The sequence below is a fragment of the Allofranklinella schreckenbergeri genome (assembly GCF_003703475.1).
Taxonomy (GTDB): Bacteria; Pseudomonadota; Gammaproteobacteria; order Burkholderiales; family Burkholderiaceae_C; genus Lampropedia; species Lampropedia schreckenbergeri.
In genome coordinates this window covers 1-56944 of record NZ_RDQM01000011.1, presented here as the reverse complement: position 1 = coordinate 56944, position 56944 = coordinate 1, and the positions used below count along the sequence as shown (strand labels likewise).

Genomic DNA, 56944 nt, shown 5'->3' with positions numbered 1-56944 from the left:
CAAAGCGCTGGGCGCGCTCAACGGCGGCTTCGAAGCCGTGCACGGCTGCGGCGTCGGTGCGGGCCATGATGAGCAGGTCGGCGTCGCGCCGGGCATCGGCGGCGGCCTTGATCTTGCCCACGGCCTCCTCGGTGCTGATGACCTGCTTGCCGCTGAAGTGGCCGCAGCGCTTGGGCGCGAGCTGGTCTTCGAGCTGGATGCAGTCGGCTCCGGCGCGCTCGAGTGTGCGCACGCTGTGGTAGACGTTGAGGGCGTTGCCAAAGCCGGTGTCGGCATCGACGATCAGCGGCAGGGCCACGGCGTCGCGGATGCGGGCGGTGTGCTCGGCGATTTCGTGCAGGCCCATGAAGCCTTGGTCGGGCAGGCCCAGCCACATGTTGGTCACGCCCGCGCCGGTGACGTAAATGGCTTCAAAACCCAGGTCTTCGGCGACCTTGGCCGACAAGGCATTGAAGGCGCCGGGCACGAGGGCGCCACGGCGGGCCTGGATGAGGGTGCGCAGTTGCTGGCGAGGGGGAGCGGACATGAGTGTGGCTTTCCTGAGGTTTTGGTTTGAATTTTTACAAATCAATAGGAAATAAAAAATTCTGTTTTAGGCTTGTTATATATAAAGTGGAATTCACATTGATTTGTAATTTTGGATTGTTGGCCGGGGCGGTCGCTGGCCTTGCTTTGGTGTTACGCCGGGCGGTTTTCCGGCGTGTTTTCCGGCAAGTTCTGCGTGGGCGCGAGGGTGTCGACGGGCACATGCACCCAGCCGCTCATCAGCACCCGGGCGCTGCGGCTCATCACGGCTTTTTTCACCGTCCATCGGCCGCTGGCGTTTTCCACTGCCGCGCCCACGCGCAAGCTGCCTGAGGGGTGGCCAAAGCACACGCTCTCGCGCGGTTCGCCGCCAGCGGCGCGGTTCACCAGCGTGCCGGGCACGGCGGTGGCGGCGGCGATGGCGACCGAGGCCGTGCCCATCATGGCGTGGTGCAGCTTGCCCATGGACAGCGCCCGCACCCGCAGGTCGATGTCGGCAGCATGAATGGTCTTGCCGCTGGAAGCGGTGTAGTCGGCGGGCGGGGCGACAAAGGCCACTTTGGGCGTGTGCTGGCGCTGGGCGGCTTCTTCCGGGCGCTGGATCAGGCCCATGCGCAGCGCGCCTGCGGTGCGGATGGCCTCGAACATGGCCAGCTTTTGCGCGTCGGCGTTGATGTCCTTTTGCAGCTCGCTGCCGGTCAGGCCGATGTCGGCGGCGTTGACGAAGACGGTGGGGATGCCGGCGCTGATGAGCGTGGCGGGCAGGCGGCCCAGGCCGGGCACGTCGAGTTCATCGACGAGCTGGCCGGTGGGGAACATCGCGCCTTCGCCTTCGTCCACCGGGTCGATGAATTCGAGCACGATTTCCGCCGCCGGGAAGGCCACGCCATCGAGCATGAAATCACCGCCTTCCACCACCTGCCCGCCCTGCACCGGCACTCGGGCGAGGATGGTCTTGCCGATGTTGGCCTGCCAGATGCGTACTTCCACCATGCCATCCCGCAGCCGCTCGGGCGGGATCAAGCCGTTGGCAATGGCAAACGGCCCGACGGCGCTGGAGAGGTTGCCGCAGTTGCCGCTCCAATCGACCAGCGCCTCGCCAATGGCGACCTGGCCGTAGAGGTAGTCCACGTCGTGGCCGGGCCGGCTTGACGGCGAGATGATGACGCACTTGCTGGTGCTGGAGCTGGCCCCGCCCATGCCGTCGATGTGCTGGGCATAGGGGTCGGGCGAGCCGATCACGCGCATCAGCAAGGCATCGCGCGCCGCGCCGGGCTGCTGCGCCTGGGGCGGCAAATCCGCAAGACGAAAAAACACGCCCTTGCTGGTGCCGCCGCGCATGTAGGTGGCGGGGATGCGCAGCGGGGCGGGGAGTGGCGGGGCAGGGAGCATGGGGGGCTTTCGGGGGAAGAAGTGGTGAATGGGGGGATGTTTCTGTCATGCCTGAGCAGGGATCGCGCCCTGGCGGGCGCACACCCTCACCCCGGCCTTCTCCCGCCAGCGGGAGAGGGGGGAAAAGGCAAGGCATTCGGGTGGGGCATTCAAGCGGTGGCGGCTTGGCGTGCGCTGCCCGCCTGCGCCAGAAAGTCCTGCGCAAAGCGTTGCAGCACGCCGCCAGCTTCGTAGATCTGGACTTCCTCGTCCGAGTCCAGGCGGCACAGCACGGTGGCTTGGCTCTGGCTGCCATCCTGGCGGTGGATGACCAGCGTCAGGCGCGCGCCGGGGTGGCGCTGGCCGATGACGTCGAAGGTTTCCGTGCCGTCCAGCGCCAGGGTGTGGCGGTTCTCGCCGGGCAGAAATTGCAGCGGCAGCACGCCCATGCCGATGAGGTTGGTGCGGTGGATGCGCTCGAAGCCTTCGGCCACGATGGCCTCGACCCCGGCCAGGCGCACGCCCTTGGCGGCCCAGTCGCGCGAGCTGCCCTGGCCGTAGTCGGCCCCGGCGATGACGATGAGTGGCTGGCCGCGCTGCATGTAGGTTTCGATGGCTTCCCACATGCGCATGACTTGGCCGTCCGGCTCCACGCGCGCCAGCGAGCCTTGGCGCACGCTGCCGTCGGGGTTTTTCACCATTTCGTTGAACAGCTTTGGGTTGGCAAAGGTGGCGCGCTGGGCGGTGAGGTGGTCGCCCCGGTGGGTGGCGTAGGAGTTGAAATCCTCCTCGGGCAGGCCCATGCGCGCCAGGTAGTCGCCCGCGGCCGAGTCGCGCAAGATGGCGTTGGAGGGCGAGAGGTGGTCGGTGGTGATGTTGTCGGGCAGGATGGCCAGCGGCCGCATGCCGCGCAGCGTGCGCGCGCCGGCCAGCGCGCCGCTCCAGTAGGGCGGGCAGCGGATGTAGGTGCTTTGCGGCCGCCAGTCATACAGCGGGCTGGCGTTTTCGGCGCGCGCGCGCTTGGCGAACATGGGGGTGTAGATGCGCTGGAACTGCTCGGGCTTGACGGCGGCGGCGATCACGGCGTCGATTTCGGCGTCGCTGGGCCAGATGTCTTTCAGGCGCACTTCGCGGCCTTGTTCGTCCAGGCCGAGCACGTCCTGCTCGATGTCGAAGCGCACGGTGCCTGCGATGGCGTAGGCCACCACCAGCGGCGGGCTGGCCAGAAAGGCCTGCTTGGCGTGGGGGTGGATGCGGCCGTCGAAGTTGCGGTTGCCCGAGAGCACGGCGGTGGCGTAGAGGTCGCGCTCGATGATTTCGCGCTCGATGGCAGGGTCGAGCGCGCCGCTCATGCCGTTGCAGGTGGTGCAGGCGAAGGCGACGATGCCAAAGCCCAGCGCCTGCAAGTCACCCAGCAGGCCCGCCTCCTGCAAATACAGCTCCACGGCCTTGGAGCCGGGCGCCAGCGAGGTCTTGACCCAGGGCTTGCGCGCCAGGCCGCGCTGGCGGGCGTTGCGCGCCAAGAGGCCTGCGGCGATGACGTTGCGCGGGTTGCTGGTGTTGGTGCAGCTGGTGATGGCGGCGATGATGACTGCGCCATCGGGCAGCAGGCCCCGCGCTTCTTCCGAGCGGGCCATGGTCAGCTTGACGGGGTCAGCGATGCCGCGCTTTTGCAGCTCGGCGGTGGGCAGGCGGCGGTGCGGGTTGCTGGGGCCGGCCATGTTGCGCACGACGTGCGAGAGGTCGAATGCCAGGTGGCGCTCGTACTCGGCCTGGGCCAGATCGCCTGCCCACAGCCCGGCGGCCTTGGCGTAGCGCTCCACCAGCGCGACTTGCTCGGGCGCGCGCCCGGTCAGGCGCAGGTAGTCCAGCGTTTGCTCGTCGATGGCGAACATGGCGGCGGTGGCGCCGTATTCGGGCGCCATGTTGGCGATGGTGGCGCGGTCGCCCACGGTCAGGCTGGCCGCGCCCTCGCCGTGGAATTCCAGATACGCGCCCACCACTTTCTGCTGGCGCAAAAACTCGGTCAGCGCCAGCACGATGTCGGTGGCGGTGATGCCCTCCTGGCGGCGGCCGTCCAGGCGCACGCCGACGATCTCGGGCGTGCGCATCCACGAGGCGCGGCCCAGCATCACGTTCTCGGCCTCCAGCCCGCCCACGCCGACCGAGATCACGCCCAGCGCATCGACGTGCGGCGTGTGGCTGTCGGTGCCCACGCAGGTGTCGGGGTAGGCCACGCCGCCCTGCGCCTGGATCACCGGCGACATCTTCTCCAGATTGATCTGGTGCATGATGCCGTTGCCCGCCGGGATCACGTCCACCTTGTCAAAGGCGCTGCGGCACCACTCGATGAAGTGGAAGCGGTCTTCGTTGCGGCGCTCCTCAATGGCGCGGTTCTTGGCGAAGGCGTCCGGGTCAAAGCCCGGCGCTTCCACCGCCAGCGAGTGATCGACGATGAGCTGCACCGGCACCACCGGGTTGACCTGCGCCGGATCGCCCCCCTGCGCGGCAATGGCCTCGCGCAGCCCGGCCAGATCGACCAGCGCCGTCTGGCCCAGGATGTCGTGGCAGACCACGCGCGCCGGGTACCAGGGAAAGTCCAGCGTGCGCAGCCGGCCGATGAGCTGGCCCAGGTAGTCGTTGATGCGCGCAGGCTCGGCGCGGCGCACGATGTTCTCGGCATGCACGCGCGCGGTGTAGGGCAGGCGCGCCCAGGCGCCGGGCGAGAGGGCTTCGACGGCGGAGCGCGCGTCGAAATAATCCAGCGCGGTGCCGGGCAGGGGTTTGCGGAAGGCGGTGTTCATGGGCAGGTCGTGGGGTGTGGGTGGTGGCGTCAAGCCCAGGCGGGGCTTGCGCGGGTTTTATTCCATATCAAAAAGAAAGAAAACTGCCTTGTTTCGGCATGATGTATAAGCGCATGGTTTTCTTTTTGATTGGTATTGTTGTTGCGAGAAATGGCGGATCAATCGGCAAGAAAAGCGCGGCATTTCGGCATGGTGGATATGCTGCGAAGTTTCCCTTGAAGTGGAAGGGGAGGGGTCAGGCGCGCGCCTCGATGGGCACGAAAGCCAGGTTCTCCGGCCCGGTGTAGTGGGCGCTGGGGCGGATGATCTTGCCGTCCTGGCGCTGCTCGATCACGTGCGCGCTCCAGCCCGCGGTGCGCGCCAGCACGAACAGCGGCGTGAACTGCGCCGTGGGCACGCCCATCATGTGGTAGCTCACGGCGCTGAACCAGTCCAGATTGGGGAACATGCGCTTGGCCTGCCACATCACCGCTTCGACGCGCTCGGCCACATCGAACAGGCGCATGGAGTCGGCCTCCTGCGAGAGCTGGCGCGCCACCTTCTTGATGACCTGGTTGCGCGGATCGGCAATGGTGTAGACCGGGTGGCCAAAGCCGATCACCACCTCCTTGGCCTCGACGCGGCGGCGGATGTCGGCCTCGGCCGCGTCCGGGTCAGCGTAGCGGCTCTGGATGTCGAAGGCCACCTCATTGGCCCCGCCGTGCTTGGGCCCGCGCAGCGCGCCAATGGCCCCGGCGATGGCCGAATACATGTCGCTGCCCGTGCCGGTGATGACGCGGCTGGTGAAGGTGCTGGCGTTGAATTCGTGCTCGGCGTACAGGATCAGGCTGGTGTGCATGGCGCGCACCCAAGAGTCGCTGGGGCGCTGGCCGTGCAGCAGGTGCAGGTAATGGCCGCCGATGGAGTCGTCATCGGTCAGCACCTCGATGCGCCGCCCGTTGTGGGCGAAGTGGTACCAGTACAGCAGCGCCGAGCCCAGCGAGGCTAGCAGCTTGTCGGCAATGTCGCGCGCGCCGGCTAGGCTTTGCTCCTCTTTTTCCGGCTGCACCGTGCCCAGCATGGAGACGTAGGTGCGCAGCACATCCATCGGGTGGGCGCTGGCGGGCAGGGCCTCGAGCACCGCGCGCGCCTGCGCGGGCAGGCCACGCAGGCCGCGCAGCTTGCCCAGATAGGCCGCCAGCTCGGCCGGGTTGGGCAGCTTGCCGTGCACCAGCAAATGCGCCACTTCTTCAAAAGTGCAGCGCTCGGCCACATCCAGAATGTCGTAGCCACGGTAGTGCAAATCGTTGCCCGAGCGCCCCACGGTGCACAGCGCGGTATTGCCCGCCGCCACGCCCGAGAGGGCGACGGATTTCTTGGGCTTGGCGGTGGCCGGGGCGGCCGATGTGGCACAGGTGGCAGATGCGGCAGGTGGGCTTTCCTGGGCGGTGGCGGTGGGGTTCATGGGGTTTTCTCCTGATTGGGATTGACGGCCTGGGGCACGGCCTTGGGTCTGCCGTGGGCATCGACGGCGACCATCTCAAACAAGCCTTGCAAGGCCAGCTCGGCGGGGATGCCCGGCGCTTGTTCGGCCAGGCCGTGCACGCACACCGTCATGGAGCTGCGGCCCACGCGCGCAACCCAGGCGCGCAGGCTGAGCGCGCTGCCCACGGCCACGGGGGCGAGAAATTGCACATCCACCACGCGGGCCATCACCACTTCGCTATGGGCAAATTGGCGGGCGCATAAATAAGCGCTCTTGGCCAGCATGCGCAGGCCATGACCGGCAAACAGGGTTTGGCGGTGGTTGGCATCTTGTGCAAGCACGATTTCTTGCACCTCGGTAGCACTGTCAAAGCTTGTCATGATTCGCAATGTACGCAAAAATTCTGGGCCGCATAAGAGCTGAAAAAGCGTAATGTTGCGAATCAAAATGCCAAATTTTGCAAATTTTGCGAATAACAAAAAGCGCGCTGTGTCGCGCCCCTTGCGAGCCTGCCAACGATGAAAAAAGTCTTTATGGGCGTGAAGCTGCGCCGCCTGCGCGATGAGCGCGGCCTCACACAAGCGGCGCTGGCCCAGGCGCTGGGCATCTCCACCAGCTACCTCAACCAGATCGAGCAAAACCAGCGCCCCTTGACGGTGGCTGTGCTGCTGAAAATCCACCGCGCGCTGGGGGTGGACATCCAGCAGTTTTCCGAAGACGAGCAGGCGCGCCTGATCGCCAGCTTGCGCGAGGCGCTGGTCGATGCGCCCGAGCCGATCAGCCTGCCGGAGCTGCAAGAAGTCGCCACGCAAATGCCCGCTCTGGGCCGCGCGCTGCTGGCGCTGCACCGCCGCCATCAGGACGCGCTGGACAAACTCGAAGCCCTGGCCTTGCAACTGGGCGATGGCCGTGGCGCTGCGCCCCAGGACGAAGCCGCTGGCGACAGCGCAAAAACTCCCACGGCTGATGCCACCCGCGCAGGCCGCCGCCCCGCCCAGCGCATCGCGGCCGCCGCCGCAGGCATTGCCGCGCCGCGCACCACGCCGTTTGAAGCCGTGCGTGATTTTTTCTACGCCCATCAAAACCATTTCGACGCCATCGACCGCGCCGCCGAAGCGTTGGCCGAACAAGCCCGGCAGGAGCAAAGCGCCCAGACCAGCGCCCACCACGCCAGCAGCCCGTTCGCCACACCTGCCTCGGCCAACGCCCAATGGCTGGCGCGCCGTCTGGCACAGGCGCATGGCATCACCGTCTTGCCCGCCCCGCCGGGCAGCGGCAGCAAGCGCCGCTTCGACCCGGCCGCGCGCACCTTGTTGCTGGATCGGCGGCTGGACGCCAGCCAGCGCAGCTTTCAAATGGCCACGCAATGGGCCTTGATCGAACACGCCCCGCTGCTCGACGCCCTCACCGAAGCTGCGCCCCTGGCCCACGACGAGCCAGCGCGGCGGCTGGCGCGCATCGGCCTGGCCAATTACTTTGCGGGCGCTTGGTTGCTGCCCTACCAGCGCTTTCTCGCCCAGGCTCAGGCGCTGCGTTACGACATCGACCTGCTGGCCGATGCCTTTGGCGTGGGCTTTGAAACCGTCTGCCACCGCCTCAGCACCTTGCAACGCCCCGGCGCGCCCGGCGTGCCGTTCTTCTTCGTGCGTGTGGACCGCGCGGGCAACATCAGCAAGCGCCAGTCGGCCACGCACTTTCACTTCAGCCGCACCGGCGGCACCTGCCCGCTGTGGAAGGTGTATGAGGCGTTCGAGCAGCCCGGCCGTGTGCTCACCCAACTGGCCAGCATGCCCGATGGGCGCATTTACCTCTGGATTGCCCGCACCGTCACACGCCGCGATCTGGGCGCCAGCGGCGCGGGCGGCTGGGGCGCGCCGCGCACCATGTTCTCCATCGGTCTGGGCTGCGATGTGCGCCATGCCAGCCAACTGGTGTATTCGCGCGGCCTGGACTGCAAAGACCCGCAAGCGGCCACGCCCATCGGCATGGGTTGCAAAGTCTGCGAGCGCCAAGACTGCCGCCAGCGCGCCTTCCCGTTTCTGGGCAGCACCTTGGCAGTGGATGAGCACCACAGCCACTTCAGCCCTTACGGCGCGGCGTAAGAGCCTGTTCAAAGTCTCTACACGGCGGTCAAGAGAACGGATTGGGGCGGCCTGCGGCGTTGCAAAGCCTCGCCATAGCGGGGGCTATGGCTGCGTTTTGCGCCTTGCAGCCCATCCCAAACCGCTTCTTGCCCGCTCGTGCCGAGACTTTGAACAGGCTCTAGGGGTTTGCCGGATTGGGGGGGCGCGGCGATCTCCGTTCAGATCGCTTTCGGCCCCTTTGCGCTAAGGCGGTGCGTCTAGCGCAGCAGCAACTGCACGAAAGCCTGTGTTTGCGTGTGCAACTGTGCGCGATCGCGCTGGATGCGCTCCATGACCGCCAGCCCTCGGGTGAAGGTCAGCACGGTCTGGGCCGTGGCCTGCGGCGGCAGGCGCAATTGCGCGCGCGCATCTGGTCTGTCCAGCCGCAGGGCCAACTGCGCTTGCAAACCTTGCAGAAACTGCTGCAAACGCTGGCGGATCGGGCCGTCATCGGCTTGCAGCTCCATGGCCGTGCGGGTGGTCAGGCAGCCGTGGGCCGGTCGGCCGCACATGTTGGATAGCGCCACATCGAAAAAGCCTTGCAACACGGCGGCTGCGTCAGCGTCGCTCGCGCCATCCGCAGTGCGCCAGGCAGTTTGCAATTTGCGCTCGAAGCGCTGCGCGTACAGATCGAAGGCGCGCAAAAACAGTGCCTGCTTGCTGCCAAAGGCGTGGTAGAGCGAGCCGCGCTGCACCTGGCTGGCCTGCGCCAGATCCTGCATGGAGCTGCCTTGCCAGCCCTTGGCGCGAAATACCTCCAGCATCTTGGGCACGATGGCCGCCTCGTCGAATTGTCGTACGCCGCTCACGCAAATTTCCTTTCTTGACATACCTGTCAAAATTGACAACACTGTCAAACATTCAAACCGGGCCGGGTTCTGCAAAACGCCCCGAGCCATGCTAACAAGCGCCGCTGAGGCGGCCTGGACGAAAGGCTTTGATGATGCAAACCAAGCGTTTCTGGCTGGGCGCGGCCTGTGGCGTCGGCTCTGCGCTGATATGGGGCGCCTTCCCGGTCATGACCCGCCTGAGTGTGGCCTATGCGCCGCTGGATGTGCTGGATATTGTCTTCATTCGCTACTTTTTCTCCGGCCTGCTGCTGGCGCCCTTTCTGCTGCGCAAGGGCCTGGGCGGCATCCCATGGTGGGGGCTGGCGCTGATGGTGCTGGGGATAGGCGCGCCTTACATGCTGGTGGTGGCGCAAGGGTTGCGCCAGGCACCGGTGGAGCAGTTTGCTGCCATCGTCCCGGCCAGCATGATCGTGTTCTCGCTGACCATTTCGATGCTGCTGCTGCGCACCCGGCTGCGCCGCAACGAATGGCTGGGCATTGCGCTGATCGTCCTCGGCATGTCCGCCGTGGCGTTGCACAGCATGGGCGCGGCTGGCTTGGGCGCGGCGCGGGCCTATGGGCTGTTTCTGCTTGGTGGCTTGCTGTGGGCCGTGTACACCGTCACTGCCAAGGCGCTGTGCCGCTCGGCTTTGCATGCCACGGCCATTGTGTCGGTGCTCTCCATGCTGCTGTTCGCGCCGCTGTACTTTTATTGCAAGGGCTTGGCACTGCTGGCGCAGCCATTGCCCGTGCTGCTGCCGCACATCGTCTATCAAGGTTTTTTCGTTTCCATCTTGGCTTTATATCTGTACAGCCAGGCGGTGTTGCTGCTGGGGCCAGCCGTGGGCAGCTTGTTTGCCGCGCTGGTGCCGGGTCTGGCTACGGTGATTGCGGCCCTGTTCTTGCGCGAGCAACCGGCGCTGGCCACCATCGCTGGGCTGCTGCTGGTCATGCTGGGTATGGGCGTGGCCTTGTTCAGGGCGCAACCGGCACGGGGTTGATGGCGTGCGTGAGAGCCTGTTCAAAGCCTCTGCACAGCCGACCAATGGGCAAAGCATGGCTTGCGTGCGACAGCGACGAAAAGCGCAGGCGGTGCGCTCGCAGCGCCATGAATGGCTGCATGTAATGTGATTGCGGATGTATTGCAACATATTGATTTTCAAATGAATTTTCTAAAGTAAAAGGCTTTTCGCAAGGGGGGTGGTTCAGGGTTTCTCATGATTGCTGCAATGTTTAGGCTTAAACAAAATGGTTGGAAAACCATTTTTTGCATGAACAGGAGGCGTTATGAAGCGATTGGGCGCGTGGGCGATAGCGGGTGTGTTGTTGGTGGCGGCAGGCGCTGCCACGGCAGGGGAAGTGACCTTGAAGGCGGTCAATGCGTTTGTGGCGGATACGTTTTTTGCCCGGCGTTTCGAGGCTTTTGTTCAGAAGGTCAATGAGGAAGGCAAGGGCCTGGTGCAAATCAAGGTCGTGGGCGGGCCGGAGGCGATTCCGGTCTTTGAGATTGGCAATGCGGTGCGCGCGGGCGTGGTGGATTTGGCCAATACCTCAGCGGTGTTCCATGCCAATTTGGTGCCCGAGGCGCTGGCGATGACGTTTACCGACCAGCCTATCCAGGCCCTGCGCGCCAATGGCGGCCACGAGTTGATGAATCGGCTGCACCAGCAAAAGGCCAACATGGTGTGGCTGGCGCGTGTCAGCGACGGGCTCGATTACCACATCTACAGCAACAAGAAGGTGGACAAGCTCGAGGATCTCAAGGGTTTGAAGCTGCGCAGCACGCCCATTTACCTGGCGTTTTTCCGCGCGCTGGGCGCATCGGCGCTGCAAGTGGCCCCCGGCGAGGTGTATACCGCGCTGGAGCGGGGTGTGGTCGATGGCTATGGCTGGCCGTCGGTGGGGGTGATGGATTTAGGCTGGCAGGAAAAAACCCGTTACCGCATCGATCCGGGCTTTTACAACGTGGAGGTCAGCCTGTTCATGAACAAGCGCAGTTGGGAGGGTTTGACGCCCGAGCAGCGCCAGTTCCTGGACAAGATGGTGCAGTGGGTGGAGGCCGATAACGCCCGCGATCCGGCTCTGGCAGCAGAGGAAAAACAGCGCTTGCAGCAAGCGGGCGTGCAAATCCTGCAATGGGCGCCGGAACAGGCCGAGGCGTTGCGGGAGGCGGCCTATGGCGCGGGCTGGGCGGCGATCAAAAAAGTCAATCCCAAAGATGCGCCGGAGATTGAAAAGCTCTTTCGCACGGGCAAGCCATAACAAGGGGCGGTGATGGCGATGCAAATGCCTGCGCCGCAGGCGCACAACCCGCCCGCGCCTGCTGTGCGCGGTTGGTATGGCCGTTTGATGCAGGTCTGCGGCGCTGTGGCGGCGATGCTGTTCGGCGCAATGGGCGTATTGATTGCCAGCGATGTGGTGCTGCGCAATCTGGGCTTGCACTGGATTGTGGCGAGCACGGAAATTTCAGAGTACATGCTGATGGTGGCGACCTTCATCGCCGCGCCCTGGCTGCTCTATCACAACGGACATATCCGCATCGACCTGCTGGTGCAAAAGCTGCCCTTGCGCTGGGCCTTGCGCCTGGAGTTGTTGTGCGATGCGCTGGCGTTTGCCGTCTGTGCGGTGCTGGCCTGGCAATCGGTGCGCGTGGCCCGGGATGCGGCGCAGCAGGGGGCGATGGTGTTCAAGGAATGGATGTTCCCCGAGTGGTGGCTGAGTGTGCCCTTGCTGCTGGGGGCGGTGTTGCTGGCGATGGAATTTGCGCGCCGTGCGCTGCGCGCCTGGCGCATGCTGGCGCGCACGGGAGGGTAGGGGCATGGAATGGCAGTGGGCGCTGGCCCTGATGCTGGGCTGCTTGTTTTTCTTCATGGGCATTGGTCTGCCCGTCGTGTTCGCCTTTCTGGGCGTGAACCTGATTGGCGCCTGGTGTTTCCTGGGTGGCGAGGCGGGCCTGGCGCAATGGGTGCGCAATACCTCGTCGGCGCTGGTGAATTTTTCGCTGACGCCGATTCCGCTGTTCGTCTGGATGGGTGAAATCCTGCTGCAAAGCGGTTTGGCCTTCAAGGCCATCGGGGCGATCGAGCGTGTGATCCACCGCGTGCCGGGCAAGCTCTCCATCGTCACCATCCTGGGCGGCACCACGTTTGCCACGCTATCGGGCTCGTCCATTGCCAATACCGCCATGATGGGCAGCGTGATGCTGCCGGAGATGCTGCGCCGGGGCTACCACCCCTCCATGTCGATGGGGCCGATCATGGCCGTGGGCGGCATTGCCATGCTGATCCCGCCGTCGGCCCTGGCAGTGATGCTGGGTAGCCTGGCGGGTATTTCCATTGAGGGGTTGCTGATTGGCGGCATCGTGCCGGCGCTGCTGATGGCGGCCTTGTTTTTGCTGTACGTCGTGGCGCGCAGCTACTGGCGTGCGCAGGATGCGCCCATTGCGCAAGAGCACGACGAGCCGGATGTACGCGGCTGGGCGCGCTGGCAGCCGTTTTTCGTTCATGTGTTGCCGCTGCTGGGGATTTTTCTGGCGGTGGTCGGTTCGATGTTTGCGGGCTGGGCCTCGCCGACCGAATCGGCTGCCATTGGCGCCATGGCCTCGCTGGCGGCGGCGCTGGCCTACCGCGCGCTGAGCTGGCAGGCGCTGTGCAAAAGCCTGGTGGAAACGGCCAAGGTTTCGGTGGTCATCCTGTTCGTGCTGGCGGCTTCCACGACCTTTGCCCAATTGCTCAGCTTCTCTGGCGCCAGTGCGGGGCTGCTGGGCTTGATCCATGCCATGGAGTTCTCGCCCGCCATGCTGGTGTTGGGCATGCTGCTGATTTTGCTGGTGCTGGGCATGGTGCTGGACCAGATCAGCATGATGATGCTGACCCTGCCGTTTTTCATGCCGCTGGCGCAAAGCGCTGGCATCGACACCGTTTGGCTGGGCGTGATGATGCTGGTGGCGATGGAGATTGGCCTGCTTACGCCGCCGTTTGGCCTGCTGCTGCTGGTGATGCAAAGCGTGGCGCCCAAGGGCATAGAGCTGGCGCAGGTGTATCGCGCCGCGCTGCCGTTTGTGTTGCTGGAATTGCTGCTGCTGGCGCTGGTATTCATGCTGCCGGGTATTGCCACGGGTTTACCCGGGTTGATGCGTTAGATGCTTTGATTACAAATCAAAGGAAATAAAACAATGGCATTTCGGCATGATTTCATTGGTATTGAAAAATACTTTGATTGGAAATTCAGATTTTTGGAAATCTCCCTTTCCCAGCGCACTAGGGTTTTACAGGATTCGAAAATGTTTGGACCTAAATAAACTGAATCCAAAGCATGAGGCATGCAAAACTAGCGGGAAAGAACCACGATGGCAGAGCGATCTTTTGTTGAAGAAGTCAAAAAGCTGCGATTGAGCGATGGCGAGGTTTTTCGCGGCGAGGGCATTCTGGCGGTGACCAAGGCCTTGCTGGAATCGGGCGTGGCCTACGTTGGGGGCTACCAAGGCTCGCCCATCTCGCACTTGATGGATGTGCTGGCCGATGCGCAGGACATCCTGGCCGAATACGGCATCCGCTTCGAAAACAGCGCCAGCGAGGCCACGGCGGCGGCCATGCTGGCGGCCTCGGTCAACTACCCGCTGCGCGGCGCCGTGACGTTCAAGGCCACGGTGGGCACCAACGTCGCCTCGGATGCGCTGGCCAACCTGGCCTCGGGCGGGGTGAAGGGCGGGGCGCTGGTGATCGTGGGCGAGGATTACGGCGAAGGCTCTTCCATCATGCAAGAGCGCAGCCATGCGTTTGCCATGAAGTCGCAGATGTGGCTGCTCGATCCGCGCCCCAATCTGGAGAGCATCGTCAAGGCCGTCAAGCAAGGCTTTGAGCTTTCCGAGGCCAGTCATACGCCGGTGATGCTGCAATTGCGCATCCGCGCCTGCCACGTGCATGGGCAGTTTGTGGCTTCGGACAACCAGCGCCCGCGCTTTACCGTGCAGGACGCGCTGGAGCAGCCCCAGCGCGATGTGCAACGCATCGTGTTGCCACCGGCGAGCTTTTTGCACGAGCAGGAAAAAATCCAGCAGCGCTGGCCTGCCGCGCTGGAATTCATTGAAGCCAACGGCCTCAATGAATTCTTCGCCGCCGATGCCGACGACATCGGCATCATCGTGCAGGGCGGCACCTACAACACCCTGCTGCGCGTGCTCGAGCGCCTGGGCCTGGCCGATGTGTACGGCAACAGCCGCATTCCGCTGTACGTGATGAACGTGGCCTACCCGGTGGTGGACAGGGAAGTGCTGCGCTTTTGCCAGGGCAAGCGGGCGGTGCTGATGGTGGAGGAAGGGCAACCCAACTTCATCGAGCAGAACATGGCCGCCATCCTGCGCCAGCACGGCAGCGATTGCGCGCTGCACGGCAAGGACATGCTGCCCATGGCGGGCGAATACGCAGCGCAGGTGCTGATGCAAGGGGTGCGCAGCTTTGCCCAGCGCTATGGGCGCTTGCCCGCCGAGCAGCCCAAAAGTCAGGCAGCGCCATCGCCGCAACCCGCGCGCAAGGTCATTCCCATCCTGCCGCAAGGCGAGCTGGCGCCGCTGGCGCAAAGCGTGCACGCCCGCCCGCCAGGGTTTTGCACAGGCTGCCCCGAGCGCCCCATCTTCAGCGCCATGAAGCTGCTGGAGCGCGAAATCGGCCCGCAGCACGTCAGCGCCGATATTGGCTGCCACTTGTTTTCCATCCTGCCGCCCTTCAACCTGGGCAATACCACCATGGGCTACGGTTTGGGCAGCGCAGGCTCTGCCGCGCTCAACACGGCCGGCGGCAAGCGCGCCATTTCCATGATGGGCGACGGCGGCTTTTGGCACAACGGCTTGACCAGCGGCGTCGCCAACGCTGTTTTCAACCGCAGCGACAACTTGATCGTGGTGGTGGACAACAGCTACACCTCGGCCACGGGCGGGCAGGACATCCTCTCGTCCAAGGCGCTCAACCCCTCGCGCAGCACGGGGCACGCCATCGAGCAGGCCGTGCGCGGCGTGGGCGTGCAATGGGTGCGCACGGTGCGGCGCACCTACGATGTGGCCGCCATGCGCGACGCCATGAAGGAGGCGCTGACCACGCCCGACAAAGGCCCCAAAGTGGTGATCGCCCAGTCCGAGTGCATGCTCAACCGCCAGCGGCGCGAAAAACCGCTGATGCGCAAGGCCGCCGCCGAGGGGCGGCGCGTCGTGCGCGACAAATTCGGCGTGGATCACGATACCTGCACGGGCGACCACTCCTGCATCCGCATTTCGGGCTGCCCCTCGCTGTCCATCAAAAGCCATCCCGACCCGCTGCGCACCGATCCGGTGGCCACCGTGCTCGACAGTTGCGTGGGCTGCGGCCACTGCGGCGATGTGTCGCATGCGGCGGTGCTCTGCCCCTCCTTCTACCGGGCGCGCGTGGTCAGCAATCCCGGCTGGTGGGAGCGCCTGCGCGCGCGCCTGCGCCAGGCCCTGATTGGCCGCATGCAAGCCGCCCAGGCTCGCCGTCGTGCGCGTTATTCGTTCTGAAGGGGGCAGATGTATGGGAGCGCAAGCCATCAAAATTGCCATCCTCGCCATGGGCGGCGAGGGCGGGGGCGTACTGGCCGACTGGATCGTGAATCTGGGCGAGCACCAGGACTACATAGCCCAGACCACCTCGGTGCCGGGTGTGGCCCAGCGCACGGGGGCGACGATTTACTACGTCGAGCTATTCCCCAAGGCGGAAGCCGAGCGCGCAGGCCAACAGCCCGTGCTGGCGCTGATGCCTCTGCCCGGCGATGTGGACGTGGTGCTGGCCTCGGAGTTGATGGAGGCCGGACGCGCCGTGCAGCGCGGGCTGGTCACGCCCGATCGCACCACCTTGATTGCCTCTACCCACCGCGTTTATTCCATCGCGGAAAAAAGCGCCATGGGCGATGGCCGGGTGGACAGCCGCCAACTGCTGGCCCATGCCGATGCGGCGGCGCAGCGCTTCATCCATTTCGACATGGCCGAGGCGGCCCAGCAAGCCGGCAGCGTCATCAGCGCCGTGCTGTTTGGCGCCTTGGCTGGCAGCGGCGTGCTGCCTTTTACGCGTGAGCAGTTCGAAGCCACCATCGAGCGCGGCGGCATTGGCGTCAAGGCCAGCCTCAAGGCCTTTGGCGCGGCCTATGCCAAGGCGCAAAGTGCAGCAGAGGGCAATGATGCTGGCGCCGCCGAGGCCGGTTCGGCTCCTGTCGAGCCAGTGGAGCCGCCACCGCACAGCGATGAGCCAGAGCTGCGTGCGCTCATTGATCAGGTGCAGCGCGACTTTCCCCCGGCCCAGCACGCACGGCTGTACCAGGGCTTGCGCCGTCTGGTGGATTACCAGGACCCGGCCTATGCCCGTCTGTATCTGGAGCGCTTGCAGGCCTTGCAGGCACAAGTCGGTCAAAGTGGCGGGCAGGGCGGCAGCGAAGTGCTGCACGAAACCGCCCGCTATCTGGCCCTGTGGATGTCCTACGAAGACACGCCGCGCGTGGCCGATCTGAAAACCCGCGCCAGCCGTTTCGAGCGTGTGCGCGCCGAATCGCAGGCGGGTGAGCAGATGCTGCACATCCACGAATTCATGCACCCGCGCTTGCAGGAAGTGTGTGAAACCCTGCCCGCCCCGGCCGGTCACTGGCTGATGCAATCGGGCCTGCCCCGGCGCATCGTCGAGCGCCTCACCCGCAAAGGGCGTGTCGTGCACACCAACTCGTTACACGGCTACCTGCTGCTGCGCGCCGTGGCTTGGGCAGCGCGCTGGCGTCAGCGCACCACGCGCTACGCACGCGAAAACGCCATGATCGAAGACTGGCTGGCCCGCATCACAGCCGCCGTCCCGGAGCAACCAGCCCTGGCCCTGGAAATCGCCCGTTGCCAAAACCTCGTCAAAGGCTATAGCGACACCCACGAGCGGGGCCAGCGCAATTACCGCACGCTGATGCAAGCCATCGATACCGCGCAAGCCCAGGGCAGCCTCACCCCCACCCTGCTGGAGAGCTGGCGCAAAGCTGCTCTGGCCGACGAACACGGCCACAAGCTGCGCGAGGCGCTGGCTGCCAGTGGCATCGCCATCGTCCAACCAGCGATTGAGGAGCACCACCATGCCTGATGTCACCCCACTCACGTTGCGGGTCGCGCACACGCGCCAGCTCAGCCCGCTGATTCGCCTGCTCTGCCTGCAAGCACAAGACGGCGCGGCCCTGCCCGGCTACACGCCCGGCGCCCACATCCAGGTGCGCGTGAGCCTGGCCGATGGGCGTGAGGACTGGCGTCACTACTCGCTCATTGAACTCACCGGGCATGAGCAGGCCCGCAAGACGCCCGCCAGCTACACCATTGCCGTGCGGCTGGAGGAGGCGGGCCGGGGCGGCTCGCGCTTCATGCACGAGGGCTTGCAGGAGGGCAGCGTGGTGCGGGTGCTGCCGCCGCGCAACGACTTTCCGATGCACGACGGCGCGCCTGGCGCGGTGCTGGCGGCAGGCGGCATCGGCGTTACCCCGCTGGCCAGCATGGCTGCCGCGCGACGGGCGACTGGCCAGCCCGTGCGCATGGTCTATGCGGGCCGCCAGCGAAGCCAAATGGCGTTTCTGGACGAGCTGCAAGCCCTACTGGGCGATGCGCTGGAGGTGCATGCCGACGACGAGCGCGGCGCGGCGCTGGATGCGCGGGCGCTGGTGGCCGCGTGCACGGCCGATGAGCACCTCTACGTCTGCGGTCCGCAAGTGATGCTTGATGCCGTGCTGGCCGCCGCCCAGGCCCAGGGCATGGCGCGCGAGCGCGTGCACTTCGAACTGTTTGCCGCGCCTGCGGGCGAAGCGGGTGACGGCGCGTTTGAAATCGTTCTGGCCCAAAGCGGCCAGACCCTGACCGTGGAGGCGGGCCAGACCATTCTGGATTGCCTGCTGGCCAACGGCCATGACCCCATGTTCGATTGCCAGCGCGGCGAATGCGGCGTGTGTGCGGTGGACGTACTCGAAGGCGAGGTCGATCACCGTGATTACGTGCTCTCGCCAAGCGAGAAGGACTCGAACAAGGTCATCCAGATTTGCATCTCCCGCGCCAAAAGCCCCCGGCTGGTGCTGGACATGTAGGGCCTCTGTTCACACTACCGAAGGAGACAGCCATGAGCCGCTATGCGCAGCCCAAAGCCATTCAAGCCCTGGTGCGCGACCTGGAAGTGCACCGCGATTTGTTCATCGACCAGGAGCTTTTCGAGCTGGAGATGAAGCACCTTTTTGCCAATGTCTGGATCTACGTCGGCCATGCCAGCCAGGTGCCCAAGCCGGGCGATTTCTACGCCACCACCATTGGTGATCAGCCCGTAGTCATGGTGCGCCACAGCGACCAAAGCATCCGGGTGCTGCACAACCGCTGCCCGCACAAGGGGGTGCGCATCACCGGGGAAACTTATGGCAGTACCGGCAAGTTCTTCCGTTGCCCCTACCACGCCTGGACGTTCAAAACCGATGGCAGCCTGCTGTCCATCCCGCTGAAAAAAGGCTACGACAACACGGGTTTCGAAAACTGCGAGGCCAAGGGCGGCATGGCCAGCGTGGGCGCGGTAGAGGTGTATCGCGACTTCGTCTTCGCCCGCCTCAACCCCGAGGGCATCGGCTTTGAGGAGTTTTTCGGCGAATCGCTCAGCACGCTGGACAACATGGTCGATCGCTCGCCCGAAGGAAAGCTGGAGGTCGCAGGCGGCGTGATCCGCTACATGCACGATTGCAACTGGAAGATGCTGGTGGACAACCAGACCGACACCTGCCACCCCATGGTGGCGCACGAGTCCTCCGCGGGCACGGCCGTCAAGGTGTGGGAAAACGCCCCGCCGGGCACGCCCAAGCCGATGGCGGTGGAGCTGTTCGCTCCGTTTGTCAGCCCATACGAGTTTTTCGAGAACATGGGCATTCGCGTCTGGCGCAATGGTCACGGCCACACGGGCGTGGCCGACTCCATCCACGCCGACTACTCGCCCGTGCCCGGCTATCACGAGCAAATGGTGGCCGCCTACGGCGAGGAGCGCGCCCGGCAGATTCTGGGCGACGTGCGGCACAACACCGTGTACTTCCCTAACATCATGGTCAAGGGGCCAATCCAGACCCTGCGCCTGTTCAAACCCATTGCCGCCAACAAGACGCTGGTCGAATCCTGGACGTTCCGCCTCATGGGTGCGCCTGATCTGCTGCTGGAGCGCACGCTGATGTACAACCGCCTGATCAATGCACCGACCTCCGTGGTCGGCCACGACGATCTGGAAATGTATGAGCGGGCCCAGCAGGCCCTGCACTCGCGCGGGCGCGAATGGGTCAACGTGGCGCGCCTGTTCGACCCGGCCGAATTGCAGCAGGACAGCGCCGTGACCAACGGTACCAACGAATGGCAAATGCGCGGCCAATACCGCGCCTGGGCCCGTTTCATGACCGCATCCATGGAGCAGTGACATGTACCCCAGCAACGAAGACCTGATCGAGTTCGTCTATGCCGAGGCGCAGCTGCTGGACGAGCAGCGTTTTGATGAATGGTTGGCACTGTTCACCGAGGACGGCCACTACTGGATGCCGCTGGCGCCCGGACAAGAGGATGCGCGCCTGCACGCATCGCTGATGTACGAAGACCGCCTGCTGCTGCAAGTGCGCATCGAGCGCCTCAACGGTCAGCGCACCTTCTCGCAACAGCCCAAAAGCCGCTGCCACCACCTGTTGCAGCACCCCCGCGTGATTTCGCGCGACGAGGCTGGCGGCCAGTACGTGGTGCGCTGCGCCTGGCATTACGTGGAACAGCGCGATGAGGCGCAAACCCTGTATGCGGGCTGGAGCAGCTTTCATCTGGTGCAGGTCGATGGTGCGCTACGCATGCGCCTGAAGCGGGTGGACTTGCTCAACTGCGATGCGCCGCTGGGCAGCATCCAGTTGTTTATTTAAGGCGCACGCCAGAAATGGCAGATCAAAGTGAAATTTTTTTTATCCATGACATGCCTAAAAGGAAATATTTTGTTTCTTTTGATTGGTAATTTTGTCCGCGCAAGCCGTGTTGACGGGGGAGACCACCTTGCCCAATTTGCACCCACAGAGCGTTTTTGACGCTTTTGCCGCCAGCGCGGCGCGCACGCCCGGGGCCGATTTTCTTTACACGGAAACGGTGACGGCGCAGGTCTATGGCATCGCGGCGGGGGCGATCTCCTGGCAGCAAGCGGCAGCGGCCGTGCAAACACTGCGCCAAGCCTACGCAGCCGCAGGCTACGGGCACGGCCACCGCGTGGGCCTGCTGCTGGAGAACCGCCCCGATTTTTTCTACCATTGGTTTGCGCTCAATGCCCTGGGTGTGAGCGTGGTGCCCATCAACATCGAAATGCGCGCCGCCGAGCTGCAATACCTGATCGGCCATAGCGAAATCTGCCTGGCCGTTACCTTGCCGCAGCGCCACGCAGATTTGCAGGCCGCGGCCCAGGCCATCGGCCACCGCCTGGCTTTGCTGGAGTGGCAGGCCGATTCGCCAGCGCCCCTCGATGCAGCAGTGCCCCCCGCTCCCACGCCCGCCCCCCATGCAGGTCGGACCGTGGATGCGCAAACCGAATGCGCGCTGCTCTACACCTCCGGCACCACGGGCCGCCCCAAAGGCTGCATGCTCGATAACGCCTACTTCCTGCGCGCGGGCCGCTGGTATGCGGACTTGGGCGGCATCAGCCCCGTGCGCCCCGATCAGGAGCGGGTGATGACCCCGCTGCCGCTCACGCACATGAACGCCATGGCCTGCTCGGCCATGGTGGTGCTGACGGTGGGCGGTTGCCTGGTGCAGCTCGATCGCTTTCACCCCAAGACCTGGTTGCAAAGCGCGCGCGAAAGCGGCGCAACCATTGTGCACTACCTGGGCGTCATGCCCGCCATGCTGTTGGCCGCGCCAGAAGAAGAGGGCGATCGCCAGCACCAGATCCGCTGGGGCTTTGGCGCGGGGGTGGACAATAGAAACCACGCGGTGTTCGAGGCGCGCTTTGGCTTTCCGCTGGTGGAGGCCTGGGCCATGACAGAGACAGGCGCTGCCGCCTGCATCATGGCCAACCACGAGCCGCGGCAAGTGGGCACCCATTGCTTTGGCCGCCCCGAATTGTTCGTGCAAGTGCGCCTGGTGGGCGAGGACGGGGCCGACGTGCCCGACGACACGCCGGGCGAACTGTGGGTGCGCTCGGCAGGCGATGACCCGCGGCGCTACTTCTTCCGTGGCTACCTCAAGGATGAAAAAGCCACTGAGGAGGCGTGGGAGGGCGGCTGGTTCCACACCGGCGACATGGTGCGCCGCGATGCACAGGGCCAGCTGCATTTCGTCGATCGCAAAAAGAACGTGATCCGCCGCAGCGGGGAGAACATCTCCGCCGTCGAGGTCGAGAGCGTGCTCAACCAGCACCCCGCCGTCAAAACCTCGGCCGTGGCCGCTGCGCCCGATGCCGTGCGCGGCGACGAAGTGCTGGCCTGCATCGTGCTGCACGCGCCAGCGCCAGCCGATGCGCAGGCCCGCCAGGCGCTGGCGCACAGCATCGTGGCCCACGCGCTGGCGCAACTGGCCTACTACAAAGCGCCGGGCTACGTGGCCTTCGTCGAGGCCCTGCCGCTGACGCCATCGCAAAAAATCCAGCGCGGCCAATTGCGCGCGCTGGCGCAGCAATTGCTCGGCCAGGCGCACTGCATCGACACGCGCAGCCTGAAGAAACGGCAGGACTGACCCATGGCCTACATCCAACGCCCCCGCATGTCCTACGAAGGCGTGGCCGTGGCCGTGCCGGTGACGGTGCCCTACCAGCGCTACGCCACCCAGGGCGCGGCCTGGTTCGCCGCGCAGGCGCTGCGGCTGCTGATTCAGGACAGTGGCATCGCTAAGGAGGACATCGACGGCCTGTGCATGAGCAGCTTCTCGCTCGCGCCCGATACGGCCGTGGGCATGACGCAGTACATGGGCCTGTCGCCGCGCTGGCTGGACCACGTGCCCACCGGCGGAGCCTCGGGCGTGATGTGCCTGCGCCGCGCCGCCCGGGCCGTGCAGGCCGGCGATGCGCAGGTGGTCGCCTGTGTGGCCGCCGATACCAACCACGTCGATTCGTTTCGCCAGACGCTGGGCAGCTTCAGCGGCTTCTCGCGCGACGCCGTTTATCCCTACGGTGCGGGCGGGCCCAACTCCATCTTTGCCATGATCACGGCGCATTACATGCAGCGCTTCGGCGCGCGCCGCGAGGACTTCGGGCGCATCTGCGTGGCCCAGCGCCATAACGCCCTGGGCAATCCGCACGCCATGTTCAAAAAACCCTTGAGTCTGGAGGAGTACATGCAGGCGCGCGTGGTCTCCGAGCCGCTGCACCTGTTCGATTGCGTCATGCCCTGCGCGGGCGGCGAAGCCTTTTTGGTGATGCGGGCCGAGCGCGCCCGCGACCTGGGTCTGGCCTATTGCGAAATCCGCGGCGCCATCGAGCGCCACAACGCCTACGGGGCTGACCCCATCATGGAGCGCGGCGGCTGGCGCATGGATCGCGAGGAGCTGTATGCCCAGGCCGCAGCGCGGCCGCAGGACGTGGACTTCATCCAGACCTACGACGACTACCCCGTCATCGTCATGATGCATTTTGAGGATCTGGGCTTTTGCGAAAAAGGCGAAGGTCCGGCCTTCGTGCAGTCGCACACCCTGACCTGTGATGGCAGCTTCCCCAACAACACCAGCGGCGGCCAGCTCTCGGCAGGGCAGGCTGGCGCGGCGGGGGGCTTTCTGGGCATGACCGAGGCCATCCGCCAACTGACGGGGGGCGCCGCAGGGCGCAGCGTCAAAGATGCCAGGCTGGGGCTGGTGGCCGGTTTTGGCATGGTCACCTACGACCGCTGCCTGTGCACCGGCGCCGTTTTGCTGGGGAGCGCCCAATGAGCATGCCTGCAATGCCCCCAACGCCAGCGACCCCCAAGCGCAAAAACCCCCTGTTGCGCACGCCCCGGCTGAACCTGCCGCCCGCAAGCCGCGGGCGCGTGGCGCTGGGGCTGACCGCCGCTGCGGCCCAGGGCAGCTTTGCCCTGCAAAGCTGCGCCGACTGCGCCGCCGTGCAATACCCGCCCCGCGAAGCCTGCCAGCACTGCCTCTCGCCCCGGCTGGCCTGGCGCGAGCAAAGCGGGCTGGGGCAATTGCTGGCCACGACCACGCTGCACCACAGCAACGACCTGTTTTTCCGCGAGCGCCTGCCCTGGCGGGTGGGCATGGTGCAGCTCGATGCCGGCCCCAGCGTCATGGCGCACGTGCACGCCGCCGTTGGCCAGGCGCCATGCCGCGTGCGTGTGGGCGCGCGGCTGGACCGCAGCGGGCAGGCGGTATTGATTGCATTCCCTGAGCAAGGAGAGCCGGACATGGCAAGCGACAACATGCTGCGCGAGATGGGTTGCGACCCGCAGGGGCGCAAAGTGCTGGTCACCGACGGCAAAAGCGCCGTCGGCCAGGCGCTGGTGACTGCGCTGGTCAAGGCCGGCGCGGAAATGGTCTGGGTCGGCCATGCCGAGCCCTGGAAGCCGCAAGCGGGCTTGCAGGCCATCGCCGCCTTGCCGCAAGTCAGCCTGGTGGCGCTGGACGTGACCGATGGCCGCTCGGTACGCACCCTGGCCGGTGCCATTGGCGGCAAGGTGGACATCCTCATCAACAACGCCGAGCTGCACCGGGGCTTTGGCATTGCCGCGCGGCGCGGCACCGACGTGGCGCACGCCGAGATGGAGGTCAACTACTTCGGCCTGCTGCGCCTGGCGCAGGAATTCGCCCCCGCCCTGATGGCACGCTCCGCCGACGGCCAAGCCCATGCCTGCGCCTGGGTCAACATCCTGTCCATCTACGCGCTGAGCAACTTCCCGCCGCAAGGCACTTTCAGCGCCAGCAAGGCCGCCGCCCACTCGCTGGCCCAGTGCCTGCGCGCCGAGCTGCGCCCGGGGGGCATTCGCGTGCTCAACTGCTTTCCCGGTCCGATGGACGATGAATGGAACCAAAACTTCATGCCGCCCAAACTCGCGCCGCAAGTGCTGGCCCAGGCCGTGGTGCGCGCGCTGCGCGAGGGCCTGGAGGACATTTACCCCGGCGACGTGGCGCAAGACTGGCTGGAGCGCTGGCGGGACGACCCCAAAGTGCTGGAGCGCGAACTGGCCCTCAACGGCGGCTGAAGAAAGGCACCCACCATGAATGCTTCCTCTCCCACCCTGAACGCGGCCGAACTGCTGGGGCAACTGGCGCAGGCATTGCGCCAATGCACGGTGCGCGTGGTGGACTTGACGCAAACCCTCACGCCGGAATTTCCGCAAATCGCGCTGCCGCCCGAAATGGGGCAATGCCAGCCCTTTCGCCTGGAAGAAATCTCGCGCTACGACGAGCGCGGCCCGGCTTGGTACTGGAACAACTTCTCCTGCGGCGAGCACACGGGCACGCACTTTGATGCGCCCATTCACTGGATCTCCGGCCGCGACCTGCCCAACAACTCGGTGGACACCATCCCCGTGCAGCACTTCGTGGCCCCGGCCTGCGTCATCGACTGCCACGAACAGGCCGCGCACGATGCGGACTACCTGATGAGCCTGGCCGACATCGAGCGTTATGAGGCCGCCCACGGGCGCATCCCCGCCGGGGCCTGGGTGCTGATGCGCACCGACTGGTCGCGGCGCCGCGACCCGGTGGCCTACCAGAATTTCGACGACACCGGCCAGCACACCCCCGGCCCCAGCGCCGAAGCCGTGCAGGCCTTGATCGAGCGCGACGTACTGGGCTTTGGCTCGGAGGCCATTGGCACGGATGCGGGCCAGGCCGCTCACCTGCGCCCGCCCTATCCCTGCCACTACTTCATGCACGGCTCAGGGCGCTATGGCCTGCAATGCCTGTGCAACCTCGATCAGCTCCCGCCGGCCGGAAGCGTGCTGATTTGCCCGCCGCTGAAAATCATCCAAGGCAGCGGCAGCCCGCTGCGCGTGCTGGCGCTGGTGCCTGCAACGCCTTGAGGCCCCTCTGACCATTCAACGGAGAACTGTTCATGCCAGTCAGTCCCATGCAACCAGATGCCCAACCCGACGCCCGGCGCGGCGTGGCCGTCGTCACCGGCGGCAGCGCGGGCATTGGCAAAGCCATTTGCCAGCAACTGCTGCAAGACGGCCACGAAGTCGTCAGCCTGGCGCGGCGGCCCAGCGACATTGCGCATGCGCGCATGCACAGCATCGAGGTGGACTTGATGGACCGCGCCGCCACGGCCCAGGCCGTGCAGGCGCTGTGCCAACGCTTTGCGCCCACCACCATCGTCCACAACGCCGGGGTCATCCGCGCCGCGCTGCTGCCCGAGGTGCAATTGAGCGATCTGGACGCGCTGGTGGACTTGCACCTGGGCTGCGCCATCCAACTGGTGCAAGGCGCGCTGCCGGCTATGCGCGCTGCGGGCATGGGCCGGGTGGTGCTGCTGTCCTCACGCGCAGCCTTGGGGCTGGCTACGCGCACCAGTTATTCGGCCACCAAGGCCGGCATGCTTGGTATGGCCCGCACCTGGGCGTTGGAGCTGGCCCCCGAGGGCATCACGGTCAACGTCGTGGCGCCAGGTCCCATCCGCACCGACATGTTCTATGACGTGGTGCCCCAAGGCAGCGAGCAAGAGCGCCAGCTCGCCGCCGCCGTGCCAGTGCGCCGCCTGGGCACGGCGCAGGACGTGGCGCGGGCCGTTGCCTTTTTTGCTCACCCTAACAACAGCTTCGTGACCGGGCAGGTGCTCTACGTCTGCGGGGGCACCAGCGTGGGCAGCCTGGCCTTGTAGGCCTGCCCCAGGAGCTGTTTGAGCGGGTGGCTCTGGATGACCAGCCCATCAGGGTTTGTTCTATTGGGTGAAATTATTTTTAACCTAAACTATTTATGAAGAAATAAAAACAAGCCTTTCGCCAGGCCAGCAAGGAGACACGATGAACCAAGACTTGCCCGATATCCCCCGTGTGCATGCCCGCGGTCTGGCGCGCGTGGCGGAGTGGCTGCTCGATGCGGTGTGTGTGGCGGCGCTGGCGCTGCTCTCTGGCATCACGAGCCTTGATGTGGTGGGACGTTACGTGTTCAATGCCCCTTTGCAGGGTGCTTACGAGAGCAGCGAGCTGTTGTTGGCCGTGCTGGTGTTTGCCGCCCTGCCTCGGGTGACCTGGCACCGCCAGCATTTGACGGTCGGCATGATCGATGGCCTGCTGGGCCACGCCGGGCGCCGCATCCAGCAGGTTGCCGTGGCGCTGGTTTCGGTGCTGGTGCTGAGCACGCTGGCCTATTACCTCTGGCGGCATGCCGCGCAACTGGCCTCTTACGGCGACATGAGCAATGCCTTGCAATTGCCCATTGCGCCCTTTGCCTATGCAGCAGCCTGCCTGACCGCCCTGGCGGCATTGGCGGCTTTGCAGGGATTGTTCGTGCACGCTCTGGGCGCGCCTGTGCAACAACAGGTAGCAGCGCCTGCTGGGCAGAAAGGCTAAGGCGCGTACATGCTGGTCTCTCTCATCGGTTTGCTGGCCTTGCTGGCCTTGCTGTTTCTGGGGTTGCCCATCGCCTGGGGCATGCTGCTGGTGGGCGTGGCCGGGTTTGGCTACCTGGTCAGCCTGGAGGCGGGCCTGACGATGGCCGCGCAAACCGGCTTTGACACGGCCATGAACTACCACTTCACGGTGCTGCCGCTGTTCATCCTGATGGGCAATCTGGTCAATGCCTCGGGTCTGGCGCGCGATTTGTACCGGGTGGCCTATGCCTTTATCGGCCATTTGCGCGGCGGCCTGGCGATGGCGACGATTCTGGCCTGCGCAGCCTTCAGCGCGCTGTGCGGCTCCAGCATGGCGACCACGGCGGCCATGGGCCGGGTGGCCCTACCCAACATGCGGCAATACGGTTATGACGACCGCCTGGCCGCTGGCAGTATCGCCGCTGGCGGCACGCTGGGCATTCTCATCCCGCCCAGCGTCATGCTGGTGGTCTACGGCATCTTGACCGAGACAGACATCGGCAAGCTGTTCGCCGCGGGCATGTTGCCGGGAACGGTGGCGATTTTCATGTACCTGCTGGCGGTGGTGCTAGTGACGGCCTGGCGGCCCGAGCTAGGGCGAGCGGGTGAGGTTGCAAGCTGGGCCGAGCGCTGGCAGGCGGCCAAAGGGGTGGTGGCGATTGCGGCGCTGTTTCTCCTCATCATGGGTGGCATTTACGGCGGCGTATTCACGCCCACCGAGGCGGCGGGCATTGGCGTGGCGGCCACGTTTGTGATGACCCTAAAGCGCCGGGGCTGGCAGCCGCGCATGTACCTCAAGGTGCTGGTGGAGGCAGCCCAGACCAGCACCGTAATGTTTGCCCTCATCATTGGCGCGCTGGTGTTCACCAATTTCCTGACGGTGGCGGGCCTGCCCAATGCGCTGATGGCCTTCATTCAGGGGCTGGACGTGCCGCCCCTGGCAGTGATTCTAATGATCTGCCTGGTTTATCTGGTGCTGGGCTGCTTTCTGGAAACCATGTCCATGGTGTTGCTGACGGTGCCGATTTTTTATCCCGTGGTGGCCTCGCTGGGCTTTGATCTGGTCTGGTTCGGCATCATCGTGGTGGTGGCTGCCGAGATCAGCCTGATCACGCCGCCTTTGGGGCTGAATATTTTCATGATCAAGAGCGTCATCCCGGACATGAAGCTCGGCGCGATCGTCCGCGGGGTGACGCCCTTTGTAGTGACCGACATCCTGCGCCTGCTGCTGCTGATTCTGGTGCCTTGGCTGGTGCTGGTCGTGCCGCAGAGCATGTGATGCGCAAGCGGGAGCAAGGGCAAGCGCGAGAGCAAAAACAAGCAGCGGGCCGCTGACCCGCGTTCTCAACCCGGCGCTGTCGGTTCGGCGCCGCCACAAAAAAAGGAGACATCCCATGCGTGTTGTATTCAAACAAGTGATTGCCGCCGCTGGTGTGGCATTGGTGCTGACGGCATCGGTGGCCCAGGCGCAGACCACCTTGCGTTTTTCCAACTGGTTGCCGCCTGCGCATTACATCGTCACCGAGATGCTGCAACCCTGGGCCAAGGAGGTGGAGACGGTAACCGAAGGGCGCGTCAAGATCGAGTTCATCAACGCGCTGGGCAAGCCGCAGGCGCATCTGGACTTGGTACGCAATGGCGTGGCCGATCTTGGCATGTCGGTGCATAGCTATACGGCCAACCGCTTTCCCCTGACTGAGTTTGCCGAGCTGCCCTTCACGACCGATGATGGAGGCGTTAACTCGGTAGCCTACTGGCGCACTTACGAGAAATTCATGGCGCAGGCCAACGAGCACAAGGGCGTGAAGCTGCTGGGCCTGTGGACCAGCCCGGCCACGGCCATCTTCACCTCGCGCGAGAGCATTGGCCGCATGGAGGATTTGCAGGGCTTGAAGCTGCGCTCGCCCAGCCCGCTGTTTGACGCCATTGGCAAGGCGCTGGGCATCGTCACGGTCAATGCGCCAGCTTCCGAGGGCTACGAAATGCTCTCGCGTGGCGTGATTGATGGCATGTACTTCCAGTACGACCAGATTGAGGGTTGGCGGTTGGACAAGCTCATCAAGACGGCGGTGAGCGTGCCAGGCGGCTTTGGCAAGACCAGCCAGTACTTGATGATGAACGAGCGCAAGTGGCAAAGTCTTTCGGAGGTGGATCGCGCAGCCATTGAAAAAGTATCGGGCGAAGTCATTGCACGCAACTTTGGTAGTAAATGGCAGACTGGTGAAGTGGCGGCTCAGCAGCGCTTGGCGCAGGCGGGTTTGAAGACTTTGCGCCTTGAAGGGCAGCAGTTGCAGCGGTTTCAAGACAAACTGGCTTTCGTCGAAAAAGATTGGCTGGCTGCTGCAGCCAAGAAAAAAATCGACGGGCCTGCAGTGCTGGCCTATTTTCGCGAGCAGATCAAAGCCTTGAGTTCCCAATAAATTTGCCGTTTACCCCAAGGAGACAAAACCATGAGCAACACCACGTTGAACACCCTGTATGCGGCGCTGCAAAATCGCAGCGTGCGCGTGATTGATTTGACGCAAACGCTCTCCGAGTCCTTCCCTACGCTGCAATTGCCGCCGCAATTCGGGCAGGTGCAGCCGTTTCGCATCGAACGCATTTCGCGCTATGACGACAACGGCCCGGGCTGGTACTGGAACAACTTTTCCTGTGGCGAGCACACCGGCACGCATTTCGATGCTCCCGCGCACTGGATTACCGGGCGAGAGTACGAAAAAGGCACGGTAGACAGCATCCCGGTGGAGAACTTCATTGCCCCGGCCGTGGTGGTGGACGCCAGCGCCGAGGTGGCGGCCAACCCAGACTGGCTGCTGACGGTGGAGTTTCTCGAAGCCTGGGAGCAGCGCCACGGCCGCATCCCGCAAGGGGCCTGGGTGCTGTTTCGCACCGACTGGTCGCTCAAGGCGGGCGATGCCGATGCTTTCTTGAACATGCGTGAGGATGGCGCGCACACGCCCGGCCCGACGCAGGAAGCCGTGGAATGGATGATCCACCAGCGCCAGGTGCATGGCTTTGGCGTGGAGACGATCAACACCGATGCGGGCCAGTCCTACCAATGGCCTGTTGCCTATCCCTGCCACACGCTGATGCACGGCGCGGGCCGCTACGGCTTGCAATGCCTGAAGAACCTGGATCAGTTGCCGCCGCAAGGGGCGCTGATTCTGTCGGCGCCGCTGAAGATCGAGGATGGCTCGGGCAGCCCGCTGCGCGTGCTGGCGCTGGTCGAAGGTTGATTAAGCCCAAGCCGGCACCCCAGGCTCCCCCAGATACACAAAACCCAGGAAGCAGGAGAAGACATGAAGATCGTATGCATAGGCGGCGGCCCGGCCGGGCTGTATTTCGGTTTGCTGATGAAAAAGCTCGACGCGGCGCACGAGGTCATCGTGGTCGAGCGCAACAAGCCCTACGACACCTTTGGCTGGGGCGTGGTGTTCTCCGACGCGACCATGGACAACATGCGCCAGTGGGATGCCGAATCGGCCGCCGAGATCGAGCAGGCCTTCAACCACTGGGACGACATCGAGCTGCTGTTCAAGGGTCGCACCATCCGCTCGGGCGGGCATGGCTTCGTGGGCATCGGGCGCAAGAAGCTGCTCAACATCCTGCAAGAGCGCTGCGAGCAACTGGGCGTGAAGCTGGTGTTCGAGACCGAGGTGCAGTCCGATGAGGACTACGCCGATGCCGATCTGATCGTCGCCAGCGATGGCATCAATTCGCTGATCCGCAAGAAGTACGAGGCCACCTTCAAGCCCGACATCGTCACCCGCCCCAACCGTTACATCTGGCTGGGCACGAACAAGGTGTACGACGCCTTCACCTTCGACTTCCGCCGCACCGAGCACGGCTGGTTCCAGGCGCACATCTACAAGTTCGACGAGAACACCTCGACCTTCATCGTCGAAACCACCGAGGACACCTGGCGCGCCCACGGGTTGGACAGCGCCGACCAGGATCAGTCCATTGCCTTTTGCGAGCAACTGTTTGCCGAGAACCTGGGCGGGGCCAAGCTGATGACCAATGCGCGGCATTTGCGCGGCTCGGCCTGGATCAACTTCCAGCGCGTGGTTTGCGAGCAGTGGTGGCTGCAAAACGCGCGCGGCAGCCACGTGGTGCTGATGGGCGATGCGGTGCACACGGCGCACTTTGCCATTGGCTCGGGCACCAAGCTGGCCATTGAGGACGCCATCGAGCTGACGCGCCAGTTCCAACTGCTGGGCGATAGCCCGGCACAGATCCCCGAGGTGCTGGCCGCCTACCAGGAAGCGCGCCGCGTGGAGACGCTGCGCCTGCAAAACGCGGCCTGGAACGCCATGGAGTGGTTCGAGGTCTGCGGCCAGCGCTATTGCGACCAGCTCGAGCCCGAGCAGTTCATGTACTCCATGCTCACGCGCAGCCAGCGCATCAGCCACGAGAACCTGCGCCTGCGCGATGCCGCCTGGCTGGAGGACTACGAGCGCTGGTTCGCCCAGCGCGCCGCCGATGCGGCAGGGCGGCAATTGCCCGCGCAGGACAAGCCCACGCCGCCCATGTTCACGCCCTACAAGGTGCGCGGCCTGACGCTGAAGAACCGCATCGTCGTCTCGCCCATGGCGCAGTACTCGGCCCGCGACGGTCTGGTGGGCGACTACCACCTGATGCACCTGGGGGCGCGCGCCATGGGCGGCGCGGGCCTGGTGATGGTGGAGATGACCTGTGTCAGCCCCGAAGGGCGCATCACCCCCGGCTGCCCCGGCCTGTACCGGCCCGAGCACACAGCCGCCTTCAAGCGCATCATCGACTGGGTACACAGCTACACGGATGCCAAGATCGGCATCCAGATCGGCCACGCCGGGGCCAAGGCCTCGACCCGCCTGGCCTGGGAGGGCATCGACCAACCGCTGGTCGAGGGCAACTGGCCCATCGTTTCGGCCTCCGAGCAGCAATACCTGCCAGGCGTAAGCCAGACGGCCCGCGCCGTCACCGCCGAGGACATGGCGCAGATCAAGGCGCAGTTCGTGGCTGCCGCCCAGGCCGCCCACGAGGCGGGCGCGGACTGGCTGGAGCTGCACTGCGCGCACGGCTATTTGCTCTCCTCCTTCATCAGCCCGCTGACCAACCAGCGCACCGATGAATACGGCGGCAGCCTGGAAAATCGCCTGCGCTACCCGCTGGAGGTGTTTGCCGCCGTGCGCGCCGCCTGGCCCGAGGACAAGCCCATGTCGGTGCGCATCTCGGCGCACGACTGGGTCGAGGGCGGCACCACACCGGCCGATGCGGTGGAAATTGCCAAGGCCTTCAAGGCCGCTGGCGCGGACATGATCGATGTCTCCTCCGGCCAGGTCAGCAAGCAGGAAAAGCCCGTCTACGGCCGCATGTTCCAGACCCCGTTTGCCGACCGCATCCGCCAGGAGGCAGGCATTGCCACCATCGCCGTGGGCGCCATCAGCGAGGCCGACCACGCCAACAGCATCCTGGCCGCAGGCCGCGCCGATTTGTGCGCCGTGGCGCGCCCGCACCTGGCCAACCCGGCCTGGACGCTGACCGAGGCGGCCAAGATTGGCCACACCGCCATCACCTGGCCGCCGCAGTACCGCTCGGGCAAGCAGCAGATGGAGGCCAACTTCGCCCGCGAGCAGGCGGCCCAGCAGGCTGCGCTGTCCGCCGCCCAGGCGCGCCCCCCGGCCAATGCCGCACCCAACGGGCAGGGGCAATGAGCATGGCGCAGGGCAACACCGCACCCCCCGCAGCGGCCAGCGCGCCCGCGCTGCGCCATGCGCTGGTCACAGGCGGCGGCAGCGGCATTGGCGCGGCCATCGCCCGCCGTCTGCTGGCCGATGGCTTTCGCGTCACCCTGCTGGGGCGGCGGCTGGCGGCTGTGCAGGCCGTGGCCGATGAGCGGCCCGAGGCCATGCAGGCCGTCAGCGCCGACGTCAGCGACCCGGCCCAATTGCAGGCCGCGCTGGCCCAGGCGCGCCAGCGCTTTGGCCCCATCGACACCCTCATCAACAACGCCGGGCAGGCGCAGACCGCGCCCTTTGCCAAGATGGAGCTGGCGCTGTGGCAGCAAATGCTGGCCGTGAACCTCACCGGCACCATGCTGTGCACCCAGGCGGCGCTGCCGGACATGCTGGCCGCTGGCTGGGGCCGCATCGTCAACGTGGCCAGCACGGCCGGGCAGATCGGCTACGCCTACGTCAGCGCCTACTGCGCGGCCAAGCACGGCGTCATCGGCCTGACGCGCGCGCTGGCGCTGGAGCTGGCGCGCAAGGGCATCACCGTCAACGCCGTCTGCCCCGGCTACACCGAAACCGACATCGTGCGCGAAGCCATCGAAAACATCGTCGCCAAGACTGGCCGCAGCGCCGAGCAGGCCAGGGCCGAGTTCGTCAAAAGCAACCCGCAGGGCCGCTTGGTGCAGCCCGCTGAAGTGGCCGAAACCGTGGCTTGGCTGTGCAGCGCAGGCGCGGGCGCCATCAACGGCCAGGCCATTGCCGTGGCCGGCGGGGAGGTGATGCCATGAGCCGCAGCGCCGCAGGCGGCAGCGCGCAAAGCCGTTTTGGCCTGAGCCAATTGCTGGGCGAGGAGCACATCGGCCTGGAGGCGCGCGCCCAGCAGGACGACCACATGGACACGCGGCTGTGGCTGCGCCTGTTCTCGCTGACGCAGCAAATCGAGCAGCGCATCCGCCAGATGCTGCGCCAGCAGTTCGACACCACGCTGCCGCGTTTTGACTACCTGGCCCAGCTCGACCGCCATCCGCAAGGGCTGCGCATGAACACGCTCTCGCGCTATCTGATGGTCACCGGCGGCAGCGTCACCGGGCTGACCGACCAGCTCGTCAAGGATGGGCTGGTCGAGCGCATCCCCGACCCGCAGGACCGCCGCTCGCTCTACGTCAAGCTCACGCCCAAGGGGCGGCGGCAGTTTCGCAAGATGGCCCAGGCCCACGAGCAATTGCTGGGCACGCTGCTGGCTGGCCTGGGCAAGCGCGACAAGGACTTGCTCTACGAACAACTGGGCCAATTGCGCGTGCTGCTGGCCGCGCAGGAGGCGCGAACCTGAATCGCCTGCTTAAATTTATAAATCAAAGGAAAAGTTTTATGGCTATTTCGGCATGATGGTATTGAGATCATTTTTCTTTGATTTTTAGGCCCCTTTCAACTGCAAAACACACCCCGGAGACTTTGGCATGAATACCCCCGACACCCGCATCGACCCGGCCTTGCAGGCTGGCAACCGCAAGCCCATGGCGGGCTACCAAGCCCAGCATTTTCTGTGGCAGACCGATGGCCCGGTGGCCACCATCACCCTCAACCGCCCCGACCGCAAGAACCCGCTGACTTTCGACAGCTATGCCGAGCTGCGCGATTTGTTTCACCAACTGCAATGGGCCAGCGACATCAAGGCCGTGGTCGTCACTGGCGCGGGCGGCAACTTCTGCTCCGGCGGCGATGTGCATGAAATCATCGGCCCGCTGGTGCAGCTCAAGGCCCCCGAGCTGCTGATGTTCACGCGCATGACCGGCGCGCTGGTCAAGACCATGCGCGCCTGCCCGCAGCCCATCGTGGCCGCCATCGACGGCGTGTGTGCGGGCGCGGGTGCCATCATCTCCATGGCATCCGATTTGCGCCTGGGCACGGCGCGCGCCAAGGTGGCGTTCTTGTTCAACCGCGTTGGCCTGGCCGGCTGCGACATGGGCGCTTGCGCCATGCTGCCGCGCATCATCGGCCAGGGCCGCGCCAGCGAGCTGCTCTACACCGGCCGCGTGCTCGGCGGCGAGGAGGCCGAGCGCTGGGGCTACTTCAACCGCCTGTGCGCGCCCGATGAGGTGCTGGCGCAGGCCCAGCAACTGGCTGCCGAGCTGGCCGCTGGCCCCAGCTTTGCCAACGGCATCACCAAAACCATGCTGCACCAGGAGTGGAGCATGGGCATCGACCAAGCCATCGAGGCCGAGGCCCAGGCCCAGGCCATTTGCATGCTGACCGAGGATTTCTCGCGCGCCTACCACGCCTTCGTGGCCAAGCAAAAACCCGTGTTCCAGGGAGATTGACATGCAGCGCGGTCTGGACACCTCTTACCAGCAATGGCCGTTTTTCGAAGCGCGCCACGCCGAGCTGGCGCAACAGCTCGATGCCTGGGCCAGCGCCCACATCGGCCATGAACCGCACGGCAGCGGCAGCGATGTGGACGCGCATTGCCGCCAGCTCGTCCAGGCCCTGGGCGAAGCGGGCTGGCTGCGCCATGCCGTGGGCGAATCGGCCCAGAGCATGGACGCGCGCGCCATCTGCCTGATCCGCGAGACGCTGGCGCGCCACAGCGGCCTGGCCGACTTCGCCTTTGCCATGCAGGGCCTGGGCAGCGGCGCTATCAGCCTGCACGGCACGCCCGAGCAGCGCCAGCGCTACCTGCCGCGCGTGGCGGCGGGCCAGGCCATTGCGGCCTTTGCGCTGTCCGAGCCGCAGGCTGGCTCGGACGTGGCCGCCATGGCCTGCGCTGCGCGCCGCGAGGGCGATGACTACGTGCTCGACGGCGAGAAAACCTGGATCTCCAACGGCGGCATTGCCGATTTTTACGTCGTCTTCGCCCGCACCGGCGAAGCGCCCGGCGCGCGCGGCATCAGCGCCTTCATCGTCGATGCCGACACCCCGGGCCTGACGATTGCCGAGCGCATCGACGTCATCGCCCCGCACCCGCTGGCGCGGCTGAAGTTCGAGGGTTGCCGCATCCCCGCCAGTTGCCGCGTGGGCGAGGCGGGCGAGGGCTTCAAGGTCGCCATGCGCACGTTGGACGTGTTCCGCACCTCGGTGGCCGCCGCTGCACTGGGCTTTGCGCGTCGCGCCTTGCAAGAGGCTTTGCTGCGCGCCACCTCGCGGCAGATGTTCGGCGGTGTGCTGGCCGACTTCCAGATCACCCAGACCAAGCTGGCGCAAATGGCCACGGCCATCGACAGCGCCGCCTTGCTCACCTACCGCGCCGCCTGGCTGCGCGATGGCGGCCACAGCGTCACAAAGGAAGCGGCCATGGCCAAGCTCACCGCCACCGAGAACGCCCAGCAGGTCATCGACGCGGCGGTGCAGATGTTCGGCGGCCTGGGCGTGGTCAGCGGCCAGCCGGTCGAGTCGCTGTACCGCGAGATCCGCGCGCTGCGCATCTACGAAGGCGCCAGCGAAGTGCAGCAACTCATCATCGGCCGTGAGCTGCTCAAGGCCCTCAAGGCTTGATATGGCTGGGAACGATATTTATAAATCAATGTAAAAATCGTTTCTTGCATATGCTGCCAAAACAAGGCATTTTATTTGCCTTTGAAATGTAAAAAAAGAGGCGCAAAGCGCCCATGCAGGAGACAAGCGACATGCCCAGCGCCCATATCGACACCTTTGCGCGCGACAACCTGCCGCCGCTGGAGCAGCAGCCCGAATACCTGTTCGAGCTGCCCGAGCTGCAATTTCCCGCGCAGCTCAACTGCGCCACCGAATTGCTCGACCGCCACGTGGCCCAAGGGCGCGGCGATCGCCTGTGCCTGCGCGCGCCGGACGGCACGCGCTGGAGCTACGCCGACTTGCAGGCCCACGCCAATCGCATCGCCAACGTGCTGGTGCAGGACATGGGCTTGCAGCCGGGCAACCGCGTGCTGCTGTTTGCGCCCAACACGCCCTGGATGGTGGCCTGCTGGTTTGCGGTGATGAAGGCCGGCGGCATTGCCGTGGCGGTGATGCCGCTGCTGCGCGCCAAGGAGCTGCGCACCATCATCGACATCGGCCAGATCAGCCACGCGCTGTGCGATGCGCGCCTGGCCGGCGAGCTGGAGGCCGCGCGCGCGATGCCATCTTCAGCGCCGCAACTGGCGCAACTGGCGCAGGTGCGCTACTTCAACACCGCGCTGGCCGCGCCATCGAGCGGGGCCGAGCTGCCTTGCCTGCACCGCGCCATGCAGCAGGCCGCGCCCGATTTCAGCAACGTGGACACGGCCAGCGACGACGTGTGCCTGCTGGGCTTTACCTCCGGCACCACCGGCGTGCCCAAGGCCACCATGCACTACCACCGCGACGTGATGGCCATTTGCAAGTGCTGGCCGCGCCACGTGCTGCGCGCCGATGCGGACGACGTCTTCATTGGCAGCCCGCCGCTGGGCTTTACCTTCGGCCTGGGCGGGCTGGTGCTGTTCCCCATGGACATTGGCGCCAGCAGCGTGCTGCTGGAAAAGGCCGGGCCGCAGCAGTTGCTTGAGGCCTGTGCGCAATTTGGCGCCACCGTGGTGTTCACCGCGCCCACGGCCTACCGCCACATGGCGGCCATGCCCGAGCTGCTGGCCCAGGCGCGGCTGCGCAAGTGCGTCAGCGCGGGCGAGGCGCTGCCCGCGTCCACGCGTGCGCTGTGGAAGCAGGCCAGCGGCATCGAGCTGATCGATGGCATTGGCGCGACCGAGCTGTTGCACATCTTCATCTCCGCCGACGAGGCCAGCGCCCGCCCGGGCGCGACCGGCAAGCCCGTGCCCGGCTACCGCGCCCGCGTGCAGGACGATGACGGCAACGAGCTGCCGCCGGGCACCGTGGGCAAGCTGGCCGTCAAAGGCCCCACGGGCTGCCGCTACCTGCGCGACGAGCGCCAGAAAACCTATGTGCAGGATGGCTGGAACCTCACCGGCGACGCTTATTTGATGGATGAGGACGGTTACTTCTTCTACCAGGCGCGCACCGACGACATGATCATCTCGGCGGGCTACAACATTGCCGCGCCCGAGGTGGAGGAGGCGCTGATGCAGCACCCGGCCGTGGCCGAATGCGCCGTCATCGGCGCGCCCGATGAGGAGCGCGGCCAGATCGTCAAGGCCTTCGTCGTCGTCAAGGAGGGCGTGGCCGCCGATGCCGAGCTGGTCGCTGCCTTGCAGGAGTTCGTCAAGCAGAGCGTGGCGCCCTACAAATACCCGCGCGCCGTGGAGTTCATCGCCGCGCTGCCGCGCACCACCACCGGCAAGCTCCAGCGCAGCGCGCTCAAGCGCCGCATGGGCGAGCAGCATGGGTGAAAGTGCCTAGACCAAAGCCTGGCCCAAGCGCCCGATTGCCCGGTTCTGGATGCGATACTTTTTCGCCCTGCAAATGCAGCAGGCCCTTTGCTCCACCCCATTCATGACATTCAAGGAGGCACCCGCATGACCCGCACCACCCGCCCCAGCATCCGCTTTCCCAGCCTTCGCTCCCACACCCTGGCCGCCGTGGCCGGTGCGGCGGCGCTGTGCCTGGCCCAGGCCGCCTCGGCCGCCGAGGAGGTGAAGATCGGCCTGCTCAGCACGCTCTCGGGCCCAGGCTCGACGCTGGGCATCGACATCCGCGACGGCTTTCAGCTCGCGCTCAAGCACACCGAGGGCAAGCTCGGCGGCCTGCCGGCCAAGGTGGTGATCGTCGATGACCAGCAAAGCCCCGACGCGGCCAAGCAAACCACCGACCGCCTGCTCAAGCGCGAGAAGGTGGACTTCATGACCGGCGTGGTGTTCTCCAACATCATGCTGGCCGTGGCCCCGGCCATTTTTGCCAACAAGACCTACTACGTCAGCGCCAATGCCAGCCCCTCGCAACTGGCGGGCAAGCAGTGCAATCCCTATTTCTTCAGCGCCGCTTACCAGAACGACAACCAGCACGAGGCCGTGGGCCAGGCCGTGCAGGACAAGGGCGTCAAGAAAGTGGCGCTGATCGCCCCCAACTACCCCGGCGGCAAGGATGCGCTGGCCGGTTTCAAGCGTTTCTACAAGGGTGAGGTGGCGCTGGAGCTTTACACCCCGCTGTCGCAACTGGACTATGGCGCGGAGCTGTCGCAGATTCGCGCCTCCGGCGCCGAGGCGGTGTACTTCTTCCTGCCTGGCGGGCTGGGCATCAACTTCATCAAGCAGTTCCACGGCGCGGGCCTGAAGGACAGCATGGCCTTGTTCGCCCCGGGCTTTTCCGCCGATGAGGACGTCATCAGCGCCGTGGGCGAGGCCACCGTGGGCATTTACAACGCCTCGCAATGGGCCTGGGATCTGGACAACGCCGCCAACAAGCGCTTCGTCGAGGACTTCCGCAAGGAATACGGCCGCACGCCCACGCTGTATGCCTCGCAGGGCTACGACGCAGCCATGCTGATCGACTCGGCCGTCAAGGCCACGGGCGGCAACCTCAAGGACAAGGCCGCCATCGGCAAAGCCTTGCAGGCGGCCAACTTCAACTCGGTGCGCGGCGATTTCCGCTTCAACACCAACCACTTCCCGATCCAGCACTACTACATGCGCGAAGTGGTCAAGGGCGAAGATGGCAAGGTCACCAACAAGCTGATCGGCAAGGCCTTCGAGAACCACAGCGATGCCTACGTGGGCGATTGCAAGATGCCCGGTTGAGGGGCTGGCCGGATTGGATCTGATCGCTTTTTTGCACCGGCGCTGCGCGGCCCCCTGGCGGGCGGCCTCGCCGCTGCCCTCTTTTCTTCTTCCCTTTCATGCAAACCACCCTGGTTCTGGAGCAACTGCTCAACGGCCTCCAATTCGGGCTGATGCTGTTCCTGCTGGCCGCTGGCCTGACGCTGGTGTTCGGCATCATGGGCATGATCAACCTGGCGCATGGCTCGCTGTACATGATTGGCGCGTACCTGATTGCCAGCATCGCGGCTGCCAGCGGCTCGTTCTGGCTCGGGTTGCTGGGCGGCATCGGCGCGACGGTGCTGGTGGGCGTGCTGCTGGAGCGCACGGTGCTGCAACGCTTTTACCGGCGCGATCATCTCTCGCAGGTCATGGGCACCTTCGCCATCATGCTCATGGCCAACGAGGCCGTGCGCATGCTCTGGGGGCCGCAGCCCATCCAGCTCAACCCGCCGGCGGCGCTGGCAGGCCCCATCACGCTGGCGCCGGGCTTGAGCTATCCGGCCTACCGGCTGTTCATCATCGGCGTGGGGCTGCTGGTGGCGCTGGGCATGTACTGGCTGATTACGCGCACGCGCATCGGCATGCAGGTGCGCGCGGGCGCGTCCAACCGCGAGATGGCGCTGGCCATGGGGGCCAACGTGCGGCTGCTGTTCACCGCCTTGTTTGCCTTTGCCGCCGCGCTGTGCGCGCTCGCTGGCGGCATGCTCGGGCCGCTGCTGGCCGTGCAGGTGGGCATGGGCGAGAGCATTCTGATTCTGGCCTTTGTGGTCATCGTCATCGGCGGTATTGGCTCCATCCGTGGCGCGTTGCTGGGGGCCTTGCTGGTGGGGCTGGTCGATACGGCCGGGCGCACGCTGATCCCATTGCTGTTTCGCCAACTCATGGACGCCGAGCTGGCCGCCAACGCTGGCCCGGCGGTGGCCTCCATCCTGATTTACCTGCTCATGGCCGTGGTGCTGTTTTTCAAGCCCAGCGGCCTGTTCCCCGCGCGAGGCTGATGCCATGACCACCCCATCTGCCACCTCTGCCACCACCCCTGCCGCCCCGGCCATCACCAGCTTGCTGGACCAGCGCCTGCCGCGCGCGGTCAGCGCTGCACTGCTGCTGGGCCTGCTGGCGCTGCCGCCCGTATTGACGGCGCTGGAGAGCGATTTCTACATCGCCGTGGCCAGCCGCATCCTGATCTTCACGCTGGCGGCCACCAGCCTGAACCTCATCCTGGGCTATGGCGGCATGGTCAGCCTGGGCCATGCGGCTTTTCTGGGCATCGGGGCCTACACCGTGGGCATTGCGATGCAAGAGGGCTGGGCCTCGGCCTGGCTGACCTGGCCACTGGCGATGGCGCTGGGCGCGCTGTTTGCCCTGGCCATTGGCGCCATCAGTCTGCGCACGCAGGGCGTGTACTTCATCATGATCACGCTGGCCTTTGCGCAAATGCTGTTTTATCTGATGGTCTCGCTCAAGCAGTACGGCGGCGAGGATGGCCTGTCGCTGATGCAGCGCTCGGAGCTGGGCCTGGGCATCGACCTGGCCTCGGACACGCATTTTTATTACGTCGTGCTGGCCCTCGCGGCGCTGGCCTTCGTGCTGGTGCAGCGCCTGCTCAATGCGCGCTTTGGCCATGTGCTGCAAGGCATCCGCGAGAACGAAACGCGCATGCAGGCGCTGGGCTTTGCCACCTACCGCTACAAGCTGGCCGCCTTCACGCTGGCCGGTGCCATGGCCGCGCTGGCCGGCGCGCTGCTGGCCAACCAGGCCAGCTTCGTCAGCCCGGCGCTGATGCAGTGGAACCAGTCGGGCATGCTGCTCATCATGGTGATCCTGGGCGGCGTGGGCTATTTGTACGGCGGCTTTGCCGGGGCCGTGGTGTTCTTGCTGCTGGAGGAGGTGCTGGTGAGCTACACCATCCACTGGCAGTTCTACCTGGGCGCGCTGCTGCTGGCCGTGGTGCTGGCCGCGCCCAACGGCGTGCTCAGCCTGCCTGCGCGGCTGCGCCAATGGGCTTACAGGAGGGCGGCATGACGGGCGCGACGCAGACTTCCCATCCCCCGGCCCTGCTGCACGTGGACGATCTGGTCAAGCGCTTTGGCGGGCTGACGGCCACCGACCACGCCCACCTGCACGTGCGCCCCGGCGAGCTGCACGCGCTGATTGGCCCCAACGGCGCGGGCAAGACCACGCTGATCGCGCAGATTGCCGGGGCGCTGGCGCCCAGCAGCGGCCGCATCCTGTTCGATGGGCAGGACGTTACCGCCTGGCCCATGCACCGGCGCGTGCACCTGGGGCTGGTGCGCTCCTACCAGATCACCAGCATCTTCAAGCGCCTGCCGGTGCTGGACAACCTGGCCCTGGCGCTGCAATCGCGCAGCGGCAGCAGCTTTGCCTTCTGGCGCGCCGCACGCGCCGAGCGCTCGCGCTACGAGCAGGCCGCGCAGATCGCCCAGCGCGTCGGCCTGGGCGCGCGCCTGGCCCGCCTGGCGGGCGACTTGTCGCACGGCGAGCAGCGCCAGCTCGAAGTGGGCATGGCGCTGGCGCTCTCGCCCAAGCTGCTGCTGCTCGATGAGCCCATGGCCGGTATGGGGCCGGAGGAATCCGAGCGCATGGTGCAACTGCTGCTGGCGCTCAAAGAGCAGCAGGTCACCATCTTGCTGGTCGAGCACGACATGGACGCGGTGTTTCGCGTGGCCGACCGGATTTCGGCGCTGGTGTTCGGCAAGGTCATCGCCACCGGAGCGCCGCAAGACATCCGCCGCCACCCCGAGGTGCAGCGCGCCTATTTGGGCGATGAGCACGCCAGCGCCCCCTCCGCCGCTCCACCCTCCACCGCAACCGCAGCAACCGCCGCCCCGATGGAGAGCACCGCATGAGCGCCCTGTTGGAACTGCAAGACGTGCAAGCCGGCTACGGCCAAAGCCAGGTGTTGTTTGGCATGCACTGCGCCATTGCCCCGCACAGCGTGGCCACGCTGCTGGGGCGCAACGGCATGGGCAAGACCACCACGGTGCGCGCCATCCTGGGCCTGACGCCCGCCTTTGGCGGCAGCATCCGCTTTCGCGGCGAGCGCATCGAGCGCCTGCCGCCCGAGCGCATCGCCCGCATGGGCCTGGCCGTGGTGCCCGAAGGGCGGCAAATCTTCCCCAACCTCAGCGTGCGCGAGAACCTGCAAGCCTTTGCCGCCAACCGCTGCCACAGCGAGCAGCCCTGGACGCTCGAGCGCGTCTACCACCTGTTCCCGCGCCTGCAAGAGCGCCAGCACAACATGGGCAACCAGCTCTCGGGCGGCGAGCAGCAAATGCTGGCCATTGGCCGCGCGCTGATGACCAACCCCCATCTGCTGATCCTGGACGAGGCCACCGAGGGCCTGGCGCCCCTGATCCGCGAGGAAATCTGGCAATGCCTGGCCGCGCTGCGCGCGCAGGGCCAGACCATCCTGGTGATCGACAAATACGTGCAGCGCCTGATCGAGCTGGCCGACAGCCACACCATCATCGAGCGCGGCCAGCCCGTCTGGCAGGGCAGCTCGGCGCAGTTGGCGCAAGAGCCTGCGCTATGGCAGCGCTATATCGGCGTTTGAGAAGGCTCTGCGCGTTGTTTGACAAGGAAAAAACTTCATGCCCACGCCCCCCGAAACTTCCGCCGCCGCCGCCGCGCACGCGCCCCGGCCCATGCACTTCGAGCGCCCGCTGCGCATCCGCTTCTCGCACTGCGACCCTGCTGGCATCGTCTTCTTCCCGCAGTACCTGGTGCTGTTCAACCAATTGGTGGAAGACTGGTTCGACCACGGCCTGGGTATTGGCTACGCGCACATGCTGGGGCCGCGCCGCATCGGCCTGCCCATCGTGCGGCTGGAGTGCGACTTCCGCGCCATCAGCCGCATGGGCGATGACGTGCAGCTTGGCCTGTGGGTTGAGCGCGCAGGCGGCAAATCCCTGACCTTGCAGATGCAATGCCGCGCTGGCGCGCAATTGCGCGTGCAGGCGCGCAAGGTGCTGGTCTTTACCAATCTGGATACGCACCAGGCCATCGCCATCCCCGAAGACGTGCGCGCCGCGTTGCAAGCGCTGCCGCCGACGGCCGCGCCGACTGCGCCGGATGCTGGTGTGTAGAGTTGGCCGTTTTGTTCCGAACTTTTTTGCCTTTTTTGGCCTTTTTTTGAAGCAAAGGAGAATCCATGCAAGTCCTGCTCCCCCAAGGCTGGCCCCGTCCCAAAGGTTATGCCAACGGCGTGGCCGTGCGCGGCACGCAAATCTACGTCGCCGGCATGATCGGCTGGGATGGCCAAGGCGTTTTCCACACCGACGACCTGGCTGGCCAAGTGCGCCAGGCGCTGCAAAACATCGTGGACGTATTGGCCGAAGGCGGCGCTGGCCCGCAGCACATCGTGCGCATGACCTGGTACGTCAAGGACAAGAAGGAATACGTTGCCGCCTACCCTGAAATCGGCAAAGCCTACCGCGAGCTGATCGGCAACTTCAACGTCGCCATGACGGCTGTGCAGGTGGCCGATTTGGTGGAAGACCGCGCCAAGGTGGAAATCGAAGTCACCGCCGTGGTGCCCGATTGAGGCCGTGATTGCAGGAGGCCCCATGACATCTGCCGCTCCTTCCAACGCTGCCCCTTCTACCGCTGCTGCCGCTGCGCCTGCTGGCGTCGTCGTGGCCGAAACCCACGGTGGCGTGCGCGTGCTGCGCATCGACCATCCACCCGTCAACGCCCTGAGCCAGGCAGTGCGCGCAGGCTTGCTGCACGCGCTGGAGCAAGCCGAGCAAGACCCCGCCATCCAGGCCGTGCTGCTGGTTGGCAAGGGCAAGGCCTTTATTGCCGGGGCCGACATCCGCGAATTCGGCAAACCGCCACAAGCGCCCGTGCTGCGCGATGTCTGCAACCGCATCGAGGCTTGCGCCAAGCCCGTGATTGCCGTGCTGCACGGCGCAGCGCTGGGCGGCGGGCTGGAAGTGGCGCTGGCAGCGCACTACCGGCTGTTGCTGCCGCAGGCCAAGCTGGGGCTGCCTGAGGTGAATCTGGGCCTGCTGCCCGGCGCGGGCGGCACGCAGCGCGCGCCGCGCCTCATGGGCGCGAAAGCCGCCGCCGAGCTGATGCTCAGTGGCAAGCCGCTCTCAGCCCAAGCGGCGCTGGCCGCTGGGTTGGCGGATCGGCTGGATGCGGCGGACGACCCCGTGGCCGCCGGTCTGGCCTGGGCCAGCGCGCTGCTGGCTCAGGGCGCAGCAGCGCGCCGCACGTGCGATTTGCCCGTGCCCGATGCCGACACTGCCCAGGCGGCGCTGCAAGCGCTGGAGCAGGAAACGGCCAGAAAAACCCGTGGCCTGTTCTCGCCGCTGAAAATCATCGAAGCCGTGCGCGCGGCGCTGCAACTGCCATTCGAGCAAGGGCTGGCGCGCGAGCGCGAGCTGTTTCTGGAGTGCATGGACAGCCCGCAGCGCCAGGGCCTGCTGCACGCCTTCTGGGCCGAGCGCGAAGTGCTGAAAGTGCCCCAGGCGCGTGAAGCCGCGCCGCGCCGCGTGGAGCGCCTGGCTGTGATCGGCGGCGGCACCATGGGCGCAGGCATAGCCGTGGCGGCGCTGCAAGCGGGCCTGCACGTGCACATGATCGAGCGCGACGCCCAGGCCATCGCCCGCGGCCAGGCCAATGTGGAAAAAATCTGCGATGGCCAGGTGGCCAAAGGCCGCCTCACGCCCCAGGCCAGGGACGAGCTGCTGGCGCGTTACGTCCCCGGCGCCGATTACCAGGCCCTGGCCGAGGTGGATTTGGTGATCGAGGCCGTGTTTGAAGACCTGCAAGTCAAGCAAGACGTGTTCCGCGCGCTCGATCGCGTCTGCAAACCCGGCGCGGTGCTGGCCACCAACACCTCGTATCTGGACATCGACGCCATCGCCGCCGTCACCGCGCGGCCGCAGGACGTGATCGGCCTGCACTTTTTCAGCCCGGCGCACATCATGAAGCTGCTGGAAATCGTCGTGCCCGAGCGCACGGCGGCCGATGTGGTCGCCACCGCCTTTGCCCTGGCGCAGCGGCTGAAAAAAATCCCGGTGCGCGCGGGCGTGTGCGACGGCTTTATCGGCAACCGCATCCTGGCCGCCTACAAGCAGGCGGCCGATTACCTGATGGAAGACGGTGCCAGCCCTTACGAAATCGACGCCGCCGTGCGCGACTTCGGCTTTGCCATGGGGCCGTTTCAGGTCATCGACCTGGCCGGTGGCGACATCGGCTGGGCCACGCGCAAGCGCCGCGCCGCCACGCGCGACCCGCGTGCGCGCTACGTGGAGATCGCCGATCGCCTGTGCGAGCGCGGCTGGTTCGGGCAAAAAACCGGGCGCGGCTTTTACCTCTACCCCGACGGCGCGCGCAGCGGCCAGGTTGACCCGCAGGTGCTGGAAATCATCGACGCCGAGCGCCAGCGCAAAGGTATCGCAGCGCGCAGCTTCACGCCCGAGGAGATCATGCGCCGCTACATGGCCGCGATGGTCAACGAAGGCGCCAAGGTGGTGCAAGAAGGCATCGCCTTGCGGCCGCTGGATGTGGATGCGGTCTTTCTCTTTGGCTACGGCTTTCCGCGCTGGCGCGGCGGCCCCATGAAGTGGGCCGACATGCAGGGCCTGCCCCAGGTGCTGGCCGACATCCAGGCCTTCGCCCGGCAAGACCCGCTGTTCTGGCAGCCCGCCGCCTTGCTGGAGCAATTGGTGGCGCAAGGGCGCGATTTCGACAGCCTGAACCGTGCCGCTGCTTGAGAATCAAATCAAAGTAAATTTGATTGATTGACAATCATGCCGAAACAGGTTGATTTTGTTTCCTTTTGAAATAGAAAAATTGAAACACCCGAAAGCCAAGGAGGATTTCATGACAGCCCAGGCCTTTATTTGCGATGCCATCCGCACCCCCTTTGGGCGTTACGGCGGCGCGCTGGCGGGCGTGCGCACCGACGATTTGGCCGCCATCGCGCTCAAGGCGCTGCTGGCGCGCAACCCCCAGCTCGACCCCGCCGCCATCGACGACGTATGGCTGGGCTGCGCCAACCAGGCTGGCGAGGACAACCGCAACGTCGCGCGCATGGCCGCCTTGCTCGCAGGCCTGCCCGAGAGCGTGCCCGGCGCCACCCTCAACCGCCTGTGCGGCTCGGGGCTGGACGCCGTGGCCGTCGCCGCGCGGGCCATTCAGGCAGGCCAGGCCGATGTCGTGCTCGCCGGCGGCGTGGAAAGCATGAGCCGCGCCCCCTTCGTCATGCCCAAGGCCGATGCCGCCTTCAGCCGCAACAACGCCGTTTACGACACCACCATCGGCTGGCGCTTCATCAACCCGGCCATGCGCGCCGCCTACGGCGTGGACTCCATGCCCGAAACGGCGGAAAACGTGGCGCAAGACTACGGCATCAGCCGTGAGGACCAAGACCGCTTCGCCCTGGCCAGCCAGAGCAAAACGCAGGCGGCGCAGCAGGCCGGGCGCTTCGAGGTCGAAATCACCCCCGTGACGCTGCCGCAGAAAAAAGGCGAGCCTTTGGTCTTCGCCCAGGACGAGCACCCGCGCGCCACCACGCTGGAGGCGCTCGCGCGCCTCAAACCCGTGGTGCGTCCCGACGGCACGGTGACGGCGGGCAACGCCAGCGGCGTCAACGACGGCGCCTGCGCGCTGCTGCTGGCCAGCGAGGCGGGCATGCAAAGCCAGGGCCTGCGCCCGCTGGCGCGCGTGCTCGCCAGCGTCTGCGTCGGCGTGGCCCCGCGCGTCATGGGCATCGGCCCCGCGCCTGCGGTGCAAAAACTGCTGGCCAAAACCGGCCTGACGCTGGCGCAAATCGACCTCATCGAACTCAACGAAGCCTTTGCCGCGCAAGGCCTGGCCGTGCTGCGCCAGCTCGGGCTGGCCGATGACGACCCGCGCGTCAACCCCCTGGGCGGCGCGATTGCGTTGGGTCACCCGCTGGGCGCCAGCGGCGCGCGCCTGGCCACCACCGCCGCGCGGCAATTGCAGGCCAGCGGCGGGCGCTACGCCATTTGCACCATGTGCATCGGCGTGGGGCAGGGCATCGCCTTGCTGATGGAGCGCGTGTGAAGCCACTGCACCCGGCGCGCGCGGCTGCATCCGGGGCGACGCCGCGATAATGCGCGGCGTTTTGACTTCTCTGCGTTGGATTTTTCTTCTATGTCGATTTGGAAAAAGGCTTTAAGCCTGGAGGCCATCACCGCCATGGCGCAAAACACGGCGGTGGCCCATCTGGGCATTGAGATGACGGCCATTGGCGATGATTTCCTGAGTGCGCGCATGCCCGTGGATGCGCGCACCAAGCAACCCTTTGGCCTGCTGCACGGCGGTTGCAGCGTGGCGCTGGCGGAAACGCTGGGCTCCATGGCCGCCTACATGGCCGCGCCCGAAGGCCAGCATGTGGTGGGGCTGGATATCAACGCCAATCACCTGCGCGCGGCCACGTCGGGCTGGGTGTCGGGCACGGCCAGGCCGGTGCACATCGGGCGCTCGACCCAGGTGTGGCAAATCGACATCGTCGATGAGCAAGGGGCGATGGTGTGCGCTTCGCGCTTGACGATGGTGGTGCTGGACAGCCGCTGAGGATTTTTCGCATGCAAATCGAACAACCGCCCGTGGATCGCGTGCGCCAAAAGCCCGAGGGCGAGCGCCGCGGCCTCATCCTCATTAACACCGGCAATGGCAAGGGCAAGAGCACGGCCGCCTTTGGCCTGGCGCTGCGCGCGCATGGCAGAGGCAAGCCGGTGAAGATTTTTCAGTTCGTCAAAGTGCCTTCGGCGCGTTTTGGCGAGCACCGCACGTTTGAAAAGCTGGGCGTGCCCATCGAAGGGCTGGGCGATGGCTTTAGCTGGAAAAGCCGCGATCTGGAGCATTCGGCCGAGCTGGCGCGCCAAGGCTGGGCCAAGGCGCGCGAGGCGATTTTGGGCGGGGAGTTTTTCCTCGTCGTGCTCGATGAAATCACCTACCCGCTCATTTACGGCTGGCTGCCGCTGGATGAGGTGCTGGACTGCTTGCGCCAGCGCCCGGCGCATGTTCACGTCGCGCTCACCGGGCGGCGCTGCCCGCAGGAGCTGATCGATGTGGCCGATACGGTCACGTCGATGGAGCTGGTCAAGCACGCCTACCAGGCGGGCGTGCCCGCGCAGCGGGGGATTGAGGATTGAGGCTGTTTAATTCAAGGGAAATAGGGCTTATTTACCATCATGCCGAAATAACGTCATTTCATTTCCTTTGAATTGGAATTTTTTTACCCTTTCCGTGTTCTTGCCATTGCAGAACACCCGGCAAAGCGGCGTCTTTGCTGGCGTGCCGAAATAGGGCGGTTTCCATTCCTTTGATGTGTCATTTGTAGCAGCGGCGCGCGGCGGCGCGGTGGGCGCAGGCGTTCGGTATTCGATAATCGGCGCTTTGTTCATTTGCAATCTTTACGCACCCGCCTGCCATGACCCTCCAAGCCCGTCCTCTGCGCCTGTCCACGGCCGATGCCGATTTTGAAAGCCGCTTCCAGCAGCGCCTGCACTGGTCGGCCGATGCCGATGCGCAAATCGAGCAGCGCGTGGCCGAAATTTTGCAAGCCGTGCAGCAAGAGGGCGATGCCGCCGTGCTGCGCCTGACCCAGCAGCTCGACGGCGTGCAGGCCGAGAGCATGGCGCAGTTGGAGTTGACGCAGGCCGAGCTGGCCGCCGCGTTCGAAAGCCTGCTCAGCCAGCAGCGCCAAGCCTTGCAGCAAGCGGCCGAGCGCATCCGCCGCTACCACGAGGCGCAAAAACAAGCCGCAGGCCAAAGCTGGTCGTACCGCGACGAGGACGGCAGCCTGCTGGGGCAAAAAGTCACGCCGCTCGATCGCGTGGGCATTTACGTGCCGGGCGGCAAGGCGGCTTACCCCTCCAGCGTGCTGATGAATGCCATCCCCGCCCATGTGGCTGGAGTGGCGGAAATCCTGATGGTCGTGCCCACGCCGCGCGGCGAGAAAAACCCGCTGGTGCTGGCCGCTGCCTACGTGGCCGGCGTCACGCGCGCATTCACCATCGGCGGCGCGCAGGCCGTGGCGGCACTGGCCTACGGCACGGCCAGCATCCCCAGGGTGGACAAAATCACCGGCCCGGGCAACGCCTACGTAGCCAGCGCGAAAAAGCATGTGTTCGGCCAGGTCGGCATCGACATGATCGCCGGGCCAAGCGAAATTCTGGTGCTCGCCGATGGCAGCACGCCGCCCGATTGGGTGGCGATGGATTTGTTCAGCCAGGCCGAGCACGATGAGCTGGCGCAATCGATTTTGCTGTGCCCCGATGCCGCTTACCTTGATGCCGTGCAGCGCGAGATCGACCGCCTGCTGCCCGAGATGCCGCGCGCCGAGATCATTGCCAAAAGCCTGGGCGGGCGCGGTGCGCTCATCCTCACCCGCGACATGGAAGAAGCCTGCGCCATCAGCAACCGCATCGCGCCCGAGCATTTGGAAGTCTCCAGCCGCGAGCCGCACCAGTGGGAGCCACTGCTGCGCCATGCAGGAGCGATTTTCCTGGGCGCTTACACCAGTGAAAGCCTGGGCGACTATTGCGCGGGCCCCAACCACGTGCTGCCCACCAGCGGCACGGCGCGTTTTTCCTCGCCGCTGGGCGTGATGGATTTCCAGAAACGCAGCTCGCTGATCGAAGTGAGCGAGCAAGGCGCACAAACCCTGGGCCGCATTGCCAGCGTGCTGGCCCACGGCGAAGGCTTGCAGGCCCACGCCCGGGCGGCAGAGATGCGTTTGAAGGACGCTTGAAGGGGCGTCAGAGCCTGCGCAAAGGCAGCCTGCATATCGGCTGCATTTTTTATTTCAATGTAAAAAGAATGTATTGCCTATCATGCCAAAATGGCGATATTTTTTTGCCTTTTGATTGGTATTTTTAGGGTTTGGAACGCTCAATTGGCGTAAATCGGCGCTGGATCGGGCGGCGTGATGGGCACGCCATACCAATACCGCACCCGCGCAGGCGGTGGCGTGGCCGGGGCGGGTGCATCGGGCACGCGCACGGTGGTGATGGCGCTGGTTGCGCGGGCGCTGGCAGCGGCATCTTGCGCTGCCGAAGGCTGCGTAAAGCGCACAGGTTGCAGCGGTACCTTGGGCAGGTTGGCCAGCCCCGGCTTGGCCTGCTTGGCCGCCGCAATGCGCACCAGATTTTTGCGCGGCATGGCGCGTTTGGCGGGGGGCGCGTCGGCAACGGGTGCAGCCTGGGCCGCCTGAGCGAGCGCGAGGCGCTCGGTGGTGGGGAGGGCGCTGTAATCGCGCCACGCTTGGCCCAGGCGCAGCCATTCATCGGGGCCGCGCTCACGGTATTCCTGGCGCACTTGCAGGCGCTGGCCTTCGTCGAGTTGGCCCCAGGCGGTGATGTTCTGGATCAGGCGCTGGCGGTCGCTTGCATTCAAATCGCGTGCCTGCCTGGCCAGTGCCAGCCAGCGGCGTTTTTCTGCGCTGCTGATGTAGGGCCAAGTGGTTTCCAGCCCGGCCAGCAGATGTTGGTGCTCTTTTGACAAATCGTCCCACGTTGGCCGAGTGATGTGTACGCCTGTAGGCGGCCGCCACGGCTCTGGCCGAGTGAGATCGGGCGCGGGCTGTGGCTCGCCAAAGAGGACGAGCGGCCCGGCATAAGCAATGCCAGGCGGCAGCGACGGGGTCAGCAAAGGGCGTTGCTGCAACCACCAGTGGCCTAGCAAGGCGGCCAATATCGAACATGCGGCTAAGCAACCGGCCAAGCTGGCGGAGGTGACTCCCTCTGTGGAGGGCAGGCGGGAAGTGTTGGAGGCGGGAGAGGACACGTTGGGGGGAAGTGCTCTACAAAAGCGTTGTTCTGCAACCGCAGGAGTAGGCCGGAAGGCGCCTGAATCCGGCAACAAAAAAGGTGGCCAAAAGTATAGGCCACCTCTTGTGGATGCTGTATTGCCGACGGGTGTGGGTTATGGCCTGGCGTGGGGTGCGTCCAGCTTTTGGCGTTTGAGGTATTCCCCAAAAGCGGGGTCGGCAAAGGCCGAGGGCGGCACTTCGCTGGAGAGGATGTGCAAGTCGGTTTCCACCTGCTGATGGGGTACGTCTTCACTGACAGCGCCTTGCATGAAGATGGCGCCGATGCCAGCCGCAGCGGCAATGGGCAAGGCGGCCAACGCTTTGCGCCAACCGCTGAAGGGCGATTGACGACGGCGGGCGACGGTGGAGGCTTCGTCTTGCGCAGCTTGGCGCGCCAGTGCGCGCTGGTGGGCGTGCACAGCAGCCAGCCGGGCTACGCGCAGGCGCTCGCGGATGTCGTGGGGCACAGCCTGCTCGCCTTGGCGCAGGGCGCGTGCAAAAGCGGCGCCCGCAAGGTCGGTCGCCGCTTCGTGGGCGTTTTCAGGCCCCCAATTGCCATCGGGGCAGCTCTGCCCCGATGGTGGTGTTTCGTTTGTGTTGTGTGTCCTCATAACTTCACCCCAAGTGCGCCAAGCATGTTGCTCAGCGCTTGCACGGCGCGGTGGCAATGGGTTTTGACGCTGCCTTCCGAGCAACCCATCGCCGCAGCCGTTTCCGCCACGTCCATATCCTCCCAGTAACGCATGATGAAAGCCTCGCGTTGACGAGTTGGTAACTTTTTCAAGGCCGCCTCAATGAGCTCAAAGGTTTGCTTGCGCTCGGTGGCGGTTTCGGCGCTTTCCACCAAGCCGCCGCCATCGGGGCCTGCGTAGTTTTCGAGCAGGGAGAAGGTGTCGCCCGCTTCGTCGCTGCGTTCAAAGTCGCTGAAGTTGCTCAAAACCGCATTGCGGGTTTTTTGGCGGCGAAACCAGTCCAGCGTGCTGTTGGCCAAAATGCGGTTGAACAGCATGCGGATTTCCTCAATGGGCTTGTCTGCGTAGTGTTCGGCCAGGCGCATCATGCTGTCTTGCACGATGTCCAGCGCCACGTCTTCATCCTTGACGTGAAAAAGCGCACGTTTGAACGCACGCTTTTCGATTTCTTGCAGGAAGTCTGCAAACTCTTTTTCAGATGCCAAGGTGCAACGCGAAAGGTGGAAAAACGCTTCAAATGCAAGCCTGGCGGGCTTGCCCGACCTGTATCCGCCGTCGAGGCGAGACTATTCGATGCAATAATACACCCCTTATCTTTCTCAGCCAGTTCGCAAACGGCGTGTGGCCGGGGCGGGCAGTTTGCCTCCGATGCGTCCCCGATCACATGCTTAAGTCCTAAGCCGGCCTCACAAGGGCGAGAGCAAGGGGCACCGAAGGTTTTTCAGTTTCGAAAATCACAGCAGGTTTTTCTCATGGAAATATCCCAAGCCGAAATCCGCTCTGCCGCCCAGGCCGAGCAAGCCTCAGCCGCGTCCGCCGAAATGATGGGGTCGGACGTTTTGTTGCACTCTTTGGTCGCCGAGGGCGTCAAGCACATCTGGGGCTATCCCGGCGGTGCCGTGCTTTATATCTACGATGCGATCTATCGCATGTGCCAGACCCAGCCCGATGCGATCGAGCACATCTTGGTGCGCCACGAGCAAGCCGCTGTGCATGCCGCCGATGGCTATGCACGTGCCACTGGCGAAGTGGGGGTGGCGCTGGTTACATCCGGTCCGGGTCTGACCAATGCGGTCACGGGGCTGGCCACGGCTTATATGGACAGCATCCCCATGGTGGTGATTTCCGGCCAGGTGCCTGCGCCCTTGATCGGACAGGACGCTTTCCAGGAGTGCGATGCGGTGGGCATTACGCGCCCGGTGGTCAAGCACAATTTCCTGGTGCAAAGCGTCGAGGAAATTCCGATGATCGTCAAGAAGGCTTTTCATATCGCTCGCACCGGCCGCCCCGGCCCGGTGGTGATTGATTTGCCCAAGGATATTTCCTGCAAAAAGGTGCTTTACACCGGTCATCCGGAAACTTGCGAGATGCGCTCCTACAACCCCGTGCGCAAAGGCCATACGGGGCAGATTCGCAAGGCTTTGCAATACTTGCTGGCGGCCAAGCGCCCATACATCTACATCGGCGGTGGTGTGATTTTGGGCAATGCCACTGGAGAGGTGCGCGCGCTGGCTGAGCAGTTGGGCTACCCGGTCACCAGCACATTGATGGGGCTGGGCGCTTTCCCCGCATCCGATCCCAAGTTTGTGGGCATGCTGGGCATGCATGGCACGGTAGAAGCCAACAACGCCATGCAAGAGTGTGACGTGCTGATCGCCATTGGCGCGCGTTTTGACGATCGCGTGATTGGCAACGTCAAGCACTTTACCCAGCGCGAACGCAAGATCATCCATATTGATGTGGATCCATCCGTCATCTCCAAGCGTGTGAAGGTGCAGGTGCCCATTGTGGGCGACTGCAAAGATGTGCTCACCGAAATGCTGAACATGCTGGGTGAAACCCAGGAACGGCCCGATGCCGAGGCCCTTAAGGCCTGGTGGGCCACCATTGAGGGATGGCGCTCCACCCGCTGCTTGGATTACGACCGTGATAACCAGGAGGTCATCAAGCCGCAATTTGTCGTCGAGACCTTGTGGAATATGACCAAGGGCGATGATGTTTACATCACCTCCGATGTGGGGCAGCACCAAATGTGGGCTGCGCAGTATTACCGCTTTGACGAGCCGCGCCGCTGGATCAACTCGGGCGGTTTGGGCACCATGGGCGTGGGCATTCCTTACGCCATGGGTATCAAGCGCGCCAAACCACAAAGCGAGGTGTTCTGTATCACGGGCGAAGGCTCGGTGCAGATGTGCATTCAAGAGCTTTCGACCTGCAAGCAGTACGAAACGCCCATCATCATCTGCGCGCTCAACAACCGCTACCTGGGCATGGTGCGCCAATGGCAGCAAATTGAGTACTCCAGCCGCTACAGCCACACCTATATGGAGTCGCTGCCGAACTTTGTGAAATTGGCCGAAGCCTATGGTCACGTCGGCATGCTGATTGAGCGGCCTCAGGACGTGGAAGGCGCGCTGCGTGAAGCACGTCGGCTGAAGGACAGGACGGTGTTTCTCGATTTCCGCACCGATCCGACGGAGAACGTTTTTCCCATGGTGCAGGCGGGCAAGGGCATTACCGAAATGCTGCTGGGCCCCGACGATCTTTAATTGCTGCGCGTTGCGCGAACCCGCAGGCGCCTGAACGCTTGGCTTTGCATGCCGCCACCTTACGGCTTGCGGGGCTGACCGAAGCAGGGCGGCACACCAGCCGCCTTGCGGCAGAAGGCGGTTTGCGGCAACCATTTTTTTTCTGATGAATCCATTGCCTGCCAAGCCCGGCGATTGCCGTTGCCGGGGGAGGGCGGGCGAAATGAGGAGTCCCACCCATGCGACACATCATCGCAGTTTTGCTTGAAAACGAACCCGGCGCGCTCTCGCGCGTCGTGGCCCTGTTCTCTGCGCGCGGCTACAACATCGAATCGCTCACGGTTGCGCCTACGGAAGATCCTTCGCTCTCGCGCATGACCATCCAGACCGTCGGCTCGGATGACACCATTGAGCAAATCACCAAGCATCTGAACCGCTTGATTGAAGTGGTCAAGGTCGTCGATCTCACCGATGGCGCTTACACCGAGCGCGAGCTGATGATCGTCAAGGTGCGCGCTTCGGGCAAAGAGCGCGAGGAAATCAAACGCACCACGGACATCTTCCGTGGCCGCATCATTGATGTGACCGACAAGAGCTACACCATTGAGCTGACGGGCGATCAGGGCAAGATCGATGCCTTCCTCAACGCCATCGACCGCAGCGCCATCCTTGAAACCGTGCGCACCGGCCCCAGCGGCATCGGCCGTGGCGAGCGCATCTTGCGGCTGTAAATCTCTGCCCGATCATGCGCCATTCCGGTCGGCCTTGTGAACAATCGCACAGCGCGCAAGGCGCGCCCGGGATGGCGTAGCGCGAAGCGGCGACCGAGCGGCCAAACCAGCCACCCCCACCCCCACCCAACCATTGGTCGCGCTGAAAACGCGTAATGACCACACCCCATTGACTTTTCTCACCAGGAGCCAACCATGAAAGTGTTTTACGACAAAGACTGCGACCTCAGCCTCATCAAAGGCAAGACGGTCGCCATCATCGGCTACGGCAGCCAGGGCCACGCCCACGCCCAGAACCTCAACGACAGCCAGGTCAAGGTCATCGTCGGCCTGCGTAAAGGCGGCGCCTCCTGGGGCAAGGCCGAGCAGGCGGGCTTGCAGGTCATGGAAGTGGCCGAAGCCGTCAAGAACGCCGACGTGGTCATGATCTTGCTGCCCGATGAGGACATCGCCGCCGTTTACAAGGAACACGTCGAGCCCCATATCAAAAAAGGCGCTTCGCTGGCCTTCGCCCACGGTTTTAACGTGCACTACAACCAAGTGGTGCCCCGTGAGGATTTGGATGTGTGGATGGTTGCCCCCAAAGCCCCCGGCCACACCGTGCGCAGCACCTACACGCAAGGCGGCGGCGTGCCCCATTTGGTGGCCGTGCACCAGGACAAATCGGGCAAAGCCCGCGATCTGGCCCTCTCTTACGCCATGGCCAACGGCGGCGGCAAGGCTGGCATCATCGAAACCAACTTCAAGGAAGAAACCGAAACCGACTTGTTCGGCGAACAGGCCGTGCTCTGCGGCGGCGCGGTGGAGCTGATCAAAATGGGTTTTGAAACGCTGGTGGAAGCCGGTTATTCGCCCGAAATGGCCTACTTCGAGTGCTTGCACGAACTCAAGCTCATCGTCGATCTGATTTACGAAGGCGGTATCGGCAACATGAACTACTCCATCTCCAACAACGCGGAGTATGGCGAGTACGTCACCGGCCCTGAGGTTGTGAACGAAGAATCGCGCAAAGCCATGCGCAATGCCCTCAAGCGCATCCAAAACGGCGATTACGCCAAGATGTTCATCCAGGAAGGCCGCTTGAACTACCCGTCCATGACCGCGCGCCGCCGCAACACCGCCGATCACCCCATCGAGCAAGTTGGCGCCCAGTTGCGCGCCATGATGCCTTGGATTGCGAAGAACAAGCTGGTGGATCGCTCGCGCAACTGATGCGCTTGCCTGCTGGCGCTTGACGCACTGATCCGACGCAGTCGGACAGACTGATGCATAAAAAAACGGCCTGTAAAGGGCCGTTTTTTTATATGATCTACTTATTTTATAAATCAAAAAGAAATAAAATCTCATTGTTTTGGCTTGATATATATAATATGAATTTTCTTTGATTGAAATAATTGTTCGGCGAAGAAACGCTGAAGAGCGCCAATACAACACCGTGGCCGATACCGTGCACCTGTTGCCGGGGTTGCGTTTTGGGGCCAACAGCCGCAATGTGGCCATGCTGAACGTGCGCGGTTTCGATTCGCGCAAGACGCCAGTGTATGTGGATGGCATCCAGCCGTATGTACCTTATGACGCTATGTGGATTTCGACCGCTTCACCACGTTTGATCTGGCCGAAGTGCGCGGCCAGTACGGCACCTCGCTGCTGTATGGCCCCAGCACGCTGGGCGGTGCAGTGAATTTGGTGACACGCAAGTCCGCCAGAGCTTTGGCAGGCTGCTGAAATACTGCCCGCAAAAGCTGATTGATTGTTTGTGAGAGCAAGCCTTGGGCTGCTGCTGGGTTGCGTGAGGGCACGAAAGCGAAAGCTGTATTTATTGATCCCCAAAGGACTCCAGCCGACTACGGGCGGCTGTGCGATTTAGGATTGCGCCGGGCCATCTACTGCTGAGAACCTGTTCAAAATCTTTTGAGGATGAGCGCCAGGAAAGCCAAGTGGATGAACTGCAAGCTGGTATTGAGCAGGCGCTCGCAGTTCTTCCACAACCGTCTGTTCTTGTCCAGCCAGGCAAAGCTGCGCTCCACAACCCAGCGCTTGGGCATCACCTTGAAGGTGTGCGACTGACTGCGCTTGGCGATCTGCACGTTGACGTGCCCGCCCAAAATGGCTTGCACACCCTGTGCAAAAGGTTTGCCCACATAGCCGCTGTCACACAGCAGGCCTTGTACGCGCTTGCATGCAGGTTG

The 56944-nt window shown here is 64.8% G+C and carries 52 protein-coding genes and 1 pseudogene (1 of these 53 cut by a window edge); 42 read left to right on the top strand and 11 right to left on the bottom strand.

All coding sequences use genetic code 11. From position 1 onward, the window contains the following. The 5 genes from EBQ26_RS09470 to EBQ26_RS09450 form a co-directional block, all read right to left on the bottom strand. Nucleotides 1–526: the 5' portion of an isocitrate lyase/PEP mutase family protein gene (locus tag EBQ26_RS09470; protein ID WP_122238772.1), read on the bottom strand. It extends 341 nt beyond the left edge of the window; the window shows 526 of its 867 coding nt (coding positions 1–526); its start codon is at nt 524–526; its stop codon lies off the left edge, out of view. 152 nt (nt 527–678) lie between these two features. Continuing rightward, nucleotides 679–1917: a 2-methylaconitate cis-trans isomerase PrpF gene (prpF, locus tag EBQ26_RS09465; protein ID WP_122238771.1), complete on the bottom strand. Its 1239-nt coding sequence runs from the start codon at nt 1915–1917 to the stop codon at nt 679–681. Between the two features lie 149 nt (nt 1918–2066). Then, complete coding sequence (acnD, locus tag EBQ26_RS09460; protein ID WP_122238770.1) at nt 2067–4700, bottom strand: Fe/S-dependent 2-methylisocitrate dehydratase AcnD; 2634 nt, start codon at nt 4698–4700, stop codon at nt 2067–2069. 235 nt (nt 4701–4935) lie between these two features. Beyond that, nucleotides 4936–6144, bottom strand: a complete 1209-nt coding sequence (prpC, locus tag EBQ26_RS09455; protein WP_122238769.1) for a bifunctional 2-methylcitrate synthase/citrate synthase — start codon at nt 6142–6144, stop codon at nt 4936–4938. Beyond that, nucleotides 6141–6545, bottom strand: a complete 405-nt coding sequence (locus EBQ26_RS09450; RefSeq protein WP_122238768.1) for an acyl-CoA thioesterase — start codon at nt 6543–6545, stop codon at nt 6141–6143. Before EBQ26_RS09450 ends, prpC begins: the two co-directional genes overlap by 4 nt. Before the next feature lie 138 nt (nt 6546–6683). Between EBQ26_RS09450 and EBQ26_RS09445 the strand changes: the two genes are divergently transcribed. Further along, the gene (locus EBQ26_RS09445; RefSeq protein ID WP_122238767.1) at nt 6684–8267 is read left to right on the top strand and encodes a short-chain fatty acyl-CoA regulator family protein; all 1584 of its coding nucleotides are present in this window, start codon (nt 6684–6686) and stop codon (nt 8265–8267) included. A gap of 239 nt (nt 8268–8506) precedes the next feature. Here the strand turns inward: EBQ26_RS09445 and EBQ26_RS09440 are convergent, their stop codons facing one another. Further along, the gene (locus EBQ26_RS09440) at nt 8507–9097 is read right to left on the bottom strand and encodes a TetR/AcrR family transcriptional regulator (protein WP_238944278.1); all 591 of its coding nucleotides are present in this window, start codon (nt 9095–9097) and stop codon (nt 8507–8509) included. 134 nt (nt 9098–9231) lie between these two features. Here EBQ26_RS09440 and EBQ26_RS09435 point away from each other — a divergent pair, with 134 nt between their 5' ends. The 35 genes from EBQ26_RS09435 (at nt 9232) to cobO (ending at nt 48144) form a co-directional block, all read left to right on the top strand. Beyond that, nucleotides 9232–10119: a DMT family transporter gene (locus tag EBQ26_RS09435; protein ID WP_238944277.1), complete on the top strand. Its 888-nt coding sequence runs from the start codon at nt 9232–9234 to the stop codon at nt 10117–10119. Nucleotides 10120–10405: 286 nt separating this feature from the next. Next, entirely contained in the window at nt 10406–11380 is a 975-nt protein-coding gene (dctP, locus tag EBQ26_RS09430) for a TRAP transporter substrate-binding protein DctP (RefSeq protein WP_122238764.1), read from the top strand. A gap of 24 nt (nt 11381–11404) precedes the next feature. Beyond that, complete coding sequence (locus EBQ26_RS09425; RefSeq protein WP_122238807.1) at nt 11405–11932, top strand: TRAP transporter small permease; 528 nt, start codon at nt 11405–11407, stop codon at nt 11930–11932. A gap of 4 nt (nt 11933–11936) precedes the next feature. Then, complete coding sequence (locus EBQ26_RS09420) at nt 11937–13259, top strand: TRAP transporter large permease (RefSeq protein WP_122238763.1); 1323 nt, start codon at nt 11937–11939, stop codon at nt 13257–13259. 207 nt (nt 13260–13466) lie between these two features. Then, the gene (locus EBQ26_RS09415) at nt 13467–15644 is read left to right on the top strand and encodes a thiamine pyrophosphate-dependent enzyme (protein WP_122238762.1); all 2178 of its coding nucleotides are present in this window, start codon (nt 13467–13469) and stop codon (nt 15642–15644) included. A 13-nt stretch (nt 15645–15657) separates the two neighbouring features. After that, on the top strand, nt 15658–17232 hold the full coding sequence (locus EBQ26_RS09410) for an indolepyruvate oxidoreductase subunit beta family protein (protein ID WP_122238761.1): 1575 nt from the start codon (nt 15658–15660) through the stop codon (nt 17230–17232). Further along, complete coding sequence (locus EBQ26_RS09405) at nt 17225–18214, top strand: PDR/VanB family oxidoreductase (RefSeq protein WP_122238760.1); 990 nt, start codon at nt 17225–17227, stop codon at nt 18212–18214. Before EBQ26_RS09410 ends, EBQ26_RS09405 begins: the two co-directional genes overlap by 8 nt. 32 nt (nt 18215–18246) lie before the next feature. After that, nucleotides 18247–19563, top strand: coding sequence for an aromatic ring-hydroxylating dioxygenase subunit alpha (locus EBQ26_RS09400; RefSeq protein WP_122238759.1), 1317 nt, complete (start codon nt 18247–18249; stop codon nt 19561–19563). Nucleotide 19564: 1 nt separating this feature from the next. Then, a complete protein-coding gene (locus EBQ26_RS09395) occupies nt 19565–20044 on the top strand; it encodes an aromatic-ring-hydroxylating dioxygenase subunit beta (RefSeq protein ID WP_122238758.1) in 480 nt (159 codons plus the stop codon). A gap of 127 nt (nt 20045–20171) precedes the next feature. Further along, on the top strand, nt 20172–21836 hold the full coding sequence (locus EBQ26_RS09390; RefSeq protein WP_390614188.1) for an AMP-binding protein: 1665 nt from the start codon (nt 20172–20174) through the stop codon (nt 21834–21836). Nucleotides 21837–21839: 3 nt separating this feature from the next. Further along, on the top strand, nt 21840–23021 hold the full coding sequence (locus EBQ26_RS09385) for a thiolase family protein (RefSeq protein ID WP_238944276.1): 1182 nt from the start codon (nt 21840–21842) through the stop codon (nt 23019–23021). Continuing rightward, nucleotides 23018–24286 carry an SDR family NAD(P)-dependent oxidoreductase gene (locus tag EBQ26_RS09380; RefSeq protein WP_122238757.1) on the top strand — a complete coding sequence of 423 codons (1269 nt, stop codon included), beginning with the start codon at nt 23018–23020 and terminating at the stop codon, nt 24284–24286. The genes EBQ26_RS09385 and EBQ26_RS09380 overlap by 4 nt, the downstream gene beginning before the upstream one ends. Before the next feature lie 15 nt (nt 24287–24301). Then, nucleotides 24302–25111, top strand: coding sequence for a cyclase family protein (locus EBQ26_RS09375; protein WP_122238756.1), 810 nt, complete (start codon nt 24302–24304; stop codon nt 25109–25111). Between the two features lie 32 nt (nt 25112–25143). Beyond that, entirely contained in the window at nt 25144–25908 is a 765-nt protein-coding gene (locus tag EBQ26_RS09370; protein ID WP_238944275.1) for an SDR family oxidoreductase, read from the top strand. Between the two features lie 142 nt (nt 25909–26050). Then, a complete protein-coding gene (locus EBQ26_RS09365; protein WP_122238755.1) occupies nt 26051–26599 on the top strand; it encodes a TRAP transporter small permease in 549 nt (182 codons plus the stop codon). A 9-nt stretch (nt 26600–26608) separates the two neighbouring features. After that, the gene (locus EBQ26_RS09360; RefSeq protein WP_122238754.1) at nt 26609–27898 is read left to right on the top strand and encodes a TRAP transporter large permease; all 1290 of its coding nucleotides are present in this window, start codon (nt 26609–26611) and stop codon (nt 27896–27898) included. Nucleotides 27899–28013: 115 nt separating this feature from the next. After that, the gene (locus EBQ26_RS09355; RefSeq protein WP_122238753.1) at nt 28014–29039 is read left to right on the top strand and encodes a TRAP transporter substrate-binding protein; all 1026 of its coding nucleotides are present in this window, start codon (nt 28014–28016) and stop codon (nt 29037–29039) included. 30 nt (nt 29040–29069) lie between these two features. Beyond that, complete coding sequence (locus EBQ26_RS09350) at nt 29070–29855, top strand: cyclase family protein (RefSeq protein WP_122238752.1); 786 nt, start codon at nt 29070–29072, stop codon at nt 29853–29855. 63 nt (nt 29856–29918) lie between these two features. Beyond that, complete coding sequence (locus EBQ26_RS09345) at nt 29919–32315, top strand: bifunctional salicylyl-CoA 5-hydroxylase/oxidoreductase (protein ID WP_122238751.1); 2397 nt, start codon at nt 29919–29921, stop codon at nt 32313–32315. Next, nucleotides 32312–33121 (top strand): SDR family NAD(P)-dependent oxidoreductase, encoded by an 810-nt coding sequence (locus EBQ26_RS09340; protein ID WP_238944274.1) that lies wholly within the window; start codon nt 32312–32314, stop codon nt 33119–33121. Before EBQ26_RS09345 ends, EBQ26_RS09340 begins: the two co-directional genes overlap by 4 nt. Then, nucleotides 33118–33663 carry a MarR family winged helix-turn-helix transcriptional regulator gene (locus EBQ26_RS09335; protein ID WP_122238750.1) on the top strand — a complete coding sequence of 182 codons (546 nt, stop codon included), beginning with the start codon at nt 33118–33120 and terminating at the stop codon, nt 33661–33663. Before EBQ26_RS09340 ends, EBQ26_RS09335 begins: the two co-directional genes overlap by 4 nt. 127 nt (nt 33664–33790) lie before the next feature. Next, the gene (locus tag EBQ26_RS09330; protein WP_122238749.1) at nt 33791–34651 is read left to right on the top strand and encodes an enoyl-CoA hydratase family protein; all 861 of its coding nucleotides are present in this window, start codon (nt 33791–33793) and stop codon (nt 34649–34651) included. 1 nt (nt 34652) lies between these two features. Then, nucleotides 34653–35822, top strand: coding sequence for an acyl-CoA dehydrogenase family protein (locus EBQ26_RS09325; protein WP_122238748.1), 1170 nt, complete (start codon nt 34653–34655; stop codon nt 35820–35822). Between the two features lie 131 nt (nt 35823–35953). Then, nucleotides 35954–37624: an AMP-binding protein gene (locus EBQ26_RS09320; protein WP_122238802.1), complete on the top strand. Its 1671-nt coding sequence runs from the start codon at nt 35954–35956 to the stop codon at nt 37622–37624. 126 nt (nt 37625–37750) lie between these two features. Next, nucleotides 37751–38968 carry an ABC transporter substrate-binding protein gene (locus tag EBQ26_RS09315; RefSeq protein WP_122238801.1) on the top strand — a complete coding sequence of 406 codons (1218 nt, stop codon included), beginning with the start codon at nt 37751–37753 and terminating at the stop codon, nt 38966–38968. Between the two features lie 98 nt (nt 38969–39066). Next, nucleotides 39067–39987 (top strand): branched-chain amino acid ABC transporter permease, encoded by a 921-nt coding sequence (locus EBQ26_RS09310; RefSeq protein WP_122238747.1) that lies wholly within the window; start codon nt 39067–39069, stop codon nt 39985–39987. 4 nt (nt 39988–39991) lie between these two features. After that, nucleotides 39992–41011, top strand: coding sequence for a branched-chain amino acid ABC transporter permease (locus tag EBQ26_RS09305; protein WP_122238746.1), 1020 nt, complete (start codon nt 39992–39994; stop codon nt 41009–41011). Beyond that, entirely contained in the window at nt 41008–41856 is an 849-nt protein-coding gene (locus tag EBQ26_RS09300) for an ABC transporter ATP-binding protein (protein WP_122238800.1), read from the top strand. Before EBQ26_RS09305 ends, EBQ26_RS09300 begins: the two co-directional genes overlap by 4 nt. Then, nucleotides 41853–42563, top strand: a complete 711-nt coding sequence (locus EBQ26_RS09295) for an ABC transporter ATP-binding protein (RefSeq protein WP_122238745.1) — start codon at nt 41853–41855, stop codon at nt 42561–42563. The genes EBQ26_RS09300 and EBQ26_RS09295 overlap by 4 nt, the downstream gene beginning before the upstream one ends. A 37-nt stretch (nt 42564–42600) precedes the next feature. Beyond that, nucleotides 42601–43095, top strand: coding sequence for an acyl-CoA thioesterase (locus tag EBQ26_RS09290; protein ID WP_390614187.1), 495 nt, complete (start codon nt 42601–42603; stop codon nt 43093–43095). Nucleotides 43096–43160: 65 nt separating this feature from the next. Then, entirely contained in the window at nt 43161–43553 is a 393-nt protein-coding gene (locus EBQ26_RS09285; protein ID WP_122238744.1) for a RidA family protein, read from the top strand. A 22-nt stretch (nt 43554–43575) separates the two neighbouring features. Next, complete coding sequence (locus EBQ26_RS09280; RefSeq protein ID WP_122238743.1) at nt 43576–45735, top strand: 3-hydroxyacyl-CoA dehydrogenase NAD-binding domain-containing protein; 2160 nt, start codon at nt 43576–43578, stop codon at nt 45733–45735. 109 nt (nt 45736–45844) lie between these two features. Continuing rightward, nucleotides 45845–47050: a 3-oxoadipyl-CoA thiolase gene (pcaF, locus tag EBQ26_RS09275; protein WP_122238798.1), complete on the top strand. Its 1206-nt coding sequence runs from the start codon at nt 45845–45847 to the stop codon at nt 47048–47050. 90 nt (nt 47051–47140) lie between these two features. Continuing rightward, nucleotides 47141–47563 carry a hotdog fold thioesterase gene (locus EBQ26_RS09270; protein ID WP_122238742.1) on the top strand — a complete coding sequence of 141 codons (423 nt, stop codon included), beginning with the start codon at nt 47141–47143 and terminating at the stop codon, nt 47561–47563. An 11-nt stretch (nt 47564–47574) separates the two neighbouring features. Next, nucleotides 47575–48144: a cob(I)yrinic acid a,c-diamide adenosyltransferase gene (gene cobO, locus EBQ26_RS09265; protein ID WP_122238741.1), complete on the top strand. Its 570-nt coding sequence runs from the start codon at nt 47575–47577 to the stop codon at nt 48142–48144. A 27-nt stretch (nt 48145–48171) separates the two neighbouring features. On the opposite strand, the gene EBQ26_RS12715 is transcribed toward cobO, so the two are convergent. Continuing rightward, the gene (locus EBQ26_RS12715; protein ID WP_147474038.1) at nt 48172–48396 is read right to left on the bottom strand and encodes a hypothetical protein; all 225 of its coding nucleotides are present in this window, start codon (nt 48394–48396) and stop codon (nt 48172–48174) included. A gap of 26 nt (nt 48397–48422) precedes the next feature. Here EBQ26_RS12715 and hisD point away from each other — a divergent pair, with 26 nt between their 5' ends. Next, entirely contained in the window at nt 48423–49745 is a 1323-nt protein-coding gene (gene hisD / locus EBQ26_RS09260) for a histidinol dehydrogenase (protein WP_122238740.1), read from the top strand. A gap of 140 nt (nt 49746–49885) precedes the next feature. Here hisD and EBQ26_RS09255 read toward each other — a convergent pair whose 3' ends face one another. The 3 genes from EBQ26_RS09255 to EBQ26_RS09245 form a co-directional block, all read right to left on the bottom strand. Beyond that, on the bottom strand, nt 49886–50779 hold the full coding sequence (locus EBQ26_RS09255) for a DUF3106 domain-containing protein (RefSeq protein ID WP_238944273.1): 894 nt from the start codon (nt 50777–50779) through the stop codon (nt 49886–49888). A gap of 138 nt (nt 50780–50917) precedes the next feature. Further along, complete coding sequence (locus EBQ26_RS09250) at nt 50918–51415, bottom strand: DUF3619 family protein (RefSeq protein WP_122238738.1); 498 nt, start codon at nt 51413–51415, stop codon at nt 50918–50920. Next, entirely contained in the window at nt 51412–51981 is a 570-nt protein-coding gene (locus EBQ26_RS09245; protein WP_122238737.1) for an RNA polymerase sigma factor, read from the bottom strand. The genes EBQ26_RS09250 and EBQ26_RS09245 overlap by 4 nt, the downstream gene beginning before the upstream one ends. Nucleotides 51982–52248: 267 nt before the next feature. Between EBQ26_RS09245 and EBQ26_RS09240 the strand changes: the two genes are divergently transcribed. From EBQ26_RS09240 to EBQ26_RS13190, 5 genes and pseudogenes are all read left to right on the top strand, one after another. Further along, nucleotides 52249–54045 carry an acetolactate synthase 3 catalytic subunit gene (locus tag EBQ26_RS09240; protein ID WP_122238736.1) on the top strand — a complete coding sequence of 599 codons (1797 nt, stop codon included), beginning with the start codon at nt 52249–52251 and terminating at the stop codon, nt 54043–54045. A gap of 218 nt (nt 54046–54263) precedes the next feature. Beyond that, nucleotides 54264–54755, top strand: coding sequence for an acetolactate synthase small subunit (gene ilvN / locus EBQ26_RS09235; RefSeq protein WP_122238735.1), 492 nt, complete (start codon nt 54264–54266; stop codon nt 54753–54755). A gap of 195 nt (nt 54756–54950) precedes the next feature. After that, entirely contained in the window at nt 54951–55967 is a 1017-nt protein-coding gene (gene ilvC, locus EBQ26_RS09230) for a ketol-acid reductoisomerase (RefSeq protein WP_122238734.1), read from the top strand. Nucleotides 55968–56190: 223 nt separating this feature from the next. Beyond that, nucleotides 56191–56253, top strand: a pseudogene (locus EBQ26_RS13195) (hypothetical protein); the annotation flags it as partial. 83 nt (nt 56254–56336) lie between these two features. Further along, nucleotides 56337–56480, top strand: a complete 144-nt coding sequence (locus tag EBQ26_RS13190; RefSeq protein ID WP_390614193.1) for a hypothetical protein — start codon at nt 56337–56339, stop codon at nt 56478–56480. Nucleotides 56481–56656: 176 nt separating this feature from the next. Here EBQ26_RS13190 and EBQ26_RS09220 read toward each other — a convergent pair. Continuing rightward, nucleotides 56657–56944, bottom strand: a 288-nt coding sequence (locus tag EBQ26_RS09220) for a transposase (protein ID WP_147474037.1), incomplete at its 5' end; no start/stop codon positions are given.

Coding starts and splice junctions, on each gene's coding strand:
- prpF (WP_122238771.1), bottom strand. CDS start 1,917: ATGCTCCCTGCCCCGCCACTCCCCGCCCCGCTGCGCATCCCCGCCACC.
- acnD (WP_122238770.1), bottom strand. CDS start 4,700: ATGAACACCGCCTTCCGCAAACCCCTGCCCGGCACCGCGCTGGATTAT.
- prpC (WP_122238769.1), bottom strand. CDS start 6,144: ATGAACCCCACCGCCACCGCCCAGGAAAGCCCACCTGCCGCATCTGCC.
- EBQ26_RS09450 (WP_122238768.1), bottom strand. CDS start 6,545: ATGACAAGCTTTGACAGTGCTACCGAGGTGCAAGAAATCGTGCTTGCA.
- EBQ26_RS09445 (WP_122238767.1), top strand. CDS start 6,684: ATGAAAAAAGTCTTTATGGGCGTGAAGCTGCGCCGCCTGCGCGATGAG.
- EBQ26_RS09435 (WP_238944277.1), top strand. CDS start 9,232: ATGCAAACCAAGCGTTTCTGGCTGGGCGCGGCCTGTGGCGTCGGCTCT.
- dctP (WP_122238764.1), top strand. CDS start 10,406: ATGAAGCGATTGGGCGCGTGGGCGATAGCGGGTGTGTTGTTGGTGGCG.
- EBQ26_RS09425 (WP_122238807.1), top strand. CDS start 11,405: ATGCCTGCGCCGCAGGCGCACAACCCGCCCGCGCCTGCTGTGCGCGGT.
- EBQ26_RS09420 (WP_122238763.1), top strand. CDS start 11,937: ATGGAATGGCAGTGGGCGCTGGCCCTGATGCTGGGCTGCTTGTTTTTC.
- EBQ26_RS09415 (WP_122238762.1), top strand. CDS start 13,467: ATGGCAGAGCGATCTTTTGTTGAAGAAGTCAAAAAGCTGCGATTGAGC.
- EBQ26_RS09410 (WP_122238761.1), top strand. CDS start 15,658: ATGGGAGCGCAAGCCATCAAAATTGCCATCCTCGCCATGGGCGGCGAG.
- EBQ26_RS09405 (WP_122238760.1), top strand. CDS start 17,225: ATGCCTGATGTCACCCCACTCACGTTGCGGGTCGCGCACACGCGCCAG.
- EBQ26_RS09400 (WP_122238759.1), top strand. CDS start 18,247: ATGAGCCGCTATGCGCAGCCCAAAGCCATTCAAGCCCTGGTGCGCGAC.
- EBQ26_RS09395 (WP_122238758.1), top strand. CDS start 19,565: ATGTACCCCAGCAACGAAGACCTGATCGAGTTCGTCTATGCCGAGGCG.
- EBQ26_RS09385 (WP_238944276.1), top strand. CDS start 21,840: ATGGCCTACATCCAACGCCCCCGCATGTCCTACGAAGGCGTGGCCGTG.
- EBQ26_RS09380 (WP_122238757.1), top strand. CDS start 23,018: ATGAGCATGCCTGCAATGCCCCCAACGCCAGCGACCCCCAAGCGCAAA.
- EBQ26_RS09375 (WP_122238756.1), top strand. CDS start 24,302: ATGAATGCTTCCTCTCCCACCCTGAACGCGGCCGAACTGCTGGGGCAA.
- EBQ26_RS09370 (WP_238944275.1), top strand. CDS start 25,144: ATGCCAGTCAGTCCCATGCAACCAGATGCCCAACCCGACGCCCGGCGC.
- EBQ26_RS09365 (WP_122238755.1), top strand. CDS start 26,051: ATGAACCAAGACTTGCCCGATATCCCCCGTGTGCATGCCCGCGGTCTG.
- EBQ26_RS09360 (WP_122238754.1), top strand. CDS start 26,609: ATGCTGGTCTCTCTCATCGGTTTGCTGGCCTTGCTGGCCTTGCTGTTT.
- EBQ26_RS09355 (WP_122238753.1), top strand. CDS start 28,014: ATGCGTGTTGTATTCAAACAAGTGATTGCCGCCGCTGGTGTGGCATTG.
- EBQ26_RS09350 (WP_122238752.1), top strand. CDS start 29,070: ATGAGCAACACCACGTTGAACACCCTGTATGCGGCGCTGCAAAATCGC.
- EBQ26_RS09345 (WP_122238751.1), top strand. CDS start 29,919: ATGAAGATCGTATGCATAGGCGGCGGCCCGGCCGGGCTGTATTTCGGT.
- EBQ26_RS09340 (WP_238944274.1), top strand. CDS start 32,312: ATGAGCATGGCGCAGGGCAACACCGCACCCCCCGCAGCGGCCAGCGCG.
- EBQ26_RS09335 (WP_122238750.1), top strand. CDS start 33,118: ATGAGCCGCAGCGCCGCAGGCGGCAGCGCGCAAAGCCGTTTTGGCCTG.
- EBQ26_RS09330 (WP_122238749.1), top strand. CDS start 33,791: ATGAATACCCCCGACACCCGCATCGACCCGGCCTTGCAGGCTGGCAAC.
- EBQ26_RS09325 (WP_122238748.1), top strand. CDS start 34,653: ATGCAGCGCGGTCTGGACACCTCTTACCAGCAATGGCCGTTTTTCGAA.
- EBQ26_RS09320 (WP_122238802.1), top strand. CDS start 35,954: ATGCCCAGCGCCCATATCGACACCTTTGCGCGCGACAACCTGCCGCCG.
- EBQ26_RS09315 (WP_122238801.1), top strand. CDS start 37,751: ATGACCCGCACCACCCGCCCCAGCATCCGCTTTCCCAGCCTTCGCTCC.
- EBQ26_RS09310 (WP_122238747.1), top strand. CDS start 39,067: ATGCAAACCACCCTGGTTCTGGAGCAACTGCTCAACGGCCTCCAATTC.
- EBQ26_RS09305 (WP_122238746.1), top strand. CDS start 39,992: ATGACCACCCCATCTGCCACCTCTGCCACCACCCCTGCCGCCCCGGCC.
- EBQ26_RS09300 (WP_122238800.1), top strand. CDS start 41,008: ATGACGGGCGCGACGCAGACTTCCCATCCCCCGGCCCTGCTGCACGTG.
- EBQ26_RS09295 (WP_122238745.1), top strand. CDS start 41,853: ATGAGCGCCCTGTTGGAACTGCAAGACGTGCAAGCCGGCTACGGCCAA.
- EBQ26_RS09290 (WP_390614187.1), top strand. CDS start 42,601: ATGCCCACGCCCCCCGAAACTTCCGCCGCCGCCGCCGCGCACGCGCCC.
- EBQ26_RS09285 (WP_122238744.1), top strand. CDS start 43,161: ATGCAAGTCCTGCTCCCCCAAGGCTGGCCCCGTCCCAAAGGTTATGCC.
- EBQ26_RS09280 (WP_122238743.1), top strand. CDS start 43,576: ATGACATCTGCCGCTCCTTCCAACGCTGCCCCTTCTACCGCTGCTGCC.
- pcaF (WP_122238798.1), top strand. CDS start 45,845: ATGACAGCCCAGGCCTTTATTTGCGATGCCATCCGCACCCCCTTTGGG.
- EBQ26_RS09270 (WP_122238742.1), top strand. CDS start 47,141: ATGTCGATTTGGAAAAAGGCTTTAAGCCTGGAGGCCATCACCGCCATG.
- cobO (WP_122238741.1), top strand. CDS start 47,575: ATGCAAATCGAACAACCGCCCGTGGATCGCGTGCGCCAAAAGCCCGAG.
- EBQ26_RS12715 (WP_147474038.1), bottom strand. CDS start 48,396: ATGAACAAAGCGCCGATTATCGAATACCGAACGCCTGCGCCCACCGCG.
- hisD (WP_122238740.1), top strand. CDS start 48,423: ATGACCCTCCAAGCCCGTCCTCTGCGCCTGTCCACGGCCGATGCCGAT.
- EBQ26_RS09250 (WP_122238738.1), bottom strand. CDS start 51,415: ATGAGGACACACAACACAAACGAAACACCACCATCGGGGCAGAGCTGC.
- EBQ26_RS09240 (WP_122238736.1), top strand. CDS start 52,249: ATGGAAATATCCCAAGCCGAAATCCGCTCTGCCGCCCAGGCCGAGCAA.
- ilvN (WP_122238735.1), top strand. CDS start 54,264: ATGCGACACATCATCGCAGTTTTGCTTGAAAACGAACCCGGCGCGCTC.
- ilvC (WP_122238734.1), top strand. CDS start 54,951: ATGAAAGTGTTTTACGACAAAGACTGCGACCTCAGCCTCATCAAAGGC.